This window comes from Micromonospora sp. C95 (assembly GCF_018070465.1).
Lineage (GTDB): Bacteria > Actinomycetota > Actinomycetes > Mycobacteriales > Micromonosporaceae > Micromonospora.
Window position 1 is genome coordinate 1 of record NZ_JAGPXT010000003.1, and the last position, 57,671, is coordinate 57,671.

Consider the following 57,671-nt stretch of genomic DNA (forward strand, 5'->3'; position numbering starts at 1 on the left):
CGATCGCCCAGATCGAGCTGTACACCAAGACCGACCAGTACCCCACCGGCGTGCACGTGCTACCCAAACACCTCGACGAGAAAGTCGCCCGACTACACCTCGACGCCCTCGGCGCCAAACTCACCACGCTCTCCAAGGAACAGGCCGCCTACCTCGGCGTCGCCGTCGAAGGCCCCTTCAAACCGGACCACTACCGCTACTGAGGAGCCGGCCAGTGCCCACTACGCTCGTCACCGGCTCCATCGCCACCGACCATCTCATGCGCTTCCCTGGCCGCTTCGCCGACCAGCTCATCGCGGGAGCTCTGGACCGGATCTCGTTGTCCTTCCTGGTCGACGACCTGATCATCCGTCGCGGCGGGGTCGCCGCCAACGTCGCGTACGGCATGGCGCTCCTCGGTCAGCAGCCGGTGCTCGTCGGCGCGGCCGGCCGGGACTTCACCGACTACCGTTCCTGGTTGCAACGCCACGGCGTCGACTGCGACTCCGTCCTGATCAGCGACACGGCGCACACAGCCCGCTTCGTCTGCACCACCGACGACGACAACTGCCAGATCGCCACCTTCTACCCCGGTGCCATGACCCAGGCGGCAGCCATCGATCTGGCGACGGTCATCGGTGCCGGGCCGGTCGACCTGGTTCTGATCAGTCCGGACAATCCCACCGCGATGCTCCGGCATGCGGACACGTGCCGCCGAATGGGCCTTCCCTTCGCTGCCGACCCCTCTCAGCAGTTGGCGCACATGTCGGGATCCGACATAGCGGCCTTCATCACCAAGGCTCGGTACCTCTTCACCAACGAGTACGAGTACACGTTGCTGCTCAGCAAGCTGGCCGTGTCCGAAGCCGTGCTGCTCGACATGGTCGAGACCGTGGTGTGCACGCTGGCGGCCGACGGGGTCCGGCTCCGTACCCGCCAGGGTGTCACGCAGGTGCCGGCCGTACCGGTCGCCTCGGTCGTCGACCCCACCGGCGGCGGCGACGCCTTCCGCGCCGGCTTCCTCACCGGGGCGATCCGCGGATTACGGCTGGCGGCGGCAGCCGCCCTCGGCTGCCAGCTGGCGGCCTACGCGATCGCCGAGCACGGCACCCAGGAATACCTGGTCGCACCGGACCGCCTGATCGCCGATCTCACCGCACACTATGGCGCGGTGGCCGCCACCGCGGTGCGCGCAGCACTGGCACCGCAGGCTGATCCGGCTCGTCCGGCGCCCTCCGACCGGTAGCGTCGCGGCACAGGACCGGTTCCGCCGCCCCACCCGGCGGAACCGGTCCACCGGCGTTTCCGGGCTCCACGGCCACCGTCACGACGCCACCTGCACGAACTCCGGCCTCCGCACTCGCCCCGGAGGCATCGCCGCGCGTCTCTACGCGCCGACGACACGTCGCATCGGTTACCACGACAGCCGTCGGCGGCACCCATCAACCGGGCGCCGCCGACGGCTGGGTAAATGGTGGATCAGCCCCCGTTGATCTTTCGCTGGACGAACTCGTAGACCGAATCGCCCACCTTCGGAGCGTACTGCTCTGCGTTCTCGGTCGAGGCGCGGAAGTGAACTCCGCCCCACAACCTGCTCTGGCTGCAGTCCTGAGCCATGTCCGTCAGATTCTCCCACCGAAGGGTCATGTCGCTCGCCGGGGTGACCCCCGGCTCGATCGTCGACGACCCCTTGGCGCGGGGCACGTTCATGACCAGATTGTCGGTGCCGAGGAACCGCCGCGCCGCCTGAGCGTAGGCAAGGCAGAACGAGGACGAGCCGGACGGGTACTCGGTATGGTCCGCGGTCTTCAGATAGCTGCGCCACTCGTTTCCGGTGATGTCATCGACGGTGCCTTTACCGGGGCCACCCCAGGCCGTCAGCTTCTTGTTCCCGTACAGGTAACGGATCGCGCTGACCGGCCGGACCGCATCGAACTTCCGCTTGAAGTACCAGGTCGCGACGGAGACGTCGAAGATGGCGAGGTCGACGGTGGTGACGTAGTGAACCGCCTGCTCGATGTCGAAGTTGCCCTGCTGGAAGGCGGCGCTGCCGGCGATGAAGCCAAGGGAGAAGATCTTGTCGTTGAAGAACTCGGCCGTCATCTTCTGGTGATCGGTCAGGTTCGCCGACACCCGGAGAACCTCGTCGGCCTGGCGCTTGTACGCGCGTCGGTTCCGGTGGTTGCTCTCGACCGGCGGAACGACGCGGAACTGGGCCGGGCTGCGGTACGAGACCGGCTTCACCCGACCCCAGTAGGGGGTGACGAACTCCTGCGCTCGCCGGAGCCCGTTCGAGTTGAGGATCAGCGGCTGCCAGCGGGAGGGGTTGCGCAGCTCGGTCGACGTGTTCACCGGCTCGTATCCGGTGTAGTCGGCGTAGGGTTGCAGGTTGTACCGGCGCCCGCCGGCGTCGCCGTCCCGGTTCGAGCCGTCGTTCTCACGCGCTTCCAGCACACCCTTGCTGGCCCGGATGCCGATGTCGGCCGGGCGGCTGACGTCCTCAGCCGGCTCGTCCGGATCGAGGCCGACCGACTCCAGCATCGCTCGGAACTCCGACTCGAACTCGGGGAAGAGGGCGTTCAGCGAGGTGTAGGCAGCGTAGATCACGGCGATGTTCCGATTGCGCGTCGTGGCCTCGCTGCGCGGCTGCCGCCCGAGGTTGGAGTAGATGCCGACCGCGGTCGAGTGGTAGGGCGCGATGGCGTCGAACCAGGCCACCTCCACCATCAGGATGTGGTCGGCCACCAGGGTGGCGTCGTCGCCGCCCGGGGTAACCGAGCGGACCGCCTTCTGGAACCGAGGGTAGATCACCTCGGTCAGGGCGTTGCCATTGTCGAAGTCGAAACCTGCCGCCTTCTGCTGAGACACGGCCGTCGTGGGGGCGAGCGTCACCGCCAACACCACAGCGGCGACGGCAGCCATCCACGAGCGCAGGTGCCAGCGCCGGAGGCGCTTCTGACTACTCAACCTTTTCTCCTCCCGTATCGTCCATCCCGTCCTTACCGCGGAAGGACGAACCTTGCGGACAGTCGATGTTCTGCGTGGTCGGGTCCTCGGGTGGCTACCGGTCGTTCTTCGTCGCGCACAGGATGCCGTGCGCGACAAGGGCGTCCGCCGGCATCTCGGCCGGGTCCTGGGCGACGGCCTTCGTGACCGTGAATCCGGCCTCTTCGAGCCAACGGGCGTAGGTGGACAGCTTCTGGGGTCCGCCCTGGCCCATCGAGCAACCGAGGAAGTAGGTGGGGAAGAAGTCCACCGCAGAGGAGCTCTTGATGTCCTCGGAGTAGACCGGTCCCAGGATGTTCACCTGCCCGCCCACGTTCAGTGCCTGGTGGGTGTTGCGAAGGATCTGCATGACCTGCGGTTTGTCGAACATGTCGAGGAAGTGCTTGATCAGTACGACGTCGAAGCCCTGCGGCACCTCTCGAAAGACGTCACCGCCGATGAACGTGCAGTGTTCTTCGACATCGTGTGCCTTGAAGTTGCGCAGGCACTCCGCCTCCTTCTCAGGCAGGTCGAACGTCGCCACCCGTAGCCCGCGGGACTCCTTCGCGCGGTAAGCCAGGATCGCCCCCAGGCCGGTGTTCCCGGCGAGATCGAGCACCCGGGCGCCCGTCGCTACGTCGATGTTGTCGAAGAACCAGGGATCGATGTGCGCGGTGACGGCGTCCATCATCGTGCTCCACGAGCGGCGCAGGTCGTCGTGCTCCGCCAGGGCGCCGTAGAGGTTGCCCTGGTACCCGTAGATTGTCTCCAGGCCGACGGGCCTTCTCCGGCGGACACTCTCGGTCAGGTGGAAGGACTGCCGGAGCATGACCGTCTTGACCATCTTCATGATGGCCAGCACCCGATGCAGGTCGTCATCGGCGAGTGCGCCGAGCCCGGCGAGCGCGTAGCGGCCCGACTCCTCGTCGTACGTGACGAGGTCATCCTTCACCAGCAGCTGCATCAGTTGCTCGATCGCCTCTGGAGCGGCATCCACCTGATTGCCGAGTTCGTCGGCGGTCCTCCCGCCGCTGCCGCGCAGCGCATCGACGATCCCCAGCTCGAAACAGGACATGACATTCATGAATCTCGCGGGGCCTACCAGGTAGTCGCGGAATCGCTCCAGTGTTCGTTCTCCAGTCATGTCGCACCCTTCCTGTCGAACTCGGGCAGTAGGCGAACCCGGCCGGGCCGGCCGCCGAGCGGCTTCCTCACCGGGCAGCCGCGAAGCCGCGAACCCGCCGCACCACGCCCGCCGCGTCCGCTGGAGACCTGTTTCCGCGCCAGGCGACGTGCTGGTCGGGCCGGACCAGGACCAGATCCCGCTCCCAGAGCTGCCGCGCCCCGTCGTCGGTCACCACCGTGTGGTTCACCGGTAGACCCTGAGCGGTCGCCGCGTCGAGCAACGCGTCGGCCCGGCCGTCGCCAGCGAAGTCGACGAGCGTGAAGCTCGGGCCGAGCCGGTCGAAGATGAACTCGCCGGTTTTCAGCCGGAGGCTGGGTGGGCGGCCGCCCGGCCAGGTCGTCGGCGTGTAGTGCCAGGGGCTCCACTCGGGCTCGGTGCTGTTGTCCGAGCAGACGACGGGGGAACCGGTGTACCGGTATCCGAGCTCGATCCCCCGATACTCGTTCTCACCCCGTTCGGCCTCCAGGACGGACGCCACGGACTCCAGCGGGGCACCCTCGCGCAGGAGCGTACCGGCCTTGAGGTGCACACCAAGGTGGCGATGCGAGGTGTGCATGTTACGCAGTCCAACCGGGCGACGCTCGACCTCGTAGCTGTCCAGCAGGCCCGGACCACCGTAGCCCTGCAGGACGGCGGCCAGTTTCCAGGCGACGTCGACCGCGTCGCCGACGCCGCTGTTCATCCCGTATCCACCGGTGGGGAACATCTGGTGTACGGAGTCACCGGCGAGCAGCACCCGGGCCGCCCGGTACTGATCCGCGAGCAGGAAGTTGGGCCGCCATCGGGAGGTCAACAGGACCTTGTCGATCGCCAGGTTCGTCTGCGTCGTCTCGCGAAGGAACGCCGCCGGGTCGGCTGGCGGCGGGTCGAACTCGGTGGGGTCCGTGCCGTTGACGTGCACGGTCCAGGTGTCCACCTCGTCCTGGGAGATGATGACGTACCTGAAGGCGAAGTAGTGCCAGAAGGATCCGTGCCGGTGCAGGGTGGACAGGTCCTTGCTCTTGAAGTGGACCATGAGAGCGTTGGGAAGTTGCGGCACATCGAAGCCGGTGAGACCAACTCCCACCGCCTTGCGGACCTGACTCGACGCGCCGTCACAGCCGAGCACGTACTGCGACCGGACGGTGATGCGGCTGCCCGTCAACACGTTCACCAGATCGCTGCTCACCCCGTCGTCGTCCTGCACGAGCGAGTCGAAGTACCACCCGGGGCGCAGGTCGATCAGGGGCTGGCTCAGACAGCGGGCGCGCAGAACCGGTTCGAGGTTGATCTGGGAGATCCGCTGGCCCGGCTCAGCCGGCTGCGTCCCGTCGTTTTGCTCCGTGATCTGTCGCCGCTCCGCGGCGACGGATGGAATCGCCCACGTGGAGATGGGCTGCCCGGCGAGGCCGGTCGACCACACCACGTCGGCCGGATGCTCGGCGCCCACCCCTGCCGATCGGACGTCGTTGACAAGATCCAACTGCCGGAACAGCTCCATGCTGCGGGGATTGACGAAGTCAAGTTTCGGGTGGTTGCTGGTTTCGAAGCCGGCGTCGACGAGGACGCACGGTACGCCGTGGCGGGCGAGGGTGAGGGCCGCGACCATGCCCACAGGGCCTGCGCCCACCACGAGAACCGGTGCCGGATCCACAGTTGCCTCCTGGGGTGTGGGGGCGGACGTGCCGCCCCGCACGCCGTTCGGACCGTTCACGTACTGAGCTGGATCTCTGGTTTGACCGAGCCGGGCTCGTGAGCGCCTTCGGTGGAGGCCGATCTGGGCTCGCCGGCGCCGGAGTCAGCGCCGGTCAGGGCACGGACCTGCAGCTCGGCGAAGCCGGCGTCGTTGTGCTCGCGACTACCGATCGTGCCCAGGAACCCCAGCAGGAATGCCGCCGGAACTCCCAGCAGCGCCGGGTCGATGTTGACCAGGTGGAAGTCCACTCCGGAGAGAATTGCGACGGGGCTGCCCGACATGAGCGGCGAGAACAGGAACACCAGCGCGGTCGCCCCGATCCCGCCGAAGACCGACCAGCGCAGCCCTGCGGTGTTGAACCGCTTCCAGAACAGCGAGTAGACCATCGCCGGCAGGACGGCGGCACCGGCGAAGCTGATCGTCACGGGAAGCAGTGCATGGATGTTGACCTGTAGCAACAAGGTCCCGACGACAGTGGCGGCGAGTCCGACGATCAGGGTGTTGCGCCGCGCCGCGCGCAGTTCGCCGGCTGGGTCGGACGGACGCATCGCGTGCACGTCCCGGGTCAGCGAGGTGACCGCGCTGATCAGCAGCGCCGCGAGCATCCCCACCACGATGAGCAGGGCGGTCGCCGCGAGCAGACCGACCAACCACGAGCCGCCGATGAAGTCGGCCAGGATGGGCAGTGTGGTGTCCCGGGTGGGCGGAATGAAGCCGATGTTCTGCCCACCGATCAGGCCGACAGCGCCGAAGGCGAGCACGGCGACGCAGAGGTAGAAGCCACCCACCAGCAGGCCTGCCCAGCCGGCGGACCGCCGTGCCTCCCGCCCGGAGGTCGCCGTGAAGTGGCGCATGAACATGTACGGCAGTGCCGCATGCCCGACGAACGCGACGAACAGCTTCGACAGGTGCCCGAGGGGCGAGCCGCCAAGGCTGAACTCACGGCCAGGGCCCAGCAGGTCGAAGCCGGCGGGATGGGGGGCCGCCTTGGCCTGCGCGTCGTCGAGCAACTGCATCAGGTTGAACCGGTACTTCGCCAGCACGCCGACGGTCAGCACCGCCACCACCGCGATGACCAGCAGGGCTTTCGCCACCATCACGCGCGTCGTGCCGAGCATGCCGCCCACGAGCACGACCACGGTGGCGACCACACCCATGCCGGCCACCATCACGGCGCGCCCGGTGCTCGAGTCGACCCCGAACATCAGTCGAGCCACGATGCCGCCAGCCTCCATCATCACCATCGTGTACGTGACGAACAGCAGCAGCGTCACCGTGATCGACGCCGCCCGGGCCGTCCGTTCGTTCGCGCGTATCGCGAACACGTCACCGATCGTCTGCCCGCCGATGTTGCGGAGCGGGGCGGCGAAGATCAACAGGGCGATCAGCCAGGACATCGCGAACGCCGCCGAGAAGAGGAAGGCGTCGAACCCACTGAGCGCGATGTGCCCCGTCATCGTGAACAGGGTGGTGAACAGGATGAAGCCGGCGAACAGCGCAAGGGCGTTCTGCCCGGCGCCGATCCGACGACCGGCCAGGTAGAAGTCGGTCGGAGTGGTCTGGGTGCGGCGTGCGGCAACCACCATCGCCAGTAGCGCCACCGCGAGAACGGCGGAGATGACGACGCCGACTCCGACGGCAGTTCCATTTGTCATCGAAGGTCCCCTTCGAATTCCGCCCGGATCTGGTCGGCGAGCGGGTCCAACGTTGTCCGTGCGTACTTCAGGTGTGCCACCGTGATCGCCAGTACGAGGGCGAAGGTGACGAGGACGAACAGCAGCCCGACGTTGAAGGATCCGACGATCGTCTGCCGGTAGAAGCTCGGCGCGTAGGCACCGAGCAGGATGGCGAGGAACCACCAACCGACGAAGGCCACGCACGCCCCCAGAGTGAATGTCTGTGCTTTGCGACGCAGGACCGTGAACTGAGCGCTGTCATGTACCGCGGAATAGCGATCGCTGTTCGACGGGGTGTTCCTTATGGCCATGACACCTCCTCCTCGTGACGTGACGGCAGATAGGCAGCATCTGTCATCCCGCCCCGCATGGGCATGCCCCATCCACGGGATTCCACTTAGGGGCCGAAGATGGCGTGGACCGCTGGGCCTTATTCACGCGAAGGTGCGATGTACGGCGACCGCCACCCGGCGTCAAGGTGGTGCACGTCCGGTGTGGTGATCTCCGGACCGGCGGCGATGCCGCCGGGACACCGCCATTCGAGGAGGTTGGGTGAGCGCGACCCCATCACCGACAGCTTGGACGTACGACGACTTCACGACGCCGGCGCTCGATCCCGACCGTTGGGAGATCCTGCGGGTGTCCGGGAACGATGGGGTACGGCATGCGTACCAGGACCGTAATGCCCGCCTGCACTGCGGCGACGGGGCCTTCGAGATGAGCATCGTGCCGTTCAGCCGTTTCCATGACACCAGCCCGATACAGAACAACGCCAAGCAGATGTACCGCTCCACTCAACGATTTTTGGCGCCGGCGGAGGGTGAGCTGCGGTTCGAGGTGAACATGGCGGTGCGGACGTACGGGCAGGTGCCGTACGACCTCCTCGATGCATTCGGCACGGTAAATGTGTTCGACCTCGAGACCGGAGTCGTGTTCAACGTCGCGGCCACCAACGACTCCGTCTACGCGGTCGTCGAGCGCCTGGCCCTGCCCGGAATCGATGAGCCGGGCGAGCCCTATGTCCATCGCGTCGTGCTGGACGTACCCACGGAACCCGGGCGCGAGCACCACTACGCCATCGCCTATCGTGCCGAGACTTCCGAGGCGGCTTGGTACGTCGACGGCAAGCGTGCCTACTGGGCTCGGATCCCGGTGCCGGTGAGCGGCTTCCACGCGGGAATGGCACTTTTCTCGGCCCGGGATCTCACCCGCTACACCCGAGCGGAGCGCGAGCACGGACAGGGTGCTACCGCGCGTTGGAGCGGGTGGACCATCGACGGTTGCGTTTCGACAGTTCGCTGAGCCGGATCGAACGGTGGACCGGGCGACGTCCGGCACGCCACCGGCCGGGGACGTCACACGAGCAGCTCTCCCCCGTCGATGCTGAGATTGACGCCGTTGATGGCGGGATTCTCCAACAGGAACATGACGGCGTCGGTGCAGTCCTGCATGGTCACGAGCCGCTTGGTCGGCGTCCGGGCCTTGGTGGCCGCGCAGATGTCGACCTTCGTACGCCAGTGCGGGGTATCGACGACCAGACTGGGATGCAGGGCGTTGAACCGGATGGGTGCCAGCTCCGTCACCAGTGTCCGCACCAACGCACTTATGCCACCGTTGGCGGTCGTCACGGTCGTGGACCCGGGATAGGGCCGATGCATGGCCAGGCCACCCAGCAGCACGGCTGCGGCGTCGGCCGACATCCGGGACGAGAGGGCGTGCACGACGGTGGTGTAGCCGATCAGCTTCATCGTCAACGTGCGGGTCGCAGCCTCGGGCCGATAGTCACGCACGGTGTTGTGATCCCGCTCGAGCGCCGCGATCACCAGCCGGTCGACCTGCTGCACGTCGGCCAGCGCGGCCGGGATCTGCTCCGGCTCGCCCAGGTCCACCGCCAGCCCGCGGGTGCGGCCGCCGATCTCACCGGCAACGCTCTTGGCGCGGTCGTCTGTTCGGCCGGTGATGACCACGTCACAGCCACGCCCGGCGAACGACTCGGCGACGTGCCGCCCGATCCCGGAAGTTCCTCCGACGACGACGACGTGGACAGGCTTGGACACTGTTCCTCCCCCATGGGATTGCGCTTCGTGGGCCGGTTCGGCCGACCGTACCCAACCCCCTCGCCCCGATTCGTCACGTGTTCACGGTGTCACTGACCGCCGGGCTGCCGGAGCGTGCCACCACGGGCGGCGAATACGACAGCAACGAACCACGTGAATGGGCGATGCCCTGATCGGCCGTCAACAGTGAGGCTCAGCGATGCCAGTACCCGCACCGTGGCGGCCGTATCCCCGCGGCGATTCGAGGCGCGATGTTCTCCGCACAGGATGTCAGGACCGGCCGACGCTCCCCGGTCAACCGTTGGTGGGTCGTCGGCGGGATGGGCCTGGCCGTCTTCCTCGCCTCGCTCGACATGAGCATCGTCAACGTGGCGCTTCCGGCCATCCGCGACTCGCTCTCCGCGCCGACCGCCGTCACGCAGTGGGTGGTACTCGGATATCTGCTCCCACTTGTCGCCCTGGCGCTGCCGACCGGCCGCTGGCTGGACGACGGCGACCACCGAAGCGTGTTCACCTGGTCGAGCACGGGGTTCGCCGTGGCCAGCCTCGCGGCGGGTCTCGCCCCGACGATCGGCTGGCTCATCGCGGCCCGGGTGGTCCAGGGCCTGTTCGGCGCCGCGCTGATGGCGTTGATTCCCGTCCTGATAACCACCTCCGTCGAGCCGGGCTTACGCGGCCGGGCGATGGGCGTCGTCGACACCCTCGGCATGCTCGGATTGATCAGCGGACCGGCGATCGGTGGGGTGATCGTGGCTTCGGCGGGGTGGCCCTGGATCTTCTACCTGAACGTGCCGGTGTGTATCGGCCTGGTGCTGCTCGCCCTCGCCCACATCCCGCGTGCCGGACGACTTCGTCCTCCCGGTCGCGCCGCGGTGGTGGAGGCGGGGTTCCTGGCCGGTTCCACCACCGCGATCATGCTCGCCCTGACCCTGGCCACCGGCGGCCAGCCGCAGTGGTTGTTCCTGGCACTGGTGGCGGTGCCGCTGCTGCTGATCTGGCCGCGGCTGCCGGCGAGCGTCCCGGTGCGGACCCTCCTCACGTCGGCTGACATGCGCGCACCGCTGGCGGCCCTGGCCGCCACCTCGGTCGCCAGTGGACTGATCTTCTACATCGTGCCGTTCCTCCTCGTCACGATCATGGCGACCTCGGCCCCGCTCACCGGCATCACGATGCTGGCCTTCCCCCTGGGCGCCGCGGCACTGGGTCCCTTCGCCGGACTGATGGCCGACCGGTACGGTCCCCGGCGCACGACCCTGTTCGGTCTGGTCGTGTTGACCGGTGGGCTGCTGTTGCTCCTGCCTGCCGATCCCGTCTGGAGTGCCCGAGACGTCGCATGGCGGCTGGCCGTCGCCGGGGCCGGTATCGGTCTGTTCAACGCTCCGAACATGAGTGCGGCCATGTCGGCCGCCCCGCATTCGCTCCTGGGGACAGCGGGCGCCGCGACGAGCGTCGCCCGGCAGGGCGGTTTCGCTTTCGGCCCGGCCGTCGCGACTCTGGTGTGGGGTCTGTCCGGGTACGGAGCCGGCGGGATCCGCTACGCCTTCCTGGTGGCATCGGTCGTCGTGGTACTCGGCGCACTCCCGGTCGCCCGCCGGTCCTGGCAGAACCGACGGCCGCCGGTACGGCGTACGGCCGCCGACCGCATCGGCGCCTCGATCCGGCGACGGAACCGGCCCAGCGAAGGCGACGTCCCCGCCGGATCGGAGCATCAATGACGTGGCAACTTCGCGGCCGGGACGCGCAACTGCGGCAGGTCCACCGGTTCCTGCGGACCACGGAAGCGGGCACCGCGGCCGTGCTGCACGTCGAGGGTGGGTGGGGCAGCGGCCGTACCCGCCTGCTGCGTGAGGTGGTGGACGCGGCTGCCGCCGCCGGGTTCCACATCGTCGAGGACTGGTCCGCGGTCGCGGAGCCGGGCGCTCTCCAGGCCGCATCGGCGTCGCCCGGGCCGGTTCTGGTGGCCCTGGACGATCTGCACCAGGCGGATCCGACGACCGTCCGCGACCTTCGCACCTCGCTGTGGCGGCTGCGGGACCGACCGATCGCCTGGGCGCTCAGCCGGCGTCGCCAGGCGGGTGGGCCCGCGGTGGATCAGCTCTTCGGCGAGGCCGGTCTGACGGCCGACCTGGTCGATCTCCAGCCGCTGTCCACCCAGGCCGTCGCGCTGTTGCTTGCCGATTGCACGAGCAGCCCCCTGGCCGGCCTACCCGGTCTGCTACCGGCGATCGGCGGAAACCCGCTGATCGCCGTCGAACTGGCCCTCGGCACGCCCGGCACGGCACTGGACGGGAACATCGGCGAGCCACCGGCCCGGGTCCAGGCCTGCGTCCGCAGGTGCCTGACGGACCTCGGCGACCACTGCCGACAGCTTGTCCAGGTGGGTGCGGTACTCGGTCCTCGCTTTCTACCGGGCGACGTGGCAAAGCTGCTCGGGCGGTCGGTGGCGGAGCTGCTCACGCCGGTCGAGGAGGCGATCGCCGCGGACCTCCTGTTCGGCGACGGTGACTGGCTGGCCTTCCGGCAGCCGTTGTTCCGGCGGTGCGTACGCGCCTCGCTCCCCGGTGCCGCGCGGATCGCCCTGGAGAATCAGGCCGCCGTCGAGCATCTCGACCTGGCCGTCGCGGCCGTCGACGAGGTCGCGGAGTTGCCGGAGACGCCCCAGATCGACGCCCCTTCCCTACCACTGCGCATCGGACCCGCCAAGCCCGTAGCCGCCCGGTCCGGCTGGGACGATCTGAGTGACATCGAGCGAATGGTCGCAAGTCTGGTCAGCCAGGGGCTGACCAACCAGCAGATCGCCAGCCTCGTGTTCCGCTCACCGCATACGGTGAACTACCACCTTCGCCGCATCTTTCGGAAACTGGATATCCGCTCGCGGGTCGAACTGGCCCGGCTGACCCTGCTGCACTATTCGGCCTCGGAGGCGGACGAAGGCGCACTCGACGTGGCTGGTTGAGTGCTTAGCCGCGTGACCGCTTCGGAGGTGGACAGCGGCACCGCGCACCGACGCGCGGCGTAGCGCAGCGCCATGAGGTGATCCTCGATGGTGAAGTCGGCCAGCGCGTCGGCCACCAGGAACGGCTGGATGTCGCGGGTGAACGCCTCGCAGACCGTCATCAGGCACCCCACGTGGGCGTAGACGCCGCAGATGATGAGCTGGTCGCGCTGGGATCGTCGCAGCCGCTCCTCCAGATCACTGCGGTAGAACGCGCTGTAGCGCCACTTGGTCAGCACCGTCTCGCCCGGCTCCGGAGCGATCTCCTCGGCGATGCCGCGATCGGTCTCCGCCACGCTCATCCCCGGGCCCCACAGGTCGTACAGCAGCCCCCGCTCCTCGCGGGTCATGCCGCCGGGCTGCGCCGTGTACATCACCGGCACGCCCGCCCGGCGGGCCGCCGTGAGCAGCTTCGCGGTGTTGGCCATCAGCTCCGGGAACGGGGACCGCCCTCGAGCGAAGGGCCGCAGGAAGTAGCGCTGCATGTCGTGTACCAGCACCACCGCCCGATCCGGACGAGGACGCCAGGGCAAGGCGGCCGGTGGCACGTCGGCAACGTTCGGCATCCGGTACGGCGGGATCATCTTCATGGCCATCACAGGGCTCCTGTTCGGCAGGGATACTTCTTACAGACCGGTGCCCTCGTCAGCTGCGCAGCGCGGCACCGCCGTCGACGTACAGGTCCTGCATCGTGATGTGGCCGGCCTGGTCGGAGACGAGAAACGCGACCGCCTCGGCCACGTCCTCGGGCTGGGCCAGTTTCCCCAGGGGAATGCCGACGCGGTACGCGGCCAACGAGCCCGCCACGGCGAACTCCGGATCGACTCGTCCGCCGAGCATCGCGCGCAGCATCGGGGTGTCGGTGGAGCCCGGCGAGACGATGTTGCAGCGGATGCCGTAGCCGGCCAGCTCCAGCCCCAGACATCGAGTGAACTGTGCGGACGCCGCCTTGGACGCGGCATAGGCAGCCATCTCCACCCGGGGCACCCCGGCCGCGTTGGACGCCACCGTGACGATGGCACCGTGGCGACGAAGGATCATGCGACGGGCGACCGCGCGACAGACGTTGAAGACACCGCCGACGTTGACGGCCAACACCTCACTCCAGTATCGGTCCGACAGGTCGACCACCCTGCCGGTACGCAGGACACCTGCCGCATTGACGACGATGCCGATCGGGCCCTGCTCATCCTCGACCCGCTGGACCAGCGCCTCCACCGCCACGCTGTCCTGAACGTCGACCGGGCGGCCGCGCACCGACAGGTTCTCGGCCTCGATCTTGGTCACCGTGTCGCCGAGCTGGTCGGCGTTACGGTCGACCGCGCAGACGTGTGCCCCGGCACGCGCCAGCGTCATCGCCACCGCCGCACCGATGCCCTGAGCCGCGCCCGTGACCAGCGCGACCTTCGACTCGATTCCGGAGAGTTCCATCATGATCTCCCACTCGTACGGTCTTCCACGGCGACGGCCGGTGCGGTGACAGCGCCCTCGGCGTCGTATTCGAAGAGCCACTGATGCCGGTCCAGCCCCGAGGAGGTGCCGGCGGCGACATCCCGCAGCCGCTGCGCGGTGCCGTCGGCCAGATGCAAGGTGCCGGCACCGGCGCGCGACTCCGCTTGGATCCGGCTGGTCCGGGGAAGTCGGATCTGCTCGTACCGCCGTAGCGCCGCCGGCAGCCCGTCCCGACTCGCCGCCTCGAGACAGCGGGCGAGCACGGCGGCGTCCTCGATCGCCTGGTTCGCGCCCTGAGCCTGGAACGGCAGCATCGGATGGGCGGCATCGCCGATCAGGACGACCCTTCCGTGGGACAGCCGGTCGAGGCTTTCCCGATCATGGAGGGCCCACCTGCTCACCACGTCCACGGCGCCGATCAGCCGGGTGACGTCCGGATGCCAGCCCTGATACCGGGACGCCAGATCCCCTACGGTGCCCCGCGCCGTCCACGATTCCTCCCGCCAGTCGACCGCCGGGACGGTCGCGCCGAAACTCACCTGCTGGCCCGAGGACACCGGATAGCAGACGCAGTGCTGGTCCGGTCCCAACCACAGGCGTACCGCCGGCTCGGCGACCAGGTGCGGTACCCGGTCGGCCGGCACCAGGCCGCGGTAGATGGTCTGCCCGGAGTACCGCGGCGTGTCGACGGCCAGGTGCTTCCGCACCACCGAACGGATGCCGTCGGCACCCACCACGAGGTCCGCCTTGACGCTCGCCGCATCGGCGAAGCGCAGTTGCGCGCTGTCTGCGGTCTGCGTCACGCCGATGCAGCGAGCGTTCAGGCGGATCTGTTCGGGTGGTGACAGCCCGAGCAGACAGGCGTGCAGATCGGCCCGGTGCAGTGTGTAGTACGGCGCACCGAACCGGTCCCGACAGGACTCGCCCAGCGGCGTGCGTCGCAGCAGTTCGCCATCGTTCCACCGGCGCATCTCGATGGTCTGCGGCAGCACCGCGACGGTCCTCAGCTGCTCCGCCAACCCCAGCCTGTGCAACAGCCGGGTGGCGTTGGGCGCGAGCTGCACTCCGGCCCCGACCTCGAACAGCCGCGGTGCCTGCTCGTAGACCACGACGTCGACGCCGGAGCGGCGGAGGGCGGCGGCGAGCGCGAGGCCGGCGATGCCGGCGCCCACGATGACCACGTTCATCTGTGGCATATCGGCCCCATCCCGACAGTCAGTAGTAGAGAAGCGCCTTGTCCCAGTCTTCGTCGGGGCCGAAAAGGCTGCGCGGCTTGACCACGTCGGGCATCGACGTCAGCACGGCGGCCGGCACCAGACTGCCCGGCGGTAGTCCGACGACCTCGGCGTCGACACCGATCACGGACCGGACCGATGCCGCCAGCTCCGCGCGGGCGGCCTCCCGGTGCTCCTGCGACACCTCGATCTCGACACGCAGGCGATCCGGTTCCACCCGTGCCCGCCAGAACAGCACGCCGTACGAGTCGGGCAGGGCGAAGACCAGTTCCTCGAGTTGATGCTGGGCGACCGTCGTCGACCCGACCCGGTACCCGAAGGCCGCCCGCCCGAACACCCTGACGGTGGGCAGATTCCAGCCGCACGCGCAGTCGCGGTAGGACACCGAGACGTCGTCTTCCAGGTTGTACCGCAGCAGCGGCATGGCCTCGCGGAACAGCGGCGTGACGACGAGTTGTCCCTCGCCCTCGCTCCGCACGGTGCCGGTCTTCGGGTCGTACACCTCGAACAGCGCTCGGTCGGCCCACAGGTGCAGTCGGCCGTCCGGGCACTCGCCGGCGAGGCTGCCGGTCTCGGTGGAGCCGTACTCCTCGATCACCGGCACGCCCCAGATCCTGCTGATGCGTTGCCGACGGACGTCGGTGAGGGGCTCGCCGCCCGTGAAGAGCGCCCGCAGCGCGGGAAAATCGGACCCCGGCCGGTGCCCAGCAGCGGCAGCTGCGGCGGCCCACAGCAGGTACTCCGTGGCCACCGCCCACGTCAACGTCACGCCCAGGTCGTGCAGGACCCGGACCACACGGGCGTACGGCATCGCCAGCGAGCGGTTGTCGCCCGGCACCACCGTGGCGCCGCGCAACCGCCCCGCGGCGTGCGCGAGATGACCCGTCAGCATGAGGGCATAGGGCGTACGGACCAGGAAGATGTCGCTCTCGGAGAAGCCGATCCACTTGCGGGCGAACCGTTCTGCCAGGTCGACCCAGTCCTCCGAGGTGTAGTAGGACGGCGTCGGCTGGCCGGCGGTGCCGCTGGATTCGTGGTAGGTCGCCAACCGCTCCTTGGGTACCGCCAACATCCCCCACGGGTAGTTGTCCCGTAGGTCCTGCTTGGTGGTCAACGGCAGCGAGGCGAGATCCGAGATGCTGGTGGGCAGGTTGGCCGGGTTCAGCCGCGACCGGTAGAACGGCGAGTTGGCGGCCCAGGACACGGTCTGCGGCAGTTGCTTCTCCTGCAGGCGCTGCACGTCCTCGAAGCCCTGCCACTGGCCCAGCTGAGGCAGGCTGGAATCAGGATTCACGACGTTTCCTCTCCTAGCAGTCGATGGGCGTTGTCCCAGGCGACACGTCGCCACTGCTCGGCCGGCAGCCCCAGCACCTCGAACTTGACCAGTTCCACGGCGGGATGCTGGAGCGGATACTCGGAGCCGAAGACGACCCGCTCCGCGCCCAACCGGTGCAGCGCCGCCTCGGCCACGCTCGTGTAGCCGCCGGATGTCTCGAGGAAGATGTTGGGCACGTCCGCGACCAGGGTGAGCGCGTAGAGATCAATGTTGCCGATGCCGCTGTGGCCGAGGACGAAACGCACCTCGGGGAAGCGCTGTGCGAGCGCGACAAGGTCCGCCACGCCCGCGCCCGGCCGGGCGAGGCACACCACGTACACGGGGTGGTTGACCGAGGCCGCCACGTCGATCAGGGCCACGACTCGTGGATCAAGCAGTCCGATGCCGTGCACCGCGGGCGATATCTCCAGGCCACGGAAGTCCGCGGCCACCGCACGATACGGGTCCGGCGTTCGATGCGGGTTCGCGAAGAAGAACGGTACGAGGCGCCCGCCGGTGCCCGCACAGGCACCCAGTACCGCGTCGTTGTCGGCATCCGTCTCCACATGTCCGGCGAGAATGAGCTGGCGCGACAACCTGTCGAGATCGATGACGCCGCCGGCGCACACCACCGCTCGATCGAGCCCACACCCGTCCAGCGTCTTAAGCATCCGCTCCCGAGCACCGGGGCGGGGAGCCAGGCGTACGTGGAAATCCAGGATGCGTTGCCTGGTCATCGCGCACTGCTCACTTCTCGATGCAGAACTCGTCGATCGGGTAACCGACGTGTCGCTGCTCCACCGGCAGGTAGCCGAGCAGCTTCGTGCCCGCCGTCAGCTCCGTGACGTTGAGCACGACACCGCCCGGGCCGAGCACCCGCACGTGCCAGTCGTCCTGAACGATCAGGTTGACCTGAACACCCGAGGCGGAAACCGCGTCGATCGCCAGCATCGGTCGTCTCTCGATCTTTACGCGGCCGACCGTGATGGCTCGTACTCGCCCCGCCGAATCCACCGCCATCACCTTGCCGCCGGCTTCCAGCTCACTGAGATACCTGGTGCGCCCCTGCTCGGAGAGGGTGTACGAGTGCAGCGCTCCGGCGTTGACCCGGAACGGGCGGGTGGGCATGTAGGGCAGCGGGTGGGTCTCACTGCAACACAGGATCATGCCGTGCGAGTACGAGCCGACGACGATGCCTTCGTCGGGACGGAACTGGGAGCAGGTGTCCACGCAGACCCGGTCGCCGAGGCCGGCACGTCGAAGTCCGACGACCTCCAACTCGGACAGCGTGAGGTCTGCGGCACCGCCCGCTGCCGCAGCGCTCAGGTTGGTGGCCTCACCGACCCGGGTGGGCGCGAGCATCACCCCGTCGGAGCCGTGCTCGAGCACCCCGAAGACGATCTGCGCCTCCTCGACGTCGGCAACCTGGGTGATGATCGAGCCCGGCGCACCGGCGGCAGCGGCGAGCACGATCTCCAGCGGGATCTTGGTGGGATCCCGGAACGACAGGACGCTCCAGTGATCGAAGCGGGCCGCCCGGCACGCGTCGTCGAGGCTGGCTGCGTCGACGATCTCCACGAACCGGCCGAACTCCAGCTCGGGGTGGCGCTGAGCCAGATCGGCGGGATCGCCGTGCCGGGCCGGGTCCACGACGACGAGGTCGACGTCGTCGAGCTTCTCCGGCAGTGCGTCGGCGTTCGGGAACAGCACCCGCTTGACGGTCGGGGGAATCGCCGCCAGGTCGGCCGGATCCGCCGCCACGATGGCGTCCACCCGCTGGTGGATGCCCTCCTCGATGATTGCGTTCTTGGCTCCGTCCGCGTTACGGATGTCTAGCCAACACAGCTTCACTGATCGTCTCCCTAGCAGTCAGTTGGTCAGGGAAAGCCGCTCGTCGAGCGCCTTGGGGCCCGGCGGATACCACGCACCGTGGACGAGCCGGGCGATCGCGGCCGCCAGCTGCCGGGGTTGACCGGCCTGGAACACGTTGCGACCGATGGCCACACCGGCGGCTCCACCGCGAAGCGCGTCGGAGACATAGGCCAACAGGCCGCTCTCCTGCTGCGGTGGGCCACCGGCCACGATCACCGGCACCGGACAGGTGGCCACCACCTCTGCCATCTGCTCGGGCGAGCCGGCGTAGTCCGTCTTGACGACGTCCGCGCCAAGGTCGGCAGCCAGCGAGGCGGCGTGCGCCACCAGCTCCGGCGCCCGTGCGTCGCTGATCTCCGGGCCTCGGGCGTACACCATGGCGAGCAATGGGAGGTTCCATCGATCACACGCATCCGAGACCGTCGCCAGGTCCGCGATCTGACGTGCCTCCTGTTCGGATCCGAGATTGACGTGGACGCTCACCGCGTCGGCTCCGATCCGCAAGGCCTCGTCGACGCCGGCGACGAGATACTTCGCGTTCGGATCGGTGGCGTGTCGTGTGCTCGCGCTCAGGTGCACGATCAGCGACATGTCGGTGAAATGGGCGTGGTTGACGTGACGGAGCGCGCCCTTGTGCAGAACCACGGCGTCGACGCCGGTGTCGGCCAGTTCGCCCACGAGGGAATTCAGATCGCCACGGCGGATGGGTCCGTCGGTGATGGAGTGGTCGAGTGGGACGACGAACAGACGCCAGTCGCCCTGCCGGAAAAGGCGCCGCACGCGGAGGCTGCGGGCAAACGAGACGTGAGGTGGGGCCATGATTTCCTGCCTCTCAGGCCGGGGTGGGGTGGCCGGCGGTCGACAAGGCGCCATTGGCGCTGGGCGCGTCCCCCTCGGGTCGGTCGAGGCGGAACTCGCGGTGCAGCACGTCCACGGTGTCGACGGTGCGTTCCTGAGGCACGATGACGGACAGCCGGGACTGGGAGGTGGAGATCCAACTGGTCGGAATCTCGGCGGCGGCCAGGGCGGCTATGAGCCGCGCGGAATACTCGGGACGGCTGAGCAACCCCACGCCGATGACCGACACCTTGCCGACGTTCTCGTCGAAATGCACGCCGCCGTTGTGCATGACCGCGATCTCGTGCAGAAGGCCGCGAACCCGGTCCGCTTCACTACGACGAATGGTGAACCCCATTCGGAACTCTTTCTCGTACGGCCCGGATCTGGCCACCAGGTCGGCCACCGTCCCCTGACCCGCCAGTGCGGCGAACACGTCGGGGGCGAGGTCACCACGACCGTCCCGGCAGTGCACGAGCACCCGCGCGACGTCATCGTCGTGTGTCACCGCCATGACAGCCTGCCGGGTCTCCAGCGGCTGCCCCTCCTCGATCTCGGAGATAATTGTTCCGGGCCGGTCCGACAGTGCGTTTCGGATGCACACCTCAACTCCCTCCATAGCCGCCAACTCGACACAGCGGGTGTGCAGAATCCGTGCGCCCGCGAACGCCATTTCCGCCATGACGGTGGGATGGATCCAGGGCAGCCGCCGGGCAGCGGGAATGACACGAGGATCGGCGGTGAACACGCCGTCGACATCCGTGTATATCTCACAGGCGGCCCGCAGGCGCGCGGCCATGGCCACCGCGGTCGTGTCGGATCCACCACGTCCGAGCGTGGTTACGTCTCCGTACGGGCTGACCCCTTGGAACCCGGTGACTACCGCGATCTTGCCCGCGTTCAGCACCGACCGCACGGATGCCGTCGCGATCCTGGCGATGAGCGCGTCGCCATGCCGGTCCGTCGTCCGCAGACCAGCCTGGTGCGCCGTCAGCGACGTCGCCGGCGCGCCCAGCCCGTTCAGCACGAGCGCCATCAGCGCGGCCGACTCGCATTCCCCGACCGCCAGCAACTGGTCGAGTTCCCGCGACGGACCAGCCGAGCCGACGTCCGACGCGAGTCGCAGCAGATCATCTGTACGGCCGCCACGGGCCGAGACGACCACGACCACCGATCTCCCTCGCCGCCACTCCCGGGATATCCGCAAAGCGGCGCGATGAACGCGGTCGAGCGTCTCCAGAGAGGTACCACCGTATTTTTGGACCAGCACGTCCACGCTCATCACCGCCTCGAAATTGTGAGCGATCGGACCCAACATTAAACGGCGGAACCGACTTGCCGCACTACCCACCCAAGTGGTGCCGAACCATGCAGGTGTTCGCGCCACGTCGGCTCGCATCACACACCCCGCATGACGTGACCACCGCACATCGGGTCGTATAGGCGAGCACCGGAACTTCCGATTAATTGAGAACAGGCCATGGCGTGTTCACGCCATGTTGCGGCCCGCCAGGCCGGAACAGCGTTGCTTGGTCAGGTAGTTGTTTCTGGTGACCGGTCGCCGCAGAATCTAAAGGTCCACCGGGTTCGCCCGCTCGCCTGACAGCTCGAAGATCCGGCAACAGAAGGTGCTGTTCGACTGTGCGTTCGATGGCCGGAGCCGGCCATTCAGCAAGATTCGCGTGGAGCATGCGATACCCATTCTAGGAATGAACAGGGATGCGGGTCATTAAAGCGACCCGCTGTCGCCTGGGAGGCATGCAATGTCCAGCAGACAACTATCGGTCATAGGACGGTCTCGAACGGCCGTCGCCCTCGCGGCGCGGGCGCCGTCGCGATGGCTGAGTGAGCTCCTGCCGGGTGAACCGGACCCTGGACGGCTGCTGAGGTTCGCTCTGGTCAACACGTGTACCGTGACGGCCCTGCTGCTCGGCGCCAGCGCCATCCTGTTGGCCACGAACGGCGAGTTGCGCTGGGCCAGCCTCTGCCTTCTCGGCTGCTTCACCCTCGACGGCATCGACGGGGCGCTCGCCCGAAGGTTCGCGGTGACGAGTCCGTTCGGAGCCCAGATGGACTCGCTTGCGGATCTGTGCGGGTTCGGGCTGGCGACACCCCTGCTGGCCTATCACTGGCTCAGCGGCGCCGCTCCGCTCTACGTGGTGGCGGTCGCGTGCGCAGGCCTGGCCGTCTGCGCGATGATCCGGCTCGCCCGATTCAACGTGCTGCCGAAGGACGGCCGCTACTTCACCGGGCTTCCAGCGGCGATGCCCGCGGTGATCCTCGCCGTCACCATCCAGTTGGGCATCGCGCCGACCGCTGGCCACGTCGGGCTGACCGGGGCGCTGGCTGTCCTGATGGTCACCACGCTGCCGTACTCCAAGTTCGGACCGCTCGTCGCGCTACCCCGATGGATCTGGCCGCTTCCGCTGGCCGCGCTCGTGGCCGGGCCAAGGGTCGTCTTCGGGCTCGCAGCCGCCACCTACCTGTCGTCGGGACCGGCTCTGGGTCTCCTGCGGCGCGTCCGCCGGCCCGCTCCGGACGTGGTCACCGAGCTCCTGCCAGGCCCGCGCAACAACGCAGCCGAGACGCCACCGACCGAGTTGGCCGGGCCCACCTCGACGCGGCACGTTCGGATCGCGATCATCGGAGCCGGCTTCGCGGGACTCGGCATGGCGATGCGGCTCAAGCAGCTGGGCATCGACGATTTCCTCGTGCTCGAGCGCGCCGACGACGTCGGTGGAACCTGGCGCGACAACGTCTACCCCGGTGCCGCCAGCGACGTGCCGTCCAACCTGTACTCCTACTCGTTCGCGCCCGACCCCGACTGGACCCGCACTTTCCCGTCCCAGCCCGAGATCCAGCGGTACCTCCGCCGGTGCACGGAACAGTTCGACCTGAGTGCCAAGATCCGATTCCGCCACGAACTCATCTCCGCCGAGTGGCAGGAGGAGGCCAACCGGTGGCGGATCGACACCTCACAGGGGGATATGACCGCCGACGTCCTCGTCGTAGCCACCGGCCCGCTCAGCAGGCCCGCCACGCCGCGCATCCCCGGCCTGGACCGATTCACCGGCCCGACCTTCCACACGGCGACCTGGGATCCCACGTTCGACCTGAGTGGGAAACGCGTGGCGGTGATCGGCACCGGCGCCTCCGCCGTACAGTTCATCCCGCAGATCCAACCAGCGGTATCCCAACTGTATGTCTTCCAACGTACGCCTCCGTGGGTGATCCCCCGCTGGGATCGAAGGAAGACGGGCCTGGAGAAGAAGCTCTACCGGCGGTTCCCGCAGACGCAGCGAATGGCTCGGACGGCTGTCTATCTGTGGCGCGAGTCCTTCATCCTCGGCCTCCGGTTCGATCAACACATGCTCGGACCGGCGGAGTGGTGGGGGCGGCGTCACCTGCGCCGGCAGGTGAGTGACCCAGAGCTGCGCGCGGCGCTCACTCCCGATCATCGGTTCGGCTGCAAGCGGGTCGTGCTCTCCAGCACGTTCTATCCCGCTGTCACCCGGGACAACACCGAGCTTGTGCGAAGCGCGATCCAGGAGCTGCGCCGGAACTCCATCGTCACGGTGGACGGCACCGAACGGGTGGTCGACACGATCGTCTTCGGCACCGGCTTCGAGCCCGCCAACATGCCCATAGCCCGCCGGCTGCGCGGCAGGGGCGGCCGCCTGCTCGCCGATGCGTGGCGCGAGGGTGCCCAGGCATACCTGGGCACGGCCATCGCCGGGTACCCGAACCTCTTCATGCTCCTTGGGCCCAACACCGTCTCCGGGCAGAACTCCTCGCTGCTGACGATGGAGGCCCAGGTCGACTACGCGATAAACGCCGTGCGCTTCATGGAGCAGGTCGACGTCGCGGTGGTGGAGGTACGACCAGAAGCCCAGGCGTCATTCGTCTCGGAGGTCCAGAGCAAGATGACCGGGACGGTCTGGGCCTCCGGATGCCGGAGCTGGTATCTCGATGAGCACGGCCGCAACACGACACTCTGGCCCAGCATGACCCGTTCCTTTCGCCAACGGACACGTCGGTTCGACCACGAGAACTACGTCCTGCGGTCCTACGCGCTACCCGAATGAGTAGGCGGGAGGGCAGCCTGCGGCGCCGAGCCCGTGGCGATCGGCGGCGCCGCAGGGCTCACCGTCCACCACAGGTCCGCCTCGATCCCTCGGCGTGATGCACCCGGTCGTCAGGAGCCCGCCCCCGACCGAGCCAGGGTGCTGTCCGGACCACTCGAGTTCCGGCCATCTGGCGAGCGGAATCGAACCATGTCGGCACGCGACCACCACTTGATCAGCCCTACCCGAACAGGACGGCTCCACGTGGCTACTGACTACGGTTTTTTCGTTCGCGAGTTCCTGCGGAATCCGGCCCGAACCGCATCGGTCATCCCCAGTGTGGCGGCCGTCGGCAGGCGCATGGCCGCCGCCGTACCCGAGCTGGACGACCCGGTCGTCGTCGAACTGGGGCCGGGAACTGGCTCTTTCACCGCCGAGATCCAGCGTCGGCTCGGAGCGCGCGGCCGACATCTGGCCGTGGAACTCAACGACCGGTTCGCCACCCAGTTACGAGGTCGGTTCCCCGCGGTCGACGTGGCCGTCGGTGACGCGGCTCAGCTCCGTCGTCTCCTCGACGAACGCCAGGTGCGCTTCGCCGACGCCGTCATCAGCGGCCTTCCGTACGCACTGTTCTCCGCGAGTGAGCTGCACCGGATGATGAGTGCCGTCCGGGACAGCCTGACCCCGGACGGGACGTTCGCGGCATTCGCCTATGTCCATGCGGCCTGGACGCCGCCCGCTCGTCGCTTCTACCGCCTGCTACGCGGCAGCTTCCGGGAGGTGGCCGTCAGCAGAGCCGTCTGGCACAACTTGCCGCCTGCGTTCGTCTACACCGCCCGTCACGCCCTCGCTCACGTACCGCAGCAGCGAGGCGACGACCGGCGGGATCGGGCGATGGAGACGGTGACTCCCCCTTGGCGGTAGCCCGGTGCCGCGCTGGCTGCGCGTCATCTGGCCAACGAGACCGGCACCAGCGCACCGAGAAGCTCGTTGAGGATCTGCGGTCCGTGCTGGGTGAGCACCGATTCCGGATGGAACTGCACGGACCGAAAGTGCGGGCCGCGCAGGGCGTGCACCTGCCCGGACCAGCGGTCCCGACTGACCTGGAGAGGCTGACTCAGGCCCGGGTGAACGATCTGGTCCTGGTCGCAGCGGGCGCTGTAGGTGTTGTAGAACGCCACCCGCTCAGGCTGGCCGAACATGTCGATCACGCGCTGGACGCCCTGGTTCGGCACCGCCAGCCGGACGATCTCCAGGCCGAGTTCCACGGCGAGTATCTGGTGTCCCAGACAGATGGAGAGGAAGGGCGTGGTGCCGGAGAGCAGTTCCTCGGTGAGGGCGCGTAGGGCGCTGATCCGAGGATCGTCGGCGTCACGCGGATCCCCAGGACCGGGACCGACCACGATGATCTCGAAGTCTTCCTTGTTCAGCGGCTCGTCGTACCGGGCGATCCTGGTGTGCAGGCCCAGGGCCCGAAGTTGGTGGCCAAGCATGGCGGTGAACGTGTCCTCGCCATCCACGACCAGCACGCGCCGGCCGTGCAGGGCCGGCTCCGGTGCGACCCGGTGTGCACCCTCGAGCCAGAAGTTGGAGAGCGTGCTGTTTCGCCCCTGCAGCGCCTGTCGAACGCGCGGATCGGCGGACAACGGCGGCTGGGAACGCGAGACGGACCGGACAACGGATTCAACTGACTCATCCGTCAGGCCGAGCGCCCCGAGCATGCCCGCCACCTTGGTTCGAGTCTCGGCAACCTCGGAGTCGGGATCCGAATCCCGGACCAAGGTGGCACCGACGCCCAACCGAAGCTGACCACCCGCGTCGATCTCTGCCGTCCGAATCATGATCGCCGAGTCGAGGGTCCGCCGACCCAGGCCATCCTGGCCGATCAGCGCGAGGAATCCGCCGTAGTAACCGCGACCAGTCGTCTCATGGCGGCTGATCACCCGGAAAGCGTTCTCTAGTGGGCTACCCGTGACGGTGGGAGCCAGCAACGTAGATCGCAGCACCTCCCGCACATCGAGGTCGCTGGGGCCATGCAGGAGGTATTCGGTATGGGTCAGGCTCGCCATCTCCTTCAGAAACGGACCCCGGACCCGCCCGCCCGCCGGGCAGATGTGCGCCATCATCTTCAGCTCTTCGTCGACCACCATGTAGAGCTCGTTCGACTCCTTGGGGTCTGCGAGGAACTCCAGAAGCCCTCGAAGGTCCGGGCCCTCGGGCGGATGGCGGTACGTGCCACTGATCGGGTTCATCGTCACCGCGCCCTCGCTCAGGCTCACGTGCAGTTCCGGCGACGCCCCGATGAAGGTTCCGAAACCAGTGTGGACAAGAAAGGTCCAGTACGCCCCGGACTCGCTGGTAACCAGCCTTCGGAAGATGCTCAGCTCCTTGCGAACCGAGTAGTCACGGACCTGCGCGACGAACGAGCGCCTGATGACGAAGTTCGACCCGGCCCCGTTGCCGATCTCGTCGCGCAGAATCCGGCGTACGGTATCCGCATACGTCTGGTCGTCGATGTCGAATCCGGCCCCGCGCACGGACACGTCCTCCGCGGGTAGCAGCGCGGTAGCTCGGGCCAGGTCGATTTCGGCGCGGTCCCGGATCCGCATGGCCAGCAGCGGCGCCTTGTCTTCGCGGCAGGCGAACCCGCGCTCGGTGATCTGCCGGTAGGGGACCACCGCGAGGAGGTCGTGGCGACCTTCGGCCGCTCCGTCTGCGTTGCCTGTCGGTGCCGGCAGCGGAAGATCTGCCAGACGTTCCACAATTGAAATGTCGCCGACGAGCACCTCGACCGATGCGTCCGAGAACGAGTGCGGCCGGTGCAGCAGGGCGAACCCAGATCCGTCCTGGCCCAGACCGGCCAGGACGTCGGCGGGATCTGCCATACCCAATTTCATCCCGAGCACATCCGACCCCTTTCACACGCATGGATTCGGGGAATACCCAATTGATCCTGCGGTGACGGCTAAGGCTGGACAACTACCTATGCAAGCAACACCATCGAGGCCGGCGCAGGTCAGTGTTGGCGCGAACCAGCTATTGTGCGGCCACAACCGTAGGCGCCGCCGCCCGTACGGCGCTCCGGCAATAGCGCGAATCGGCGGGGATACGGCTGCCCGCACTGGCGCGATTACCTGCACGCGGGGGCACCACTCGTCCGGGTAGTGCCAGGAACGGTCAGCCCGGCTTAGGGTCGTGCTGAACCGGCTTCAGAATCGGCGGTGATGGAACATGAATGTGCTGGTACGGGATTTCGGTGCTACTCGTCCGGAAAGGAGGTGGACAGCGTGAGCGACGACGTTGCCGTCAACAAGGCCACCTCCCAGGGGCGCGTGGCGAACCGCGTGCTGTGGGTCGTGCAGGCGATTGTCGGCGTCGACTTCATCATCGGCGGCCTGGTGAAGCTCTTCGGCCTGCCCGCGATGGTGGACCTGTTCGACCGTATTGGTGGTGGCCAGGAGCTGCGGTACTTCATCGGCGTGGTGGAACTGGTGGGCGGGATCGGTGTGCTGATCCCCGCGCTTGTCAGCCTCGCCGCCTCCGGACTGGCGGCGTTGTTGGTGGGGGCTGTCTACACCAATCTCTTCATCGTCAACGACCCGCCCTGGGTGCCGCTGGCCTGGTTGATTGTGGTCTCCATCCTGGCCTGGCGACGCTGGCCACAGACGAAAGAACACCTCACCGCGCTGAGACGGTGAGATGGCACTTCACCTTGCCGCAACCAGGCAGCCGTGGCTGAGCTTCTGAGAAGCCAGCCACGGCTGCCACGGCATGGGTGGTGCTCGTGCGGTGGCCAGCAGCGTTCATCGGGCCACGCCAGCCGCGACACCGCCAACGTTCCTGGGACAGCGCACTAGCCGGAGACGGGAACGTCCTCCAGCAGGGTTATCGCGGACATCGGGCAGGCCTCAGCCGCGTCACGCACCGGATCGTGCAGCGACTCGTCAGGCACCGGAACCAGCAACACGACGATGCGATCGTCACGCTGGGCGAACACCTCCGGTGCGATCAAGGCGCACTGACCGGCGCCGCAGCACTTCTCCTGGTCGACCTCGATCTTCATGGCGGTTCCTCTCTGGGTCGAAACTGACGATGCATTTCGTGGCGACGATGGCTCGGCCGTCAAGTGCCACCGAGGCGACGACGAGGGAGCCTGCGCCCTACGGCACCGCGTCGCGCACACCGGGCTGCTCCTGCACCACGGCCGTCGGCTGTTTCGGTATCCGGGTCCGCGCGAGAGCGACGACGGAGAGCGCGCTGAGCAGCGCAGCCAGGATCATGGCGCTCCGCATCCCGGCGATCTCGTAGGAGGACAGAGACCACATCAGGGTCGCCAGCGCCGGCCCCAACGCGAAACCCATGGTGCGGGAGAGGTTCGTCGACGAGCCGGTGGTCGCCAGTAGACGCTGGGGAGCGTGGCTCATCGCCATGGCCATGTTGGGGGCGTTGAACAGACCGTTGCCGCAGCCCGCCAGGAACAGCCGCCACGCCAGGTCACCCAGGCCCCACGACGTGTCCAACGGCAGCAGAAGAACCAGACCGACGGTGAACAACGAGGTTCCCACGAGGGCCGTCCGCCGAGAGCCCCACCAGTCGCCCAGGAAGCCTCCGATCGGTCCCATCAACGCCATCCCCGCCGGGAAGGCCAGCACGGTGAGGCCGATCGCCGCCGGAGATGCACCGAGTTCCTGTTGGAGGAAGAACGGGGAGATGAAGAAGACGGTGCCGATGGCCGTGGCGGCCAGTAGGAGCGCAAGGTGGGGGCCGACCTCACCCGGCGTACGGAACAGACCCTTCAGGGCTTCACTGGTGGGCAGCCGCAGCCAGAGCAGGAGCAGGGGTACCGCGAGAAGCGCGAGGAGCATCCACGGCACACCGTCGCTCGCGGTGAAGGACAGGGCGAGCAGTACCGACGCGACCGCTCCACTGAGCAGCAGGGCCTCGGTGAACCACCGACGATCCGGCGCACGCAGGGGCGCGCCCGGCGACAGCAGGCGCAGGCCGACCGCCATGACGAGAACGCTCACCGGCAGGTTGACGAAGAAGATCCAGGGCCATCCCATGGCATCGACGAGCAGGCCGCCGAGTCCGGGCCCGCTGATGAGCCCCACCGGACCGAGCGTGGTGATCACACCCATCGCACGACCGCGTGCCTGCGGCCGAACAGCCGTCGTCACCAGCGCCGGCACCAGAGAGAAGAGAAGCGCACCGAACGTACCCTGAACCAGTCGCGCGCCGATCAGGAAGGCCAGGTTGGGTGCCAGCCCGGCCGCGAGACTGGCCAGGGCGAATCCGGCCAACGAGAACGCCAGCGCCGGGCGCCGCCCGACGTTGTCCAGCCACCGGCCGCTGGGCAGTGCCAGTCCGGCGAGCGGCAGCAGGTAGGCGAGCACCACCCACTCGGTCATGCTCGTTGCGATCCCGAAGTCCTGCTCGATGGCGGGCAGCGCCACGTTGACGATGCTCATGTCAACGGACGCCATGAAGACTGCCAGTCCCGCAGCGATCACCAGCCACCACTGATCTCGCTGGATTGCCCCCTGGCTACCGGGGCTACCTCGCTGAGCTGCCTGGTCACCCATATCGCTCTCCCTCATCTCTCTCGGCCGTCTGACGCCTGTCCGCCACCGACGCGACCTCCCACGCTGGCTTCACTCACGGCTCGTCCGGCAGCGGGACTCGGCAGCCGGCCGTTCGGCCCCAGCGGCCCGGACGCACGGATTTCGCTTCGATCGGGCCGGCACGTCGAATCGTTGGCGCGCCCCGTCGCTGGACGCAGCTTCAGCACATGGAGTAGCTCCGACGGTGCAGCACGTCACATGCCGAGATTACATCAAGCTGGTTCGTTAGAACAATCAGCTTTGGTTCATTAGATTCGGTCTGCGGTCGTCAGGCAGGACGGAACGCCTCGCCTCAGGCCACTCGCGACGAACGGACAGCCAAGACGATCGCGCGGCCGGCCAATCCCAGGCCGAACATGACCAGACCGGCGATCACCGACTGCCACGGCAGAGTCGCCACCAGAACCAGACAGCCGGCGACACCCAGCACGTTGAGCCAGCGAGGCCACCGCCGCTCGCGCCGGGGCTGCCGGAAGGCGGCGACGTTCGCGATGGCGTAGTAGACCAACACGCCGAAGGAGGAGAAACCGATAACCCCGCGCAGGTCAACGGAGGCGACCACCGCGCCGACCACGGCCGCGAGCGCGATCTCGGCATGGTGCGGGACGCGGTATCGAGGATGGACGGCACCCAGCCAGCGGGGAAGGTCACCGTGCCGAGCCATGGCGAGGCTGGTGCGGCCGATGCCGGCGATCAGGGCCAGCAGCGCACCCAGCGAGGCGAGCGCGGCACCGACGCGGACCACGGGGGCCGCGATGGGCACCCCTGCGGCCTGCACGGCGGTGACCAGTGGCGCTGCGGCGTCGGCCAGCCGATGGGGGCCAGCCGCCAGCAGGGCCGTGATCGCCACCACCAGGTAGACGGCGACGGTGATGAACAGGGCGATCGGGATGGCACGAGGAATCGCACGTGCCGGCTCTCGGACCTCCTCGGCCATCGTGGCGATCCGGGCGTAGCCGGCGAAGGCGAAGAACAGCAGCCCGGCGGCCTGCAATATGCCGTATATCCCGCCGCCGTCAAGCGTCGGCCAACCGCCCAGGTTCGCCGGGCCGGCGTCGCCGCCGACTGCGACCGCCACCACGACGACAGCCAGGGCGGTCGTGCTCGCGGCGACCAGCAGCCGGGTCAGGAAAACCGTCCTGGTCACGCCCCGGTAGTTGAGCGCGGCCAGCGCCACGACGGACACCACCGCCAGCGCGCGTTGGCCCCACCATGGCCCCGGTACGGCGTACGAGGCGAAGGTGAGCGCCATGGCGGCGCAGGAGGCGGTCTTGCCGACGACGAAACCCCAGCCGGCGGTGAAGCCGGCCCACTGTCCAATGCGTTCCCGCCCGTAGATGTACGTGCCACCAGAGGTCGGCGAGGCCGCGGCCAGCTGCGCCGAGGCCACTGCGTTGCAGTACGCGATCATCGCCGCGATCAGCAGGCCGACCAGCAGGCCGGCGCCCGCTGCGCGAGCCGCGGGACCGAAGGCGGCGAAGACTCCCGCGCCGATCATCGAGCCGAGCCCGATCACTACCGCGTCCCCGGTGCCCAACCGCCGGGACAGGGTGTTCGGTGAGGTCGTCGGACGGTGACCGGGCGGCAATCCGTCACCTCCTTGAGCAATCTCATCAAATACGCTTGATGCACTCTTCCTACTTGGCGTATCTTCGTGTCGTGGCCCCGCCGAGTCAAGCGCCTCCGTCGCCCCGGCGGCGCAGGATGACCGCACCTCCAGCGCCTGCCGCGGCTTCGTCAACGAATGTGAAGGAGCAACTCACCCATGACCGGAGACGACAAGTACGCCAGCGTCCGGTACATCGTCGATGACGTTCAGGCCGCCATCGACTTCTACACCACTCACCTCGGCTTCACGCTGAACATGAGCGCCGCGCCCGCCTTCGCCGACGTGATCCGCGGTCGGCTGCGGCTGCTGCTCTCCGGTGCCCCCAGCTCCGGCGCCCGCGCCACCCCGGCTGACGCCAGCGAGCCCGGGCGTAATCGGATCCACCTGCCCGTCGAGGATCTCGACGCCGAGATCAGCAGGTTGCGTGACGCCGGGCTGAAGTTCCGCAGCGACACCGTCAGCGGTCCTGGTGGTCGCCAGATTCTGCTCTCCGACCCGGCGGGAAACCTCATCGAGCTGTTCCAGCCCGCCCAGTGAGCGAACCAGACCGGTCGCGGCCCGCCGGACGGGCTGTCCGCACAGTGCGCGCTCGGCGACGATGATCACTTCCCGTAGTACGCGGCTCGCATGAGGTCCTGCATGTCGTCGAGCATCGGCATCCGGGGGTTTGCCGGGGCGCACTGGTCCTCGTAGGCGTTGAGCGCCTGCTGCGGCAGGGCCGCGAGGAACGCCTCCTCGTCCACACCGACGGCCTGGAAGGACGGCTCGATGCCGACGGCGTCGCGCAGCCGCTCCACCGCGGCGGCGTACGACTCGACGCCCTGCTGCGCGGTGGCGGCCGGCAGGCCCAGCATCCGGGCGATGTCCTGGAACCGCTCCGGCGCCCGGTAGTGCTCGTACTTGGGCCACCCGGTCAGCTTCGCCGGGGTGGCGCCGTTGTAGCGGATGACGTGCGGCAGCAGGATCGCGTTCGTGCGTCCGTGCGCCACGTGGAAGGTGGCTCCCAGCGTGTGCGACATGGCATGCACGATGCCCAGGAAGGCACTGCCGAAGGCCATGCCGGCGATGGTTCCCGCGTTGTGCATCTTCTCCCGGGCCTCGGCGTCGGCCGCGCCGTCGCGTACCGCCCGCTCCAGGTAATTGAAGATCAGCTTGATGGCCTGCAACGCGAGGCCGTCGGTGAAGTCGTTGGCGTAGACGGAAACGTACGACTCGGTGGCGTGGGTCAGCGCGTCGAAGCCGCTGTCCGCCGTGATTCTGGGCGGCAGGTCGGCGGCGAGCACCGGGTCGACGATGGCCACGCTCGGCGTCAGCGCGTAGTCGGCGAGGGGGAACTTCTTGCCGGTGGCGGTGTCGGTGATGACCGCGAACGGAGTCACCTCGGCGCCGGTACCGGAGGTGGTGGGGATGCAGACCAGTCGGGCCCGCTCCCCCAGCGTCGGGAACTTGAACGCCCGCTTGCGGATGTCGAAGAACTTCTCCCGCATGTCGGCGAAGACCACCTCCGGGTGCTCGTAGCGCAGCCACATCACCTTGGCGGCGTCCATCGCCGACCCGCCGCCCAACGCGATGATCGTGTCGGGTTGGAAGGACCGCATCAGCTCCGCGCCCCGGTCCACGGTGGCGACGCTCGGCTCCGGTTCGACGTCGTCGATGATCTGCAACGCCACCCGCCCGGGTCGCTGCTGCAGCACGGTGATCAGCCGGTCGACGTACCCCAGCCGGGTCATCGTGTGGTCGGTGACCACGGTGACCCGGTGCACGTCGGGCAGGTCGGCCAGGTAACGGATCGCGTTCGGCTCGAAGTAGATCTTCGGCGGAACCTTGAACCACTGCAGGTTGTTGGTCCGGCGGCCGATCCGCTTGATGTTGAGCAGGTCGACCGCGGTGACGTTGTTCGACACCGAGTTGCGTCCGTAGCTGCCGCAGCCCAGCGTCAACGACGGCAGGAACGCGTTGTACATGTCGCCGATGCCGCCCTGCGACGCGGGAGCGTTCCAGATGATGCGCACCGCCTTGACCCGCCGTCCGTACTCCTCGACGAGCCGCGCGTCCTCGGTATGGATGACCGCGCTGTGGCCGAGGCCGTTCAGCTCCACCATCTGCTCGGCGTACCGGATGCCCTCCTCGGTCGACTCGGCGCGCAGCACCGCCAGCACGGGGCAGAGCTTCTCCCGGGTGAGCGGTTCGGCCGGGCCGACCTGGTCCACCTCGACCAGGAGCACCGACGTGTCGGCCGGCACGGTCAGGCCGGCGCGCTCGGCGATCCACGCCGCGCTCTGGCCGACGACCTGCGGGTTGAGCCGCGCACCCGCACAGTCGGTGCCACCGGCGGCCGCGCCGAAGACCAATTCCTCGATCCGGCGCTTCTCGTCGGCGGTGGCCACGTGGGCGTGCAGCCGCTGGAACTCGACCAGCGCCGCCGGATACACCTCGCGATCGATGATCGCCGCCTGCTCGGAGGCACAGACCATGCCGTTGTCGAACGACTTCGACAGCACGATGTCGTGCACCGCCCGGCGCAGCCTCGCGCCGCGATGGACGTACGCCGGCACGTTGCCGGCACCGACACCGAGCGCCGGCTTGCCCGACGAGTAGGCCGCGCGCACCATGCCGTTGCCGCCGGTGGCCAGGATCGTGGACACGCCCGGGTGTTTCATGAGTGCGCCGGTGGCCTCGACGGAGGGTTGCTCGATCCACTGGATGCAGTGCTCGGGCGCGCCCGCGGCTACGGCGGCGTCCCGGACCACCCGGGCCGCCTCGGCACTGCACCGTTGGGCGGCCGGATGGAAGGCGAAGATCATCGGGTTGCGGGTCTTCAGGCCGAGCAGCGCCTTGAAGATGGTCGTCGACGTCGGGTTGGTGACCGGGGTGACGGCGCAGACCACGCCGACCGGCTCAGCGATCTCGACGATGCCGTTGATCTCGTCCCGGGCGATGACCCCGACCGTCTTCAGACTCGCCATGTGATTGGTCACGTGCTCACAGGCGAAGATGTTCTTGACGGCCTTGTCCTCGAAGACGCCGCGACCGGTCTCGGTCACCGCCATCCGGGCCAGGTCCGCGTGCCGGCTCAGCGCCGCCACCGAGGCCTTCGCCACGATCCGGTCGACGTGCTCCTGGTCCAAGGCGGCGTAGTCGTCGAGCGCCTGGAGTCCATTGCCGACCAGGACGTCGATGGCCGTCGCGGGCGTGCTGGCCGGCCCGGGCTGCGGCGGCGGGACCGAGGTCGGCGAAAGGCTCGTCGCGGTCGCGGCGGTCATGGATCACTCCGATCGTCGATGCCGGGTCACGTCGTCCGGTCACCTCCCGATCGTCGCCGCCGCACCGGCGTCCGCGCCGGTGTCCAGCGGCCCGGACCGCCCGGGTCTTTCGCCCCTGACCGCCCGGCTGTCCCCGGGAGAGGCTCGAAGAGAGCTTCCAGGAGGAGACATGGTCCAGCAGCACAGCACGGCAGTCCGACCCGAGCAGCACGCGGCGGTGGGGTCCGACCCGTGGCGCGGCTTCCACGGCGACGCCTGGCGCGACCGGGTCGACGTGGCCGCGTTCGTCCGCGACAACGTCACCCCGTACCGCGGCGACGCCCAGTTCCTCGCCGGGCCCACCCCGCGGACCATTCAGTTGTGGAACCGGCTACGCGACATGTTCGTCGCCGAACGCGAACGCGGCATCTACGACGTCGACCCGCACACCCCCGCCACTATCACCTCCCACGCGCCCGGGTGGATCGACCGGGACCGCGAGCTGATCGTCGGGTTGCAGACCGACGCGCCGCTGCGCCGGGCGATCATGCCCAACGGTGGGCTGCGCATGGTGGAGAACGGGCTCACCGCGTACGGCTTCGCCATGGACCCGCAGGTGCGCCGCATCTTCACCACGTACCGCAAGACCCACAACGCCGGGGTCTTCGACGCCTATCCCGCGGACGTGCTGGCGGCGCGGCGCTCGCACATCGTCACCGGGCTTCCCGACGCGTACGGCCGTGGCCGGATCATCGGCGACTACCGGCGGGTCGCGCTCTACGGCGTCGACCGCCTCGTCGCCGAACGTGCGGCGATCAAGGCGTCCCTGGACGACCGCCCCGGCACCGAGGAGGTCATCCGGGACCGGGAGGAGTTGGCCGAGCAGATCCGCGCCCTCGGCGAACTCAAGGAGATGGCCGCCGGCTACGGCCACGACATCAGCGCGCCCGCCACCACCGGCCGCGAGGCGATCCAGTGGCTCTACTTCGCCTACCTGGCCGCCACCAAGGAACAGAACGGCGCCGCCATGTCGCTGGGCCGCACGTCGACGTTCGTCGACGTGTACCTGGACCGGGACATCGCCGAGGGCCGGCTCACCGAGTCCGCCGCCCAGGAACTGATCGACGACTTCGTGATCAAGCTACGGATCATCAGGTTCCTGCGTACCCCAGAGTACGACGAGTTGTTCTCCGGCGACCCCACCTGGGTGACCGAGGCGATCGGCGGCGTCGACGCGGGCGGTCGGCCGCTGGTTACCCGCACCAGCTTCCGGTACCTGCAGACGCTGTACAACCTCGGTCCGGCGCCGGAGCCGAACCTGACCGTGCTCTGGTCGGCCGACCTGCCCGCCGGTTTCAAACGCTTCTGTGCGCAGGTGTCGCTGGACACCAGCGCCATCCAGTACGAGAACGACGACCTGATCCGGCCGGCGTACTCCGACGACACGGCGATCGCCTGCTGCGTGTCGGCGATGCGCGTCGGCAAGGACATGCAGTACTTCGGCGCCCGCGCCAACCTCGCCAAGGCCCTGCTCTACGCGATCAACGGTGGCCGGGACGAGATCAGCGGCGAGCAGGTCGCGCCCGCGACGCCGCCGGTCAGCGACGACGTGCTGGACTACGACACCGTGCTGGCCGCCTTCGACCGGACCCTCGACTGGCTCGCCCGCACCTACGTCCGCGCACTGAACGTCATCCACTACATGCACGACAAGTACGCCTACGAGCGGCTGGAGATGGCGTTGCACGACCACCCGGTGCACCGCTTCCTCGCCACCGGGATCGCCGGGCTCTCCGTCGCCGTCGACAGCCTCTCGGCGATCAAGCACGCCCAGGTCAAGGTGCTGCGCGACAGCACCGGCCTGGTCACCGACTACGCCGTCGACGGCGACTATCCCGCCTTCGGCAACAACGACGACCGGGCCGACGCCATCGCCGTGGACCTGGTGCGGCGCTTCATGGACAAGGTACGGGAGCAACCGACGTACCGGGGCGCCGAGCCGAGCCTGTCGGTGCTCACCATCACCTCCAACGTGGTCTACGGCAAGCACACCGGCAACACCCCGGACGGTCGGCGGCTCGGTGAGCCGTTCGCGCCGGGCGCGAACCCGATGAACGGCCGGGACACCCACGGCCTGGTCGCGGCGGCGCTGTCGGTGGCGAAGCTGCCGTACGCCAGCGCCCGCGACGGCATCTCGCTCACCGCCACGGTCACTCCGGACGGGCTCGGTCGGACCCGCGACGAGCAGATCGACAATCTCGTGGGGGTGCTCGACGGTTACACGGATTCGGGCGGTTTCCACCTCAACGTCAACGTCCTCGACCGGGCCACCCTCGAAGACGCCATGGCACACCCCGAGCGGTACCCGCAGCTGACCATCCGGGTGTCCGGGTACGCGGTGAACTTCGTCCGGCTGACCCGCGAGCAGCAGCGCGACGTCATCTCCCGCACCGTCCACGGCCGGCTGTGATGACGCGGATGGTCTGGCTGTCCCGCCCGCACCTCGTCCCCGCCGGTGCGGTGGTCGGGTCCGTCCACTCCTTCGACACCTCCACCGGAGTGGACGGACCCGGCACCCGCTTCGTCGCGTTCCTCGCCGGCTGCCCGTTGCGCTGCCGCTTCTGCCACAGCCCCGACACCTGGTACCAGCGCAGCGGACGGGCCATGACGGTGGACGACCTGGTCACCGAGATCCGGCGGTACGAGCGCTTCATCAAGGTGGCCGGCGGTGGCGTCACACTCAGCGGCGGCGAGCCGCTGCAACAGGCCCGGTTCACCACGGCCGTGCTGCGCCGCTGTGCGGAACTGGGGCTGCACACCGCGCTGGACACCAGCGGCTTCCTCGGCGATCGCGCCACCCCGGAGCTGCTCGACGCGACCGATCTGGTGCTGCTGGACATCAAGAGCTGGGATCCGGCGACCTACCGCCGGGTCACCCGCACCGGCGAGATCGCGCCGACGCTGCGCTTCGCCCGCCGTCTCGCCGAGCGGGGCACCCCGATCTGGATCCGCTTCGTCCTCGTGCCCGGTCTCACCGACGACCCGGCCAACGTGGCTGGCGTCGCCGACTTCGTCGCCACCCTGCCCACGGTGCAGCGCGTCGAGGTGCTGCCGTTCCACCGGCTCGGGGCGCACAAGTACCGCGAGTTGGGGCTGCCGTTTCCGTGCGCCGACACCGAACCGCCCACGCCCGAGCTGCTCGACCGGGTCCGGGCCCAGTTCACCGATCGGGGCCTGGTGGCCCGGTGACCACCCGTCGGGCACTGCCCGGCACCTCCCCTACTCGCCCCGGCGCTCCCGTAACCGTGCCGGCTCAAGCCCGAGAGACCGCCGCCGTGCATTCCGGTACGCGGTGCCGGTCTTTAGCATTCGATACATGCCCACTGTCGACAAGAGCGCCCCGCCGCCATCGACGGCGGGAACGGAGAAACAGTCACCGGTTCGGAGCGTGCCATGATCGAGGCCATTCTCCCGGCCGGCACCGTCGCCGTGGACACCTTCACCGAGGCACCCGACCCGTTTCTCTTCCCGGACGAGGAGAGGGTGGTCCGTCGCGCGGTCGACAAACGGCGGCGCGAGTTCACCACCGGCCGCTGGTGCGCCCGGCAGGCGATGGCCCGCCTCGGACGCGCACCGGCGTCGGTTCCGCCGGGGCCGCGCGGCGAGCCGCGCTGGCCGGCCGGCCTGATCGGCAGCATCACGCACTGCGACGGCTACCGGGCGGCGGTGCTCGCCGAATCCGAGGTCGTCACCACCATCGGCATCGACGCCGAGCCGAACGCGCCGCTGCTCGACGACGTCCTGCCGGCCGTGTCGCTGCCCCAGGAACGGGACCGGATCGGCCTGCTACGGCGCGAACACCCGGACGTGTGCTGGGACCGGTTGCTGTTCAGCGCCAAGGAATCCGTCTACAAGGCCTGGTTCCCGCTCACCGCGCGCTGGCTGGACTTCGAGGACGCCGACATCACCTTCGACCCGCTGGCCGGCACCTTCGAGGCTCGGATACTGGCGACGGAGGGGCAGCTGCACGGACGCCGGCTCACCGGCTTCAACGGCCGCTGGCTGGCCCGGCACGGGCTGGTCGTGACCGCCATCGCGGTGGTGGCCCCCGCGTTCGCCGTCGTCTGAACCGGTGGTCGATCCGCACCACTGGCGAAGCCACGGCAGGCCGCACCCGACGGGTGCGGCCTGCTGCCTGTCGCTCAGACGCTGGCGGAGTAGTCCGGGCTCAGACTCGCCGGCAGGTCGCCACGGCGGGCGACGTTCAACTTGCGGTACGTACGGGTCAGATGCTGCTCCACCGTGCTGATCGTGATGAACAGCTTCTCGGAGATCTCCCGGTTGCTGTAACCGGCCGCCGCCAGGGCGGCGACCCGATGCTCGGCCTCGCTCAGCACCGCCACCGCCACGACCGGGTTGATCGCTTCCGCGGAGTCCCCTTCGTCCCAGCCGGTCTCCAGGGTCAGCGCCTTGAGCAGCGATAGCGCCCCTGCCTTCTCGGCGGTGGCATGCGCCCGCCGGGCGATGAGGCGGACCCGCCGCGACTCGCCAAGCGTCTGGAACGCCTCGGTCAGGTCGACGAGGGTCCGGGCCAGCTCGTAGTCGTCACCGCCGTTGTGCAGATCGGCGGCCTGCCGCAGGAACATCGGCCGATGCCGGAGCTCACCGCAGGCCGCATACAGGCGCAGGGCCATGGCGCGCACCCGCGGCTGGCCGTCACCGCAGCGGTTCAGCTGGTCCTCGACCAGACGCTGAGCCTGCTCCGGCGAGTTCATCCGCAGTAGCGTCTCGGCCGCGTCCACCCGCCACGGCACCAGGCCGGGGGTGTCCATCCCCCACTGGGCGGCCAACTGGCCGCAGAGCTTGAAGTCGCGCAGCGCCAACGCCAGCTCACCGACGGCGAGGCTGTACCGGCCCCGGGCGTACAGGTAGTGCAAACCGAAGCGGGTCTGGAACATCTCCTCCGGTACCGGCTGGTCCAGGTGGTCGCGGACCGCACCGAAGTCGCCGATCGCGGTGGTCGCCATGATCAGAACCGCGAGCGGACCGCCCACCGCTACGCCCCAACTGCTCGACGGCATCACCGTCAGCGCGTCGGTGGCGTACTGCCGTGCCCCGGTCAGGTCGCCCAGGCGCATCGAGATCTCCGCGCGGATGGCCGCCAGCCGCGCCTGCCGGCTCGGCGAACGCCGCATCCGCGCCTCGTCGACGAACGCGTCGCACCACACCGCGGCGCTGGCCGGGCAGCCACCGTAGGTGAGCGCCAGCAACGCACTCTCCACGGTGTCCAGGCTCATCTCGTCCAGCCGCGAGTTGCGCAGGACCCGTTCGGCGACTGCGATCGCCCGCTCCGACGGGCCGTCGCTGAGCACTCCGGCCAGCGCGGTGGCCGCCGACAGCCGATGACTGGCCGAGACCGTCGGCATCGCCACCGGCGGCTGGATGCCCGGGTGGAGCAGCGGCCGGAACGACGGGTACGTCGCCAGCATCAGTGGCCGGGTGATGACCAACTCGGCCAGCGTCTCCGCGTCGGCCTTGCTGCTGTGGGCGCTGATCAGCTCGAACGCCTCCCGAGCTTCGGCGAACTGGCCGTGCCAGAGCAGCGCCTTGGTCAGCACCAACGCGTCCACCCCGCGCAGGTGCCCGCCGCGCAGGGCGGCGGCCAGCTCGGGAAGGTATCCGGTCGGCGCGCTCGGGTTGATCCGCCATTCGGCGCGGACCAGGACGGCGGTGATCCGGGCGCGACGCTGGCTGTCGGTGCAGGCGCCCAGCGCGAGTTGCAGGTAGCGTACCGCCGCCACCACCTGGCCCTCGCGCAGCGACTGCCGGGCAGCATCCTCCAGCACCGGCACGGCCCACGCCTCGCTGACGTCGCCGGCGCCGACCAGATGCTCGGCGACCACCGCACTGGACGCGCCACCGCGATGCGCGAGCACCGCGGCCCGGCCGAACAGGTCCACGCGGTCCAGCTCGTCGATGTCGGCCAGCACCGCCGCACGAGCGGCCGGATGCCGGAAGTCCGCACCGGACAGCAGGCCCATCGTGGTCAGCGTGCGTACCGCCTGGCTGATCTGCGCGGCATCGTCCGGGACCAACTGCTCGAGCAGCGCGAGATCGGCGCAGACCGCCAGCCCCCGGGCCACCCGCAGCACCCGGGCGCTGGTGCGGTGCAGGCAGGACACCACCGCCCGGGCGAAGTTCTCCCCGGTCACTGGTTCGCTGCCGGCCGCGACGCCGGCTGCCGACGCCTCGCGGTGATCGTCGAGCAGGCCACGCAGCAGCAGCGGGTTGCCACCGCTGACGTGCTGCCAGGCCGGTACCAGCCGCTCGGCGTCGGTGTCGCCGACGTAGCTGGTCGCCAGCTCGCGCACCGCGTCGGCGGACAGGGCCGACAGGACGATCCGCGAGCCGTGCGGCGGCCGCCAGAGCGCCTCCGTGTCGAGTCCGACCTCGTTCCGGCGGCCCTGCTCGGTCTGGGTGAACAGCAACAGCATCGGCGCGAAGCGCGCCCGCCGGGCCAGGTAGGACAGGCAGACGATCGACAGCCGGTCGGCCCGGTCGATGTCGTCGACCGCGATGATCAGCGGATAGCGGTGGGACAGCTCCAGCAGGATCGTGCAGAGGGCGTGCACGATCTGCGGGTCGATCTGGTTGTCGCAGTCGTCGGCGCGGACCCCTTCGTAGAGCAGGTTCATCGCGCGCCGCTGCTCCTCGGGCACCAGTGGCGCGTCGAGCAGCAACTGGGTGAGCACACCGAGCGGCAGGTCACGCTCGGCGTCCGCACCGATCGCGGTGATCGCCAGCGCATCGCGGTCCACCGCCCGGTCGGCGTACGTGTTCAACAACTCGGTTTTGCCGGACGCCACCGCGCCCGCTATGACGGCGATCCGTCCCTTGCCGGCGACGGCTGAGGCAAGGAGGCCGTCCAGCGTGGCGATCGCGTCCGCGCGCTCGACCAACTTCATGATCATCCTCTCGATACGATCGCAGCTCCGGCTCGCTCACCTGGGATCGGCCGGTACTCCAGACGCTACGGACGGCCGCTGTCGTACCCCTATCGCCGCGCCATCCGTCGATTGTGCTCACCCGGCCCGGGCGTAGCGCGGCGCGACAGCAGGTGCCTGGTCCCGCTCCGAAGCCGGTGCCAGCGGGGTCCGACCGACCCGGGCCACCGCCGAACGCACCGCGGCCGACACCGCCGCCGGCAGGTCGGCCTCGATGCCGGCGCCCCACAACGTCTCGTCGCCCACCCGCAGCTCCGCGTAGACGACCAGGCCGGTCGAGTCGGCCAGGCCGGTGCCGGTACGGTGCACCGCGCGCACCTCGACGCCCCAGCGGGCCAGCGCCCGCCCGATCCGTTCCAGTTCATCGGTGCGCTGCCCGCCGACGGTGAACGCGGCGCCGTCGATGTGCAGGTACGCGGCGACCGGACGGGCCGTCGCCAGCGGCACCACCATCAACGACCCGGACACGTATTCGTCGCGGAACAGGGCACACACCCGCTCGGGGTCGATCTCGCCGCCCTCGGCGTCGGCGTAGGACTGCACCAGGCCGGCGAACTCCAGCTGCAGATCCCGCGGTGGATGCAGCCCGAGCCGGGAACTCAGCACGTACGCCACCCCACCCTTGCCGGACTGGCTGTTGATCCGCACCACGCTCTCGTAGGCGCGGCCCACGTCCTGCGGGTCGATCGGCAGATAGGGAATCTCCCAGACGACCTCGTCGACCGGAATGCCCTGCTCGGCCGCGACCCGGCTCTGCTCGGCGAAGCCCTTGTTGATGGCGTCCTGGTGGGAGCCGGAGAAGGCGGTGTAGGCCAGGTCACCGGCGTACGGGTGCCGGGGGTGCACCGGCAGCTCGGTGCACCGCTCGACGGTGCGCCGGATCCGGTCCAGGCCGGAGAAGTCGATGCCCGGGTCGACACCCTGGCTGAACAGGTTCAGCCCGAGCGTCACCAGGTCGACGTTGCCGGCCCGCTCGCCGTTGCCGAACAGACAGCCCTCGATGCGCTCGGCACCGGCGAGCACAGCCAGCTCGGCGGTGGCCACCCCGGTACCCCGGTCGTTGTGCGGATGCACCGACAGACACAGGTGCTCGCGCCGGCTCAGATGCCGGTCCATCCACTCGATCCGGTCCGCGAACACGTTGGGCATGGTGCGTTCGACGGTGGTCGGGAAGTTCAGGATGATCGGCCGGCCGGGCTCCGGCTGCCACACGTCCATCACCGCCTCGCAGACCTCCAGGGAGAAGTCCGCCTCGGTGTCGTTGAACAGCTCGGGCGAGTACTGGTAGCCCAGGTCGCAGTCGGCGAGGCTCTCCTCGGCGTACTTCATCATCAGCTGGGTGCCGTGCACGGCGAGTTGCCGGCACCCGTCCCGGTCGACGCCGAGCACCAGCCGGCGAAACAGCGGCGAGGTCGCGTTGTAGAGGTGCACAGTGGCGCGGGGCGCGCCGACCAGGCTCTGCACGGTGCGCCGGATCAGGTCGTCGCGCGCCTGGACCAACACCGTGATCCGTACGTCGTCGGGGATCAGGTCCTTCTCGATGAGCAGCCGCAGGAAGTCGTGGTCATCCCTGCTCGCCGACGGGAAGCCGACCTCGATCTCCCGGTAGCCCATCGTCACCAACAGCCGGAACATGCTCAGCTTCCGGACCGGGTCCATCGGGTTGACCAGCGACTGGTTGCCGTCGCGAAGGTCGGTCGAGAGCCAGCGGGGGGCCGCGGACATGACGCGATCCGGCCAGGTGCGGTCCGGCAGCGGTTCATGGACGGCCGGCCGGTAGCGCTTCACCGCGTTGGGAAAGGAATGCATGCTGTCCTCCTTGATCATCGCCGCGGCGTGGTGGTCGTCGCGGCGCGTTCATCACGACGGCGCGCGAGGCGCGCCCTTCGACGTCAGCTGCGGGCACCGAGGAACATCGAGCACGAGTACGGCGCCAGCAGTACCTGGATCTGGCAGGCGTCCGTGTCGGCGAGGAGACCGACGACAACCGCGATCTCGGCCACCGGCTCCCAGCCCTTCGGCGTACGTCGTTCCAGCCGGGTCGGAACTCCGGCTGCGGGTTGGCCATATACCACATCAAGGGCCTGTGCAGTGACCTTCATCGACTTTTGCTCCTGTTCGGCCCGCGACTGCGCGGGCGCCTGGTTTCCGCGATCATCGAATGGGCTGCTATCGCCATGCATTCGAATATCTATCGTCGCGGCCGTCGCCGACCATTGGAGGCAGGAAGAACTTCAATAGTGTGTCAATGGGCCAGGGCCATAACTTCGTTTCCAGAACCGCTGCCGCAACACAGTCAAGGCAGCCGGTAATCCGCTATGAAACGAGGATTCACCATGCGTTCGACTGCTGCACACATCGCCAAGGCCATCGTCGCCGGCTTGTTCGGTATCGGACTCACCCTGGTCGGTGTCACCGCCGCGCACGCCGACGTCGCTCCTTCCGCCGGCGAGACGACCGTGAACTCCACCACGATGGACAACTGGCCCTGGACCTGATCGACGCCGCACCGGACAGGGTGCCCAACGACTGCGGATTCGTGCTGCCGAACGACCCGCGACAGCAAGAGACGGTGTGTAGGCCAATCGCCCGCACACCGTTTTTTCATGCAACTCGTTGCCGCAACCCGCACGGTCACAGCGGCGACCAGACAGACCGCCGCAGCTACTTCGCGGTCACCTCGCGGTGGGCCGGCGTGGCTGCCGCCGCAGCGTCCGCCGGCTCGGCGTACGGCTGGTCGCCGCCACCTGCGACCGCGTACGGCTTGTCGCCGCCACCTGCGACCGCGTACGCCTCGCCGAGCATCACCAGCACCCGCGCCTCGAACATCGGTGCCTGGATGCTGCGGAACAGGCTCAGGGCCCGGTGCAGGTGCACCACCGCCTGCGGTGCCTTGCCGACCGCCAGGTTCAACTCGCCCAGGCTGCGTTCGACCCGCGCCTCGATCATCCGCTCGCCGGTGCTGGACGCCAGCCCTCGCGCTTCGTTGAGCGCGCGCTCCGCCTGCTCGTGATCGCCGGAGCAGAGGTGGCCCAGGCCCAGCCCGTGCAGCGCGTACGCCTGGCCGATCGGATCACCCAGGTCGCGTACCACGGCCAGGGTCTCGTCGAACGCTGTCACGGCCGCCGCATGGTCCCCGGCGCTCAGGTGCGCGTCGGCCAGCCGGTGCAGCACCTGCGCCTCGATGCGCCGGCTGCCGGCCTGTCGGCTCAGCTCCAGCGCGCGGGGCAACATCCGCTTGGCTTCCGCCGGGTTACCGCGTTCCAACGCGGTCTGCGCCATGCTGTTCAGCACGTAGGCCGCCGCCGTCAGGTCACCCGCGGCGAGCAGCACGCCCAACGCATTCTCGTAGCGACGCGTCGCATTGTCGAAGTCGCTGGCGATCCGGTCCAGATAGGCCAGTTGGCGGCTGACCAGGGCGACACCGTGCTCGGCACCGAGCTGTTTGAACAGCGCCTCGGAATGCTCCAGGTTCTCCCGCGCGTCGGTGAAGCGCTTCTCGACGATGCCCAGCGAACCGGTCGAGTACAGCATCACCGCCTCGCCGCGCTGGTCGCCGACGGATCGGCACGCGGCCAGGGCCACCCGGTGGGTCTCGCGCCAGTCGTCGAGATAGATCCGTGACTCGAACAGGGTCACCGAGGTGAACGCGAGGTCCCAGCACAACTCGATCAGGCCGACCTTGACAGTCTGGCGCACGGCGGCGACCAGGTTCAGGCGCTCGCGCTCCAGCCAGCCCAGCGGATCACGGATGACCCGTGCCACCACCTCCGGGGCGAACGTCCACCGCTCGGCCCGGCTGTGCACCTGCCGAGTGTCGCAGCCGTGCAACCGCCCGTGCGCCTGCTCGGCGAGGAAGAGGAGCGCGCCGAGCACCCGCGACAGCGCCGCGCTTCGGTCGGTGGCGCTGTCCTCCACGGCCAGCCGTTCCCGGGCGAAAACCCGGATGAGATCGTGGAGCCGGTACTGGGCGCGCAGACCTCCCTCGGTGCCGGTGATCTCCACCAGTTGCGCGTCGACCAGTTCGTCGAGCAGATCCTGGGCGTCGGCCAACGGCTGGTCGAGCAGCGCGGCGCTGACCCAGCCACCGAAGGCCGGGAAGTCGAGCAGGGCCAGCCGGCGGAACAGCCGGCGGGCCTCGTCGGCCAGGTTGTCGTAGGTGAGCGAGATGCTCACCCGGATCCCCAGGGCACCGTGCTTGAGTTCGTCGAGTCGGCGGGATTCGTTCTCCAGCCGGCTGGCGAGCTGCTCCACCGTCCAGTGCGGGCGCGCCGACAGCCGCGCACCGGCGATCCGCAATGCCAACGGCAACTGCCCGCACAGCTCGGCCAACTCGGCCGCCGCGTCGGCCTCGGCCTGCACCCGGTCGCCGCCGGCTATCCGGGACAACAGCGCGATCGACTGGACCGAGTCGAAGACATCGACCTCGACGTGCACCGCGCCCGGCAGCCCGGCCAGGCGCCGCCGGCTGGTGACCAGCACCGCGGAGCTGGGGTTGCCGGGCAGCAGCGGCAGCAGCTGCGTCTCGCTGCCGGCGTTGTCCAGCACGACCAGGATGCGCCGGTCGGCCAGCAGATCGCGGTACATCTCCGCGCGCTCCTCCAGGTCGTCCGGGATCCCGTTCCCGGGCACGCCGAGGCCGCGCAGGAAGCGTTCCAGCACCTGGGTCGGACTGGCCTGTCGGGACGCACCGCCGTGCAGGTCGGCGAAGAGCTGGCCGTCCGGATAGCGCCAGGCGAGCCGGTGCGCGACGTGTACGCACAACGAGGTCTTGCCGATGCCGGGCTTGCCGGCGACCACGACGATCGGCACCGCCAACTGAGCGGGATTCTCTGCGGCCTCGGCGAGTCGCTCCTGGATCTCCTGGACCTGTTCGGTGCGACCGGTGAAGTCCGCGATGTCGGTGGGCAGCAGGCTCGGGCCGCCACCGGCGACCGGCAGGATCGAGCCGTCGCCGGTGGCCGGCAGGACCGGACCGACGTTGGCGACCGGCAGGACCGGACCGACGCTGGTGGGCACCGCCTGCTCGGCGGGGGCCACCGGCGGCGGGATCGCCAGCGGCTCGGCCGCGACGGGCAGCCCGACCTCGGCCCTCGCCGGGGGCAACGGCGCGCTGAGCCCGATGTCGGAGCCGAGGATCGAGCGCTCCAGCCGCTGCAACCGCTCGCTGGGCTCCAGGCCGAGATCCTCGATCAGGATCCGCCGGGCCGAGCGATAGCACTCCAGCGCCTCGGCCTGCCGGCCGGACCGGTAGAGCGCGAGCATCAACTGCCCGCGCAGCCGCTCGCGCAGCGGGTGGGCGGCGACCAGCCCGGTCAGCTCGGCGATCACGTCAACGTGTCGGCCCAGGGCGAGCTCGAAATCGATGCACTCCTCGGCGGCGGCCAGCCGGCGCTCGACGAGTCGGTCGGCGGCCGCGCGCAGTGGCTCGCTGTCCAGGCCCTCCAGCGGCGCGCCGCGCCACATGCGCAGCGCCTCGCGGTAGAGCCGCACGGCCTCGTCCTTGTCGGCGGTCGCGGCCGCCCGGGTGAGCAACGACTCGTAGCGTTGCAGATCGACATCGTCGTCGGGCACCTCCAGGGCGTACCCCTGGTGCCGGGTGGTGATCGCCTCCGGGCGCCCGTTGGCCGCCAGCAGCCGCCGGAGCGCGGAGACGCAGATCTGCACCTGGGCACGGGCGCTGTTGGGCAGCCGCTCGCCGTAGACCGCGGTCACCAGTCGCCCGACCGAGATCACCCGGCGCGGTTCCAGGGCGAGGCTGGCGAGGACGATCTGCTGGCGATGACCCCCCAGGTCGAGGCGGCTCCCGTCGTCGTCGACCGCTTCCAGCGGACCGAGTACCCGGAACTCCATCAACCCGCCTACCCTGCGCCACCGTGACGTATTCGTCCCGATGGGGTAGCCATACTCACGACTTGTCGACGCCTGCCCTGCGAATCAGCATATTTGCCCCAGTTTCGGTGACCAAACCACAATGCACTCCCCGACCGTCTGTCACATTGAGGTTACGAACGCATCCACAGTCGCCGCTACCCAATAAGCGGGGCGCTTCGTCCAATCAGGACTGTCCGTTCAATCGATTGTGCAACGACACGCGGTGTGGGCCCGGCGACGGACCGCAGCACTGCTCGGTGATTCGCGGCAGTCGACCCGAATGGGCACGGCCGAAACCCTTAGCAGCCCCGGATTTTCCGTCAGGCGGAGAAAGGGGTGCCGCCGGCATCAGACCCGCTCTTAGCGTAGCGGGCATGCAGGATCAAACGGCGACAGCTCTCGTGGTGGAGTATCTCAATCGCGCCGCCGCGCACTACGGCGAAGGCCACGTGACCCGCGACGACGTCGACACCGCCATGCGCCTCGGCTGCGGCCTGCCGCAGGGTCCACTCGCTCACCTCGACGACCTCGGCATCGACGTCGCCCTCGCCATGCTCGACGACGCCGGAGTTCGACCCGCGGCGATCCTCATCCGGATGGCGTGCGATGGCCGGCTCGGCCGCCGCGTCGGCCGCGGCTTCTACGACTACGACCGACCGGACGCCGACGAACCCGTTGCCATGCAGGAATCCCGGCTGCCGGGCACCCCGCGTCCACTGCGTCGCCTCGGCGTCGTCGGGTCGGGCACCATGGCACGCGGCATCGCGCAGGTCGGCGCCGTCGCCGGCCTGCACACCACGGTGGTGGCCCGGACCGACGAGCGGGCCGCCCTGGCCCACGCGCAGATCGGTCGCTCGCTCGCCGCCGCGGTGTCGCGCGGCCGCCTGGACGAACCGACCCGGATGACCGCCGAGGAGCGCCTGACCACCTCGGCCGACCACGCCGCACTCACCGGCTGCGACGTCGTCGTCGAAGCGGTGGCCGAGGACGCTGACATCAAGCGGCAGGTCTTCGCCGCGCTGGCGGCCGTCTGCCCGGCCGGAACGGTGCTCGCCACCACCACCTCGAGCCTGTCCGTCGCCGCGTGCGCGGCGGCTGCCGACCGGCCCGCCGACGTGCTCGGTCTGCACTTCTTCAACCCGGCACCGGCGATGCGACTGGTCGAGATCGCCGCCACCGCGACCACCTCGGCGCAGACGATGGCGACGGCGCACACCCTGGTGCGGCGCCTGGGCAAGATCTCCGTACACAGTGCCGACCGGTGTGGATTCATCGTCAACTACCTGCTGTTCGGCTACCTCAACGGCGCCATCACCGCACTGGAACGCGGCCAGGTGCAGGCCGAGGAGCTCGATGCCACGATCCGAGCCGAGTTCGGCTACCCGATGGGACCGTTCGCGCTGCTCGACACCATCGGGCTCGACGTGTCGCTGGCCATCCTGCGCCGGCTCCACGACGAATTCGGCGAGCCCTGCTTCGCCCCCGCGCCGGCCCTCTCCGCGCTGGTCGCCGCCGGGCGACTCGGTCGTAAGACCGGCACCGGCTTCCTGAGCGAGATCCCCCGAGCCCGGCAACGGCAGACGGCGATGGCCGGCAACGCTGCCGCCCCAGGAGGTGTCCGATGAACCCGAACTTCGCCGCGGCGGTCGTGGCCGCGCCTGACGCCGCGGCGGTGGCCGCCATCCCGGTACCGGAGTACTACCGAGGGGCCGTGCTGCTCGAAGAGGACCAGCACATGTTCGACGACATCCCGATCGCCGAGCGTGAACCGGCCAAGGCGTTGCACCTGCGCGACGTACCGACCCCGGAGCCGGGGCCAGGTGAGGCGCTGATCGCCGTGATGGCGAGTGCGGTCAACTACAACACCGTGTGGAGCGCGCTGTTCGCACCGGTGCCCACCTTCAGTTTCCTGCGCCGGTACGCCCGTACCGATGATCTCGCCGCCCGGCACGCCCGGCCGTACCACGTGATCGGCTCGGACCTCGCCGGCATCGTGCTGCGCACCGGGCCCGGGGTGCAGCGGTGGCGCCCGGGCGATCGCGTGGTCGCGCACTGCCTGTCGGTACAGCTGCAGCACCCGGACGGCCACGACGACAGCATGCTCGACCCGGAACAGCGCATCTGGGGGTACGAGACGAACTTCGGCGGGCTCGCCGACCTGGCGCTGGTCAAGGCCAACCAACTGATGCCGAAGGCGACCCACCTGACCTGGGAAGAGGCCGCCTCGCCGGGGCTGGTCAACTCGACCGTCTACCGGCAGTTGGTGTCGCCGCACGGCGCGGGCATGCGCCTCGGCGACAACGTGCTGATCTGGGGTGCGGCCGGCGGGCTGGGCTCATTCGCCGTGCAGTACGCGCTGTGCGGCGGCGCCACGCCGATCTGCGTGGTCTCCAGCCCCGAGAAGGCTGAGGTGTGCCGGCGCATGGGTGCCGAGGCGGTAATCGACCGGGAGGCCGAGGCCTACCGTTTCTGGCGCGACGAGACCACCCAGGATCCGCGCGAGTGGCGCCGGTTCGGCCAGCGCATCCGCGAGCTGACCGGCGGAGAGGACGCCGACATCGTCTTCGAGCACCCCGGGCGCGACACGTTCGGCGCGTCGGTCTACGTCGCCCGCCGGGGCGGCACGGTGGTGACCTGTGCCTCCACCAGTGGATACGAGCACCAGTTCGACAACCGTCACCTGTGGATGAGCCTCAAGCGGATCGTCGGCACGCACTTCGCCAACTACCGCGAGGCCTGGCAGGCCAACCGGCTCGTCGTGCGGGGCCGCATCCACCCGACGTTGTCCGTCACCTATCCGCTCGACGACGTCGGTCAGGCCGTGGACGACCTGCACCGCAACCGGCACCAGGGCAAGATCGGTGTGCGCTGCCTGGCAGCGGCCGAGGGCGGCGGCGTCGAGGATCCTGAGCTGCGGGAGCGGCATCTGACGGCGATCAACCGGTTCCGCCCGCCGGCCGGGGGTGCGGCATGAACGGTCCTGATCCACGCTGGATCCGGCGGTACCACCGTGGGCCGGAAGCCGCCGTCACCCTCGTCTGTCTGGCTCACGCCGGTGGCTCGGCCAGCTTCTTCTATCCGTTCTCGGCGGCCCTGTCCCGCTCGGTCGACGTGGTGGCCGTGCAGTACCCGGGCCGCCAGGACCGCCACGACGAACCGCAGGTCGACAGCGTGGCGGCGCTCGCCGCGGCGGTGGCCGAGCAGGTGGCCGCCCTCGGCCCGCGACCGGTCGCGTTGTTCGGGCACAGCATGGGCGCGCTCGTGGGTTACGAGACCGCCCTGCTGCTGGAACAGGCCGGTCACCAGCCGACACACCTGTTCGCCTCCGGCCGGCGGGCCCCGTCGACGAGCCGGCCGGAAGCGGTCCATCGGCTCAGCGACAACCGGCTGGTCGCCCACGTGCAGGAACTCGACGGCGACGCCGGCGTCGCCGAGGCGCTCAACGATCCCGACGTGCGCACCATGGCGCTGCCCGCGCTGCGCACCGACTACCGCGCCGTGGAGACCTACCCGGTCACGGCCGGCCCGCCGCTGCACTGCCCGATCACGGTGCTCACCGGCCGCGACGACCCGGTGGTCAGCGCCGCCGAAGCGGCCGCGTGGCAGGGGCACACCCTCGGCAGCTTCGAGTGCCTGACCTTCCCGGGCCGCCACTTCTTCGTGGCCACCCATCGGGACGCGGTCGTGTCCGAGATCGAGCGCCGGCTCGTTGCGGTGCCGAGCGCACCCCGCTGAAGCGGCGATGCGCCGGGCGAGTTGGGCACTGGCCACCCCACGCCGGGCCGGCCGGCAACCGCGAGACTCAGGAAACGTCGCCCCGGGTCGTCTCGACTTTCGTGTGCAGGATCTCGCGGGCCTGGCCTGCGGCTCGGGCGATGCTCTCCGAGACGAAGTCGACGAAGCGGGCGATGTTCTCCAGCCGGGTGGCGGCCGGTGTGCCGCGGCCGAGGACACCAACGCCCTGCCGGGCAATCTCGCCGAGGTGGGCGGTGGCTCGGGCGCTGGCCATCACCGACTCGTACAGCACGTCGTCGTCGACGACGTAGCGTTCGCGACGCCGTTCGTCGCGTTCCCGGCGGACCAGGCCCTGACTGTCGAGAAAGGCCACCGCCTTGGAGACCGAAGCCGGACTGACCCGCAGGCGCCCGACGAGTTCCGAGGCGCTGAGGCTGCCGGTGTCGGTCGTGTAGAGGCAGGCCAACGTCCGGGCCGTCATCCGGGGCAGTCCCGACTGCATGAAGACCGTGGCGAAGGTCTCCTCGTACTCCTGCACGGCCTCGGCGTCCCGACCGTGCGGCTGCGGCGGTGTGTCGGCGCGCCCGGGGGTGGCCTTTCTGCGGCGCCGGACGCGCCGCTCGGTGGCGTGGTGGGCGAGGTCGGCGCGGTAGGCGGTGGGGCCGCCGTTGCGCATCACCTCGCGGGTGATCGTCGAAGTCGGCCGGTCCAGACGCCGGGCGATCGCCGCGTAGGCGAGGCCATCGGCCAGCCCGAGGGCGATCTGCTGGCGCTCGGATTGAGTGAGCCTGCCTCCCGGCACCGTGGCCTCCTTCCATGATCCGTTCGGGGCCCTGAGCATAGCGTTCACTCCGCCTCTGTTGCAACGGAATCCCTCCGACGTTGCATTGAACGTTGCACCATTGCAACGATATAACCCTACTGACCTGCGCATTATTGAGTACGATGCAACACCGACGTTGCCGTCCGGTTGAAAGCAACGTAGTGTTTCCTGCATAGGAAACATCCCGAAGTTAGAGGAGTCATGATGCAGAGCTTCGACACCCCCGCCCCGATCTCGGCCGTGCTCGACATCCCCGCGGGACGTATCCAGATCATCGCCGCCGACCGCACCGACACGACCGTCGAGATCCTGCCCACCGACGCCGGCAAGTCCCGCGACGTGACGGCGGCCGAGCGCATCGAGGTCACCTACGACGACGGCGTCCTGCGCGTGCAGGCGGCGGAGCCGGCGAGGCGGGTCCTCGGCTCGTCCGGATCCGTCGAGGTGACCGTGCAACTGCCCGCCGGCTCACGGGTCGAGGCGGAGGCCGCCAGCGTCGAGTTCCGCGGCGTCGGCCGCCTCGGCGACGTCACCTTCGACGGCGCGGACGGCGCGGTCAAGCTCGACGAGACCGCGCAGGCCCGCCTGACCCTGCAGTCGGGTGACATCACCGTCGGCCGTCTCGGCGGCCCCGCGCAGATCAGCACCCAGCGCGGCAACCTGACCGTCGCCGAGGCCGTCGCCGGCACCGTCACTCTGCGCACCGAGCAGGGCAACATCACGATCGGCGCCGCCCGCGACAGCTCGGCAAGCCTGGACGCCGGCACCACGTACGGCCGCGTCCGCAACGAGCTCCGCAACACCGACGGTGCCGCCGCCGGTCTGACCATCCACGCGACCACCGCCTACGGTGACATCGCCGCCCGCAGCCTGTAGGGATCACCGCCCGCAGCCGGCAGGCAGCGCCGGTCACGGCCGGCCCGGTGGGGACGGGCCGACCCGGTGGGGCCGGCACCACCGGCTTCCGCTTTCCTCTCCCCCACCCGGGCGGCGTACACCGACACCACCGTCGGCGTACGCCGCCCGTGGCGTAACGCCGCCCGGTCGGTGTGCCCAGCCAGGGCGGGGTGCCGCTCAGGCCGCCCCGGGCACCAGCAACCGTGCGGGTGGTCTCGGCCCCGGGTCGGCGACAAGTGCCCGCGCGAGCGCGTCGACGAAGGCGTCGGCCTGAGCCGCGGTGAGCACCAGCGGCGGCGCGAGCCGGATCACGGCGGGCTGGACCGCGTCGACCAGGAAGCCGGCCGTCCGCAGCCAATCGGTCACCGGCACGGCGACCGGTTCGGTGAGCGCGATGCCGAGCAGCAACCCGGCGCCGCGTACCCCGGCGATCAGCGGGTGCGCCACTGCCTCGATGCCGGCCCGCAGCCGGTCGCCGACCCGCTTGACGTGGTCCAGCAGGCCCATGCCGGCAATGGTGCGGATCACCGCCAGCCCAGCTGCGCAACTGAGCGGGCTGCCACCGACCGTGGTCCCGTGGGCACCGGTGGCCAGCAGGTCCGCCGCCGTCCCGAACGCCAGGCAGGCTCCGAGCGGCAGGCCGCCGCCAAGGCCCTGGGCAAGGGTGACGAAGTCCGGCGCGATGCCCTCGCTCTGGTGGTGGAACCAGTACCCGGTACGCCCGAGGGCGGTGTGTACCTCGTCGAGCACCAGCAACGCCCCGGTCGCCGTACAGATCGTACGGGCCGCCGCGAGGTAGCCGGGCGGCGGCACCAGCACACCGTTCTCGCCCTGAATCGCCTCCAGGATCACCATCGCCGTGGTGTCACTGACCGCGCCGCGCAGTGCTTCGACATCACCGAACGGGACATGGGTGACGGCGTCCGGCAGCGTCCGGAACGGATGCGCCCTGCCCGGCTGACCGGCAAACGCGAGCGTCCCCATGGTCCGGCCGTGGAAGGCCCCGGTCGTCGCGACCACCTCGGACCGCCCAGTGAGGCGCGCGACCTGGAACGCCGTCTCGTTCGCCTCGGCGCCCGAGTCGGTGAACAGGACCCGCCCCGGCCCGGTCAGGGCCAGCAGCAGCTCGCCGAGCAGCACGGTCGGCTCGGCCACGTCCCGGCTGGATACGTGGCCGAGCGTCGCGGCCTGCCTGGACACCGCGTTCACCACGGCCGGGTGGGCATGCCCCAGCACGTTCGACGCGGCGCCGCCCATCAGGTCGAGGTACTCCCGGCCCGCGTCGTCGGTCACCACCGCGCCAGTGCCCTTGACCAGGGCCAGACCCGGCGTGCCGTAGCTGCTCACCGTCGTGCGCGACCAGCGTTCGGTGAGTGCTCTGCGGCCACCGCCGTCATCGCGGATCGCCATCACGGCCTCCCGGCGACCAGATCCGCGCCATGTCGGTCAGCAGCCGGCTCTCATCGTCCCTGAGATAGAAGTGCCCACCGGGAAACAGCCGGAGCCGGAAGGGACCGCGCGTGACGTCCGCCCACCCCCGCATCTGCCCCGGGCTGATCGCGGTGTCCTGCTCACCCAGGTAGCCGAACACCGGGCAGTCGAGCAGCGGCCGACGCCCGCCGCGGTAGTCGTTCACCAGTTCCAGGTCCGCGCGAATGGCGGGCAACGCGAACTCCCGTAATTCCAGGTCGGCGAAGACCTCGGTACGGCTCGCGTCGTGCCGGACGATCTCGGCGATGATCTCGTCATCGGTGTATCTGAGCCGTGGCTGGTCCACCAGCGCCGCAGGAGGAAGCCGGGCCGACACACACAGCGCGGCCGGGGGACGACCCCGCCGCTGCAGGCGCACGGCCACCTCGTGCGCAACCGACGCGCCCATGCTGTGCCCGAACAGCACCATCCGCTGCCCGGCCAGCCCGTCGAGCACGTCGGTCACGTCGTCCGCCAGGTCCTCGATACTGGACGGGAGCGGCTCGGTGAGACGGTCCTCCCGGCCCGGGTACCGGATGCCGAGCACGCCGACGTCCGTCGGCAGGCTCGCCGGCCAGGTGCGGTACGCGCTCGCCCAGCCGCCGGCATGGGGAAAACAGACGAGCTTCGTCGTACACCCCTCACCGTCGCGGAAGCGGCGTATCCACCGGTCCTTCGTCAGGGTTCTCATCACACCGTCTCCTCTCCAGGTCGCGGAGGCCGCACGCCACGGTCAACGGAGCCCGCCCGCTGCCCTGGCGTACATGGAGCGCTTGTCGTTTCGTCCGGTACTCCGGGCGAGGATCGAGTCGACGATTTCGCCGCTGCGTACGGCGATGTTCGACAGCAGCGAGGAACTGAGGCCGTGGGTGTGCTCGGTGCCGCCCTGCAGGTAGATGCCGCAGGGCACGTCCGGGGTGGTGGCGATGCGGTAGTCACGCTCCATCCGGAGCCGGCCAGCCTCGTCACGCAGACAGTGCTCGTCGAGCGCGCAGAGCAGCCCCGTGGGCTCCATCGAGTCGTAGCCGGTCGCGCAGACGAGGGCGTCCACCTCGAGCTCGTCCTTATCGCCTCCGGGGCCGCCCCGAAGAAGGACGCGGGTCTCGGCGCCGGAGCGCTTCACCGCGTCCACCCTGGTCAGATTGAGGAAGTGGAGCCGGTCGACGCCGCGTACCTCGTCGTCGTACGCCCTGCGGTAGAGATCCCGGATCACCTCGTCGTCGACCACCGCGTAGTTCGTGTTGCGGTGGTACCGCCAGAACGCCTCGCGCGTCTGGTCGGAGCCGAAGTAGTAGTGGTCGACGGCCCGGGGGTCGAAGATCTGGTTGGCGAACGGCGTGGCGTCGGCGATGGAGTAGCCGTAGGACGGGATGATCGCCGAAACCTGGGCGTGCGGAAGTTCGTCGTACAGAAATCTGGTGATCTCGGCGGCGCTCTGGCCGGCCCCGACCACCGCCACCCGGCGCAGCTCGCGCGGGTCCATGCGGCGGAACTTCTGCAGGAACTCCGAGCTGTGCCAGACCCGCTCGTCACTTGTGACCCCGTCGAGCATCTTCGGCACCAGACCCGTCGAGATCACCACGTTGCGGGCCTCGACCACGCGGCTGACCTGACCGGTGACGTCCGCGACGGTCAGCCGCAGCCGGTCCGGTTGCGCGGTGGGCGCGACCGGTGCCAGGCGGAGCGAGGTCACCGCGGAGCCGTACGAGACGCGGCCGGCCACCCGGGACTGCGCCCACTCGAGGTACTGGTGAAACTCCTGGCGGGTCGGGAAGAAGTCCTGGTTGTTGACGAACTGCGGGAGCCGTCCCGCCGCGTGCAGGAAGGAGATGAAGCTGAAGCTCGACGTCGGATTGCGGAAGGTCACCAGGTCCTTGAGGAAGGAGATCTGCATGGTCGCCGAGGGCAGCAACATGTCGCGGTGCCAGCCGAAGCGCGGCTGCCGCTCGAAGAAGTGATTGCTGAGCGCACGTTGCGGCTCGTCCAGGGCGCGCTCCTGCAGAGCGATGGAAAGCGACAGGTTGGACGGTCCGAACCCGATGCCGACCACGTCGTAGATCTCATGTTCACGATTCGTCATGAATACTCTCCCGCTGGCATGGCCGCACGACGCGCTGTTCGTATGTCGGCCGGCAATAGTGGCTCTGCGGGATCCCCGGCGAGCGATCGCCCGCCGGGGATCCCCGGTTCAGTGCGCGAAACCCGGTACCTGGTTGCAACCGTCGAGTGGTGACGACACGCTCGTCACCGGACGCAGGACGACTCGGACAGCACGCTGGCTGCGCCCGGCTCCGCCCCCAGGGTGATCGTCGCCTGCACCGTGAAGGCGTCCCTGGCGGTCTTGGTGATCGTGGTGGTCAGTGGCAGCGAGGTGCCGTCCGGCTGGATCAGCACGCCGGTCGAGGTGAGCGTGTTGTCGACCCATCCAGGGGTCGTCTGCGCGCCGCGTTGACCGGAGTTGTCGAAGCGGTCCGCCGTGAAGAGGCCCTGCTGGGCGTCCCAGCCCCAGATGTACTCGGCCGAGGCGATCGGCGTGCCGTCGATGGTGTTCGTCTCCTGCCAACGCATGAAGTTCCCGTCGAGGATGAACTTGGCGGTGGACTGGGTGTCGAACGCCAACTGGCTGCCGTCCGGCAGGGTCGTCGTCCCGGTGCAGGTCCACTTACCCCTCAGCTTCTTCAGCGGCTGGAGCGCGGGGGTCGGCGCCACCCGCTCAGCTGACGAGCCGAACGACCCGGTGGCCTGGGCGACGGCCGGGCTCAGCACCGCCGTGGCCACCAGCGCCAGGCCGGTGAGGGCGGCTGTTGTCGAAGAAATCCTCATTGGCATCCACGTCCTCCTATACTTTCGCGCCATCGCCATGTCGATGTCGCTGTGATGTGATCCGGCCGAGCGAGCGGCTGCCCACTCAGACGATTGCTCCGCCGTTCGTCCGCCGACGCAGCGCGGGCCTGCTCGACTTGTTGAGGTTCGCCCAACGCTGAGACAGGCCGGCGACGGTGCGCGCGGCGAACAACGTGCGGATGGAAACTTCCAGGTGCAGCTCCGCGCGGATCAGTCCGACGAGTCTGATCGCCCGCAGTGAGTTGCCACCGAGGTCGAAGAAGTCCTCGTCGATCCCGATCCGGTTCAGTTCGAGCACATCGGCGAAGAGCTTCGCCAGGACCTGCTCGGTGTGGTTGCGCGGTGCCCGGTACGACCCGTCGCGGAACTCGGGAACCGGTAGCCGGGCTCGGTCCACCCGACCGGCGGTCGTGACCGGCAGCCGGTCCAGCACCACGAAGGCGGAGGGCACCAGGGACTCGGGCACCCGCCCGGCCACGAAGCGGCTCAGCTCCTCGTGGAAGGCTTCGGCGCCCGCGCCCGTCGCGTCGCGGGCGGGCACCGGAACCACGTACGCCACCAGGCGCTGCTGGCCGGCGGGGTCGGCACCGACGTCCACGAACGACTGCGCGAGCCGAGGATGCTCGGCGAGCACCTCCGCGATGTGGCCGGTGTCGACCTGGGCACCGCCGAGGCGCGCCTGAGCGCCGGCCCGGCCCGCGTACTCCAACCGGCCGTCGGCCCCCCACCGGGCCCGGTCCCCGGTGCGGTACATGCGGGCGCCCGGCGGCCCGAACGGGCAGGCCACGAACCGTTGTGCGGTCTGCCCTGGGCGCCGGGCGTACCCGCGTGCGACGGCCGGCCCGGCCAGGTACAGCTCACCGACCACGCCGTCCGGGACCGGCGTCAGCCCGGGGCCCAGCACGTAGCGGGCGACGCCGTCGGTCAGGCCGCCGGCAGCGGCCGCGGGCCGCCGCTCGTCGGTCGCCTCGCCGCGCGCCCGGACCAGCGCGGTGGCGCCGACCGGACCATGGCCGTTGACGATCGACAGCCCGGGACAGGCCACGCGGACCCGCTGCATCGCGGTCGCGGTCACCTGGTCGGCCGCGATCCACACCTGGTTCAGTCCCGCCAGGGCGTCGGGGCGTTCGGCGGCGACGGCGGAGAACAGCTGCGCGCTCAGCCAGACGACGGAGATCTGGTGTGCCGACCGGATCGCGGTGAGCCCGTCGCCGTCCATCTCGG

Annotated in this window: 46 protein-coding genes (1 of these 46 running past the window's edge); 17 read left to right on the forward strand and 29 right to left on the reverse strand. The window is 69.2% G+C overall.

From position 1 onward, the window contains the following. Both KBX00_RS04855 and KBX00_RS04860 read left to right on the forward strand, forming a co-directional pair. Positions 1–203 (forward strand): adenosylhomocysteinase (locus KBX00_RS04855; protein ID WP_210823690.1); only part of this gene is annotated, 203 nt, incomplete at its 5' end. Positions 204–259: 56 nt separating this feature from the next. Beyond that, on the forward strand, positions 260–1,225 hold the full coding sequence (locus tag KBX00_RS04860; protein WP_210824153.1) for a carbohydrate kinase family protein: 966 nt from the start codon (positions 260–262) through the stop codon (positions 1,223–1,225). Positions 1,226–1,458: 233 nt separating this feature from the next. Here the strand turns inward: KBX00_RS04860 and KBX00_RS04865 are convergent, their stop codons facing one another. From KBX00_RS04865 to KBX00_RS04885, 5 genes are all read right to left on the reverse strand, one after another. Next, complete coding sequence (locus KBX00_RS04865; RefSeq protein WP_210823693.1) at positions 1,459–2,946, reverse strand: vanadium-dependent haloperoxidase; 1,488 nt, start codon at positions 2,944–2,946, stop codon at positions 1,459–1,461. A 94-nt stretch (positions 2,947–3,040) separates the two neighbouring features. Then, positions 3,041–4,108 (reverse strand): methyltransferase, encoded by a 1,068-nt coding sequence (locus KBX00_RS04870; RefSeq protein ID WP_210823695.1) that lies wholly within the window; start codon positions 4,106–4,108, stop codon positions 3,041–3,043. Positions 4,109–4,175: 67 nt separating this feature from the next. Beyond that, a complete protein-coding gene (locus tag KBX00_RS04875) occupies positions 4,176–5,783 on the reverse strand; it encodes an FAD-dependent monooxygenase (RefSeq protein ID WP_210823703.1) in 1,608 nt (535 codons plus the stop codon). Positions 5,784–5,839: 56 nt separating this feature from the next. Next, positions 5,840–7,480, reverse strand: coding sequence for a cation acetate symporter (locus tag KBX00_RS04880; protein ID WP_210823704.1), 1,641 nt, complete (start codon positions 7,478–7,480; stop codon positions 5,840–5,842). After that, positions 7,477–7,884, reverse strand: coding sequence for a DUF485 domain-containing protein (locus KBX00_RS04885; RefSeq protein ID WP_307868078.1), 408 nt, complete (start codon positions 7,882–7,884; stop codon positions 7,477–7,479). The genes KBX00_RS04880 and KBX00_RS04885 overlap by 4 nt, the downstream gene beginning before the upstream one ends. A gap of 169 nt (positions 7,885–8,053) precedes the next feature. On the opposite strand from KBX00_RS04885, the gene KBX00_RS04890 reads away from it, so the two are divergent. Further along, the gene (locus KBX00_RS04890) at positions 8,054–8,803 is read left to right on the forward strand and encodes a DUF6081 family protein (RefSeq protein ID WP_210823706.1); all 750 of its coding nucleotides are present in this window, start codon (positions 8,054–8,056) and stop codon (positions 8,801–8,803) included. A gap of 53 nt (positions 8,804–8,856) precedes the next feature. Here the strand turns inward: KBX00_RS04890 and KBX00_RS04895 are convergent, their stop codons facing one another. Then, on the reverse strand, positions 8,857–9,558 hold the full coding sequence (locus KBX00_RS04895; RefSeq protein ID WP_210823707.1) for an SDR family NAD(P)-dependent oxidoreductase: 702 nt from the start codon (positions 9,556–9,558) through the stop codon (positions 8,857–8,859). 251 nt (positions 9,559–9,809) lie between these two features. Here KBX00_RS04895 and KBX00_RS04900 point away from each other — a divergent pair, with 251 nt between their 5' ends. Together KBX00_RS04900 and KBX00_RS04905 are read left to right on the forward strand one after the other, a co-directional pair. Continuing rightward, positions 9,810–11,273, forward strand: coding sequence for an MFS transporter (locus KBX00_RS04900; RefSeq protein ID WP_210823708.1), 1,464 nt, complete (start codon positions 9,810–9,812; stop codon positions 11,271–11,273). Then, positions 11,270–12,514 carry a LuxR family transcriptional regulator gene (locus KBX00_RS04905; protein WP_210823709.1) on the forward strand — a complete coding sequence of 415 codons (1,245 nt, stop codon included), beginning with the start codon at positions 11,270–11,272 and terminating at the stop codon, positions 12,512–12,514. Before KBX00_RS04900 ends, KBX00_RS04905 begins: the two co-directional genes overlap by 4 nt. On the opposite strand, the gene KBX00_RS04910 is transcribed toward KBX00_RS04905, so the two are convergent. From KBX00_RS04910 to KBX00_RS04945, 8 genes are read right to left on the reverse strand one after another with little or no spacing between them, the layout of a single operon-like run. After that, entirely contained in the window at positions 12,466–13,149 is a 684-nt protein-coding gene (locus tag KBX00_RS04910; RefSeq protein ID WP_210823711.1) for an isochorismatase family protein, read from the reverse strand. The genes KBX00_RS04905 and KBX00_RS04910 overlap by 49 nt on opposite strands. Before the next feature lie 49 nt (positions 13,150–13,198). Further along, positions 13,199–13,984 (reverse strand): 2,3-dihydro-2,3-dihydroxybenzoate dehydrogenase, encoded by a 786-nt coding sequence (locus KBX00_RS04915; RefSeq protein WP_210823712.1) that lies wholly within the window; start codon positions 13,982–13,984, stop codon positions 13,199–13,201. Beyond that, entirely contained in the window at positions 13,984–15,201 is a 1,218-nt protein-coding gene (locus KBX00_RS04920; RefSeq protein ID WP_210823713.1) for an FAD-dependent monooxygenase, read from the reverse strand. The genes KBX00_RS04915 and KBX00_RS04920 overlap by 1 nt, the downstream gene beginning before the upstream one ends. Before the next feature lie 19 nt (positions 15,202–15,220). Beyond that, a complete protein-coding gene (locus tag KBX00_RS04925) occupies positions 15,221–16,534 on the reverse strand; it encodes an AMP-binding protein (RefSeq protein ID WP_307868080.1) in 1,314 nt (437 codons plus the stop codon). Continuing rightward, positions 16,531–17,292: an amidohydrolase family protein gene (locus KBX00_RS04930; RefSeq protein WP_301547382.1), complete on the reverse strand. Its 762-nt coding sequence runs from the start codon at positions 17,290–17,292 to the stop codon at positions 16,531–16,533. The genes KBX00_RS04925 and KBX00_RS04930 overlap by 4 nt, the downstream gene beginning before the upstream one ends. Positions 17,293–17,302: 10 nt before the next feature. After that, on the reverse strand, positions 17,303–18,406 hold the full coding sequence (locus KBX00_RS04935; RefSeq protein ID WP_307868082.1) for a 3-dehydroquinate synthase II: 1,104 nt from the start codon (positions 18,404–18,406) through the stop codon (positions 17,303–17,305). An 18-nt stretch (positions 18,407–18,424) separates the two neighbouring features. Beyond that, positions 18,425–19,246, reverse strand: coding sequence for a 2-amino-3,7-dideoxy-D-threo-hept-6-ulosonate synthase (locus KBX00_RS04940; RefSeq protein ID WP_210823714.1), 822 nt, complete (start codon positions 19,244–19,246; stop codon positions 18,425–18,427). Positions 19,247–19,259: 13 nt separating this feature from the next. Then, positions 19,260–20,540 (reverse strand): aspartate kinase, encoded by a 1,281-nt coding sequence (locus tag KBX00_RS04945; protein WP_210823715.1) that lies wholly within the window; start codon positions 20,538–20,540, stop codon positions 19,260–19,262. Between the two features lie 487 nt (positions 20,541–21,027). Here KBX00_RS04945 and KBX00_RS04950 point away from each other — a divergent pair, with 487 nt between their 5' ends. Both KBX00_RS04950 and KBX00_RS04955 read left to right on the forward strand, forming a co-directional pair. Further along, positions 21,028–23,349 (forward strand): NAD(P)-binding domain-containing protein, encoded by a 2,322-nt coding sequence (locus KBX00_RS04950; RefSeq protein ID WP_301547383.1) that lies wholly within the window; start codon positions 21,028–21,030, stop codon positions 23,347–23,349. A 243-nt stretch (positions 23,350–23,592) separates the two neighbouring features. Beyond that, the gene (locus KBX00_RS04955) at positions 23,593–24,252 is read left to right on the forward strand and encodes a methyltransferase domain-containing protein (protein WP_210823718.1); all 660 of its coding nucleotides are present in this window, start codon (positions 23,593–23,595) and stop codon (positions 24,250–24,252) included. A 23-nt stretch (positions 24,253–24,275) separates the two neighbouring features. On the opposite strand, the gene KBX00_RS04960 is transcribed toward KBX00_RS04955, so the two are convergent. After that, positions 24,276–26,213, reverse strand: a complete 1,938-nt coding sequence (locus tag KBX00_RS04960; protein WP_210823720.1) for an anthranilate synthase family protein — start codon at positions 26,211–26,213, stop codon at positions 24,276–24,278. 402 nt (positions 26,214–26,615) lie between these two features. On the opposite strand from KBX00_RS04960, the gene KBX00_RS04965 reads away from it, so the two are divergent. Further along, entirely contained in the window at positions 26,616–27,026 is a 411-nt protein-coding gene (locus KBX00_RS04965) for a DoxX family protein (protein ID WP_210823722.1), read from the forward strand. 155 nt (positions 27,027–27,181) lie between these two features. On the opposite strand, the gene KBX00_RS04970 is transcribed toward KBX00_RS04965, so the two are convergent. The 3 genes from KBX00_RS04970 to KBX00_RS04980 all read right to left on the reverse strand — a co-directional run bounded on the left by KBX00_RS04970 (position 27,182) and on the right by KBX00_RS04980 (position 30,537). Beyond that, positions 27,182–27,391, reverse strand: coding sequence for a ferredoxin (locus KBX00_RS04970; protein WP_210823724.1), 210 nt, complete (start codon positions 27,389–27,391; stop codon positions 27,182–27,184). Between the two features lie 97 nt (positions 27,392–27,488). Continuing rightward, complete coding sequence (locus KBX00_RS04975; RefSeq protein ID WP_210823726.1) at positions 27,489–28,811, reverse strand: MFS transporter; 1,323 nt, start codon at positions 28,809–28,811, stop codon at positions 27,489–27,491. 430 nt (positions 28,812–29,241) lie between these two features. Next, the gene (locus KBX00_RS04980; RefSeq protein WP_301547384.1) at positions 29,242–30,537 is read right to left on the reverse strand and encodes an APC family permease; all 1,296 of its coding nucleotides are present in this window, start codon (positions 30,535–30,537) and stop codon (positions 29,242–29,244) included. Between the two features lie 177 nt (positions 30,538–30,714). On the opposite strand from KBX00_RS04980, the gene KBX00_RS04985 reads away from it, so the two are divergent. Further along, positions 30,715–31,095 (forward strand): VOC family protein, encoded by a 381-nt coding sequence (locus tag KBX00_RS04985; protein WP_210823728.1) that lies wholly within the window; start codon positions 30,715–30,717, stop codon positions 31,093–31,095. A 65-nt stretch (positions 31,096–31,160) separates the two neighbouring features. Here the strand turns inward: KBX00_RS04985 and adhE are convergent, their stop codons facing one another. Then, positions 31,161–33,821: a bifunctional acetaldehyde-CoA/alcohol dehydrogenase gene (gene adhE / locus KBX00_RS04990; protein ID WP_210823731.1), complete on the reverse strand. Its 2,661-nt coding sequence runs from the start codon at positions 33,819–33,821 to the stop codon at positions 31,161–31,163. Between the two features lie 169 nt (positions 33,822–33,990). Between adhE and pflB the strand changes: the two genes are divergently transcribed. From pflB to KBX00_RS05005, 3 genes are all read left to right on the forward strand, one after another. Further along, positions 33,991–36,270 carry a formate C-acetyltransferase gene (gene pflB / locus KBX00_RS04995; protein WP_210823733.1) on the forward strand — a complete coding sequence of 760 codons (2,280 nt, stop codon included), beginning with the start codon at positions 33,991–33,993 and terminating at the stop codon, positions 36,268–36,270. Continuing rightward, positions 36,270–37,049 (forward strand): pyruvate formate-lyase-activating protein, encoded by a 780-nt coding sequence (pflA, locus tag KBX00_RS05000; protein WP_301547385.1) that lies wholly within the window; start codon positions 36,270–36,272, stop codon positions 37,047–37,049. Before pflB ends, pflA begins: the two co-directional genes overlap by 1 nt. Positions 37,050–37,253: 204 nt before the next feature. After that, entirely contained in the window at positions 37,254–37,928 is a 675-nt protein-coding gene (locus tag KBX00_RS05005) for a 4'-phosphopantetheinyl transferase (RefSeq protein WP_210823742.1), read from the forward strand. 74 nt (positions 37,929–38,002) lie between these two features. Here KBX00_RS05005 and KBX00_RS05010 read toward each other — a convergent pair whose 3' ends face one another. The 3 genes from KBX00_RS05010 to KBX00_RS05020 form a co-directional block, all read right to left on the reverse strand. Then, entirely contained in the window at positions 38,003–40,765 is a 2,763-nt protein-coding gene (locus tag KBX00_RS05010; protein ID WP_210823744.1) for a LuxR family transcriptional regulator, read from the reverse strand. Between the two features lie 117 nt (positions 40,766–40,882). Beyond that, positions 40,883–42,613 carry a 2-isopropylmalate synthase gene (locus KBX00_RS05015; protein WP_210823746.1) on the reverse strand — a complete coding sequence of 577 codons (1,731 nt, stop codon included), beginning with the start codon at positions 42,611–42,613 and terminating at the stop codon, positions 40,883–40,885. Between the two features lie 83 nt (positions 42,614–42,696). Next, a complete protein-coding gene (locus tag KBX00_RS05020; protein ID WP_210823747.1) occupies positions 42,697–42,906 on the reverse strand; it encodes a hypothetical protein in 210 nt (69 codons plus the stop codon). 234 nt (positions 42,907–43,140) lie between these two features. On the opposite strand from KBX00_RS05020, the gene KBX00_RS05025 reads away from it, so the two are divergent. Further along, complete coding sequence (locus KBX00_RS05025; protein ID WP_210823748.1) at positions 43,141–43,302, forward strand: hypothetical protein; 162 nt, start codon at positions 43,141–43,143, stop codon at positions 43,300–43,302. Between the two features lie 166 nt (positions 43,303–43,468). On the opposite strand, the gene KBX00_RS05030 is transcribed toward KBX00_RS05025, so the two are convergent. Continuing rightward, positions 43,469–46,657 carry a BTAD domain-containing putative transcriptional regulator gene (locus KBX00_RS05030; RefSeq protein ID WP_210823749.1) on the reverse strand — a complete coding sequence of 1,063 codons (3,189 nt, stop codon included), beginning with the start codon at positions 46,655–46,657 and terminating at the stop codon, positions 43,469–43,471. 395 nt (positions 46,658–47,052) lie between these two features. On the opposite strand from KBX00_RS05030, the gene KBX00_RS05035 reads away from it, so the two are divergent. Genes KBX00_RS05035 through KBX00_RS05045 form a run of 3 tightly spaced genes read left to right on the forward strand, consistent with a single transcriptional unit; the run spans position 47,053 to position 50,413 of the window. Then, the gene (locus KBX00_RS05035; protein WP_210823750.1) at positions 47,053–48,303 is read left to right on the forward strand and encodes a 3-hydroxyacyl-CoA dehydrogenase family protein; all 1,251 of its coding nucleotides are present in this window, start codon (positions 47,053–47,055) and stop codon (positions 48,301–48,303) included. Beyond that, entirely contained in the window at positions 48,300–49,652 is a 1,353-nt protein-coding gene (gene ccrA / locus KBX00_RS05040) for a crotonyl-CoA carboxylase/reductase (protein ID WP_210823751.1), read from the forward strand. Before KBX00_RS05035 ends, ccrA begins: the two co-directional genes overlap by 4 nt. After that, positions 49,649–50,413, forward strand: a complete 765-nt coding sequence (locus KBX00_RS05045; RefSeq protein WP_210823753.1) for a thioesterase II family protein — start codon at positions 49,649–49,651, stop codon at positions 50,411–50,413. The genes ccrA and KBX00_RS05045 overlap by 4 nt, the downstream gene beginning before the upstream one ends. 67 nt (positions 50,414–50,480) lie before the next feature. On the opposite strand, the gene KBX00_RS05050 is transcribed toward KBX00_RS05045, so the two are convergent. Next, the gene (locus KBX00_RS05050) at positions 50,481–51,215 is read right to left on the reverse strand and encodes a helix-turn-helix domain-containing protein (RefSeq protein ID WP_210823755.1); all 735 of its coding nucleotides are present in this window, start codon (positions 51,213–51,215) and stop codon (positions 50,481–50,483) included. A 225-nt stretch (positions 51,216–51,440) separates the two neighbouring features. Between KBX00_RS05050 and KBX00_RS05055 the strand changes: the two genes are divergently transcribed. Next, complete coding sequence (locus KBX00_RS05055) at positions 51,441–52,112, forward strand: DUF4097 family beta strand repeat-containing protein (RefSeq protein ID WP_210823757.1); 672 nt, start codon at positions 51,441–51,443, stop codon at positions 52,110–52,112. Positions 52,113–52,310: 198 nt separating this feature from the next. Here the strand turns inward: KBX00_RS05055 and KBX00_RS05060 are convergent, their stop codons facing one another. The 5 genes from KBX00_RS05060 to KBX00_RS29615 form a co-directional block, all read right to left on the reverse strand. Continuing rightward, positions 52,311–53,543: an acetylornithine transaminase gene (locus KBX00_RS05060; protein WP_210823760.1), complete on the reverse strand. Its 1,233-nt coding sequence runs from the start codon at positions 53,541–53,543 to the stop codon at positions 52,311–52,313. Beyond that, a complete protein-coding gene (locus KBX00_RS05065; RefSeq protein WP_210823762.1) occupies positions 53,527–54,294 on the reverse strand; it encodes a thioesterase II family protein in 768 nt (255 codons plus the stop codon). Before KBX00_RS05065 ends, KBX00_RS05060 begins: the two co-directional genes overlap by 17 nt. A gap of 42 nt (positions 54,295–54,336) precedes the next feature. Beyond that, positions 54,337–55,683, reverse strand: coding sequence for a lysine N(6)-hydroxylase/L-ornithine N(5)-oxygenase family protein (locus tag KBX00_RS05070; protein WP_210823764.1), 1,347 nt, complete (start codon positions 55,681–55,683; stop codon positions 54,337–54,339). Between the two features lie 164 nt (positions 55,684–55,847). Continuing rightward, positions 55,848–56,426, reverse strand: coding sequence for a DUF1579 family protein (locus KBX00_RS05075; protein ID WP_210823767.1), 579 nt, complete (start codon positions 56,424–56,426; stop codon positions 55,848–55,850). 85 nt (positions 56,427–56,511) lie between these two features. Next, positions 56,512–57,671 carry the final stretch of an AMP-binding protein gene (locus tag KBX00_RS29615; RefSeq protein WP_307868089.1) on the reverse strand. It continues 2,059 nt past the right edge of the window, so the window shows 1,160 of its 3,219 coding nt (coding positions 2,060–3,219); its start codon lies off the right edge, out of view; its stop codon occupies positions 56,512–56,514.

Coding starts and splice junctions, on each gene's coding strand:
- adhE (WP_210823731.1), bottom strand. CDS start 33,821: ATGACCGCCGCGACCGCGACGAGCCTTTCGCCGACCTCGGTCCCGCCG.
- KBX00_RS04900 (WP_210823708.1), top strand. CDS start 9,810: ATGTTCTCCGCACAGGATGTCAGGACCGGCCGACGCTCCCCGGTCAAC.
- KBX00_RS04975 (WP_210823726.1), bottom strand. CDS start 28,811: ATGGCGTCCGTTGACATGAGCATCGTCAACGTGGCGCTGCCCGCCATC.
- KBX00_RS05030 (WP_210823749.1), bottom strand. CDS start 46,657: ATGGAGTTCCGGGTACTCGGTCCGCTGGAAGCGGTCGACGACGACGGG.
- KBX00_RS04985 (WP_210823728.1), top strand. CDS start 30,715: ATGACCGGAGACGACAAGTACGCCAGCGTCCGGTACATCGTCGATGAC.
- KBX00_RS04960 (WP_210823720.1), bottom strand. CDS start 26,213: ATGGCAGATCCCGCCGACGTCCTGGCCGGTCTGGGCCAGGACGGATCT.
- KBX00_RS05065 (WP_210823762.1), bottom strand. CDS start 54,294: ATGAGAACCCTGACGAAGGACCGGTGGATACGCCGCTTCCGCGACGGT.
- KBX00_RS05075 (WP_210823767.1), bottom strand. CDS start 56,426: ATGAGGATTTCTTCGACAACAGCCGCCCTCACCGGCCTGGCGCTGGTG.
- KBX00_RS04930 (WP_301547382.1), bottom strand. CDS start 17,292: ATGACCAGGCAACGCATCCTGGATTTCCACGTACGCCTGGCTCCCCGC.
- KBX00_RS04970 (WP_210823724.1), bottom strand. CDS start 27,391: ATGAAGATCGAGGTCGACCAGGAGAAGTGCTGCGGCGCCGGTCAGTGC.
- KBX00_RS04860 (WP_210824153.1), top strand. CDS start 260: ATGCGCTTCCCTGGCCGCTTCGCCGACCAGCTCATCGCGGGAGCTCTG.
- KBX00_RS04950 (WP_301547383.1), top strand. CDS start 21,028: ATGTCCAGCAGACAACTATCGGTCATAGGACGGTCTCGAACGGCCGTC.
- KBX00_RS05020 (WP_210823747.1), bottom strand. CDS start 42,906: ATGAAGGTCACTGCACAGGCCCTTGATGTGGTATATGGCCAACCCGCA.
- KBX00_RS05010 (WP_210823744.1), bottom strand. CDS start 40,765: ATGAAGTTGGTCGAGCGCGCGGACGCGATCGCCACGCTGGACGGCCTC.
- KBX00_RS05060 (WP_210823760.1), bottom strand. CDS start 53,543: ATGGCGATCCGCGATGACGGCGGTGGCCGCAGAGCACTCACCGAACGC.
- ccrA (WP_210823751.1), top strand. CDS start 48,300: ATGAACCCGAACTTCGCCGCGGCGGTCGTGGCCGCGCCTGACGCCGCG.
- KBX00_RS05035 (WP_210823750.1), top strand. CDS start 47,053: ATGCAGGATCAAACGGCGACAGCTCTCGTGGTGGAGTATCTCAATCGC.
- KBX00_RS04880 (WP_210823704.1), bottom strand. CDS start 7,480: ATGACAAATGGAACTGCCGTCGGAGTCGGCGTCGTCATCTCCGCCGTT.
- pflB (WP_210823733.1), top strand. CDS start 33,991: ATGGTCCAGCAGCACAGCACGGCAGTCCGACCCGAGCAGCACGCGGCG.
- KBX00_RS05055 (WP_210823757.1), top strand. CDS start 51,441: ATGCAGAGCTTCGACACCCCCGCCCCGATCTCGGCCGTGCTCGACATC.
- KBX00_RS04940 (WP_210823714.1), bottom strand. CDS start 19,246: ATGGCCCCACCTCACGTCTCGTTTGCCCGCAGCCTCCGCGTGCGGCGC.
- pflA (WP_301547385.1), top strand. CDS start 36,270: ATGACGCGGATGGTCTGGCTGTCCCGCCCGCACCTCGTCCCCGCCGGT.
- KBX00_RS05070 (WP_210823764.1), bottom strand. CDS start 55,683: ATGACGAATCGTGAACATGAGATCTACGACGTGGTCGGCATCGGGTTC.
- KBX00_RS04915 (WP_210823712.1), bottom strand. CDS start 13,984: ATGGAACTCTCCGGAATCGAGTCGAAGGTCGCGCTGGTCACGGGCGCG.
- KBX00_RS05045 (WP_210823753.1), top strand. CDS start 49,649: ATGAACGGTCCTGATCCACGCTGGATCCGGCGGTACCACCGTGGGCCG.
- KBX00_RS04905 (WP_210823709.1), top strand. CDS start 11,270: ATGACGTGGCAACTTCGCGGCCGGGACGCGCAACTGCGGCAGGTCCAC.
- KBX00_RS04920 (WP_210823713.1), bottom strand. CDS start 15,201: ATGCCACAGATGAACGTGGTCATCGTGGGCGCCGGCATCGCCGGCCTC.
- KBX00_RS04910 (WP_210823711.1), bottom strand. CDS start 13,149: ATGGCCATGAAGATGATCCCGCCGTACCGGATGCCGAACGTTGCCGAC.
- KBX00_RS04870 (WP_210823695.1), bottom strand. CDS start 4,108: ATGACTGGAGAACGAACACTGGAGCGATTCCGCGACTACCTGGTAGGC.
- KBX00_RS05015 (WP_210823746.1), bottom strand. CDS start 42,613: ATGCATTCCTTTCCCAACGCGGTGAAGCGCTACCGGCCGGCCGTCCAT.
- KBX00_RS04885 (WP_307868078.1), bottom strand. CDS start 7,884: ATGGGGCATGCCCATGCGGGGCGGGATGACAGATGCTGCCTATCTGCC.
- KBX00_RS05005 (WP_210823742.1), top strand. CDS start 37,254: ATGATCGAGGCCATTCTCCCGGCCGGCACCGTCGCCGTGGACACCTTC.
- KBX00_RS05025 (WP_210823748.1), top strand. CDS start 43,141: ATGCGTTCGACTGCTGCACACATCGCCAAGGCCATCGTCGCCGGCTTG.